The sequence below is a fragment of the Duganella sp. 1411 genome (genome assembly GCF_017833525.1).
Classification (GTDB): Bacteria; Pseudomonadota; Gammaproteobacteria; order Burkholderiales; family Burkholderiaceae_D; genus Rugamonas.
In genome coordinates this window covers 397412-455082 of sequence record NZ_JAFICD010000005.1, presented here as the reverse complement: position 1 = coordinate 455082, position 57671 = coordinate 397412, and the positions used below count along the sequence as shown (strand labels likewise).

Sequence of the window (57671 nt, the reverse complement as noted above, 5' to 3'; positions counted from 1 at the left end):
GTGCGGCGCGGCTTCGGCCCCCACTACGACAATCTGGACACCGCGCAGCCCGACAATTTCCTGCTGCGCTCGCGCCTGCGCGGCGGCGCCGACGTGCGCAGCCTGCGTCCCCTGCTGTGGCTGGCCCGGCGGCTGGGCATCGGTCCCGGCATGTTGACGCCCAATATCTGCTGTTTCCTGCAAAAACACGCCCTTTCATCGGCGAACTGAAGGGTTGAAGTTGCCCGATGGATGCCTTTGGTTTAGTATGGCCGTCAACAAAATAGTCCAGGCTATCCCTTATGGCATCTCGCTCCCCGTCCCCCCGCACCTTGGCCATCGCCGGCGCCGCCGCCGTCGCGCTGGCCATCGGCGTGGGTGTTTATATAAACAACAGCAAACCGGTGGTGGCGCCGCCGGCGCCGGTCAAGCCGGCCGAGCCGGTCGTCGCCAGCAAGGCGCCGCCGGCCAAAGCGCCGGCGCACGTGGCCGAGCCGCGTCCGGCGGCCAGCGCCGATGCCGCCTCGCACGCCGAACCGAAGGCCACGCGCACCAAGGAGCAAGCGTCGGCCGCGCTGATGGCACTGCCTGAACTGCAACAATGGTCGTCGATGCTGGAGAAAAGCTCCGGCGGCAAGGTCCACGGCGCGCTGATCGAATACGATCCCACCCCGCGCAAGCTCAACGGCAAAAGCTACTGGCAGTTCAGCTTTGTCGAAAACAGCGCCGAATCGGCGCAGCGCTGGGAAAGCTTCCTGGTGTCGTCGAGCGACGACGAGATCCTGGTCGAGGACGCCACCAACGACGAAGTCATCAGCCTGGCGCGCTGGCGCCGGGAAAAACATCCGGAAAAACGCCTCAGCATCGACGGCTGAGGCGCTCCCGATGGCGTGAGCGGCCCGGCCGCCCACGCCGGCGCCCATCACGCCGCCTTGCGCTCCCCGGGCGCGGGCGAGGCGCCCGCCGCGCTGGCGACCTGGCCCACCCACAGCACCGAAAACACCGTCAACCCGGCCGCCAGCCAACCGTTCCAGCCGTAGCCGAGGATGTGGCCGGCCGCGTCGGTGCGCAAGGTCAGGCCGCCCAGCAAGGCGCCGACGCCGCTGCCCAGCTGCTGGATCGCCGCGTTGGCGCTGAGGAAGGCGCCGCGCCGCGACGGCTCCGGCACGGTCGTCATCAGCGCCTGCAGCGGAATGGTGCGTCCCGACACCGCCGTCATGAAGAACGGGAAGAACAGGATCACCGCCAGCAGCGGCATCATCGGCATATGCGTCATGAACATCATCGGCGCCACCGACAACAGCGCCAGATAGCGGTACACCTTGTGGGCGCCGGCGCGGTCGGACCACTGGCCCACCAGGCGCGCGCTGACCAAGGTCGCCAGCCCGCCGGCCAGGTACACATAGGTGATCTCCGCCGGCTTGACGCCGAGGTTGCTCACCAGCACGGGCGAGATGAATGGAATCACCAGCATGCCGGTCATCATGTTGACGAACGACAGCGCGAACGCCTTCAGGTGGTTGGGCACGCGGTACAGGCCGATCAAGTTCGGCAGCACGGCCGACAGCGGCACGCGCCGGGTCAAATGGCCCGTCATGGACGGCAGCGCCCGCGCCGCCAAGGCCCAGATCACCAGCGAAAACAGCACCAGCAGATAAAAAGGCGACGCCCAGCCGAAATGCGCGGCCAGCATCACGCCGGTGGGCACGCCGGCCACCGCCGCCAGGCTGAAGGACGTCATCACGATGCCGGTCGCCGCGCCGCGTCGGTGGGCCGGAATCAGGTCGCCGATGATGGCCATGATGATGGCGCCAAGCACGCCGCCGGTCACGCCGGCGAACGCCCGCGACAGCACCAGCACGTGGAAATTGGGGGCGATGGCGCACGCCAGGTTCGACAGCGTGAACAGCGCGAACATCCACAGCAGCAGGCGTTTGCGGTCGAAGCGGTCGATATACATCGCCGCCAGCAGGCCGGACAGGCCGGCGCACCAGGCATAGGCCGACACCGCGCCGGACACCGCCGCCGGCGTGATGGCGAAGGCCTGCATCAACTGCGGCGCCAGCGGCATCATCACCATGAAATCCATGATGACGGTGAATTGTGTCAGCGCCAGCAGCCACAGGACCAGGCGCTCGCGCGCCGGCGTCAAAGCGAGGGGAACGGTCATGCTCACTCCAGCGCCAGGATCTCGGCCGTGGTACGGCGCAGGATCGCCCGGATCTGTTCCAGCCTGGCGGCGCCCGGATGGTTTTCCTGTCCCTGGGCGATGACCGCATGCTTAAGCTCATGCATGATGCTGCGCAGATCGTCGCGCGACTCGGCCGGATCGCTCATGCGGGCCACGATGGCATCGACGAACTGACGGTTCTCGGCCAGGAAGGCCTCGCCTTCCGGGGTAATCGTATGCAGCTTCTTGTTGCCATCGGCGGTGGCGGCGACATGCCCCATATCGAGCAACATCGACAACAGCGGATAGATGGCGCCGGGGCTGGGCGTGTAACCGCCGCCGGAGCGCTGCTCCAGCTCCTTGATGATTTCATAGCCATGGCGCGGCTTTTCCGAAATCAACTGCAAGACGATATAGCGCATGGCGCCGGCGTCGAACATTTTCGGGCCGCGACCGCGACCGCCGCCGCCATGATGCGGGCCATGCGCGGCGCGTGGATGATGATGGTGATGTGAAAATCCAAACATGTCGAGCTCCTTAGATATAACAAGTTAAGATATAACTTATTAAGATATATCTTATCCCATTTCTGAAAGAGTTCAAGCCCCGATTTGTAACAGTCATCACTCCAGGGTCAGGTCCACCATTTCTACACGGACCCAGCCCTAGCAGCGCGGGATCGCCGTTTATCCGGATTACACACCAGCTCGTGTAGAAATGGTGGACCTGACCCCGGAATAAAAAAAGCAGACCGTCGGGTCTGCTTTAGGGTTTGGTTTGTTTGGGCGCTTAGCTGTCGAGGTGGGAAATCAGCAAGCGGCGGTTGTCGGTCTCGCCGCCCTTGGCCTTTTGCTGCACCACCACGCGCGCGTTCTGCGTGTCGAGCGAGATGCCCACCGATAGGATGTCGATCAGCAGCAACTGCAAGATGCGCGAGATCATCGACAGGAACGTGGTGCTGTCCTCCGTGTGATCGACCGCCAGGCAGACACTGGCCTTCTTGGCCAGCGGCGAGTTGCTGGCGGTGATGGCGATCACGTCCGCCCCCGCCGCCCGCGCCGCGTCGACCGCTTCCAGCAGGTCCGGCAGCTTGCCCGAGTTGGAAATGGCGATCACCACGTCGCCCGGATTGAGCAGCTCGGCCGCCAAGGTCAGCAAATGCGAGTCGCCGTACGCCGACGTCGGGATCCGGAAGCGGAAGAACTTGTGCTGGCCGTCCAGCGCCACCACGCGCGAATTGCCCATCGCGTAAAACTCGACCCGCTTGGCCTTGGCCACCAGCGCGATCGCCTTGTCCAGCGAGCGCACATCGAGCTGGTCGCGGAATTTCAAAATCGCGGAAACGGTATTGTCGATCACCTTGGCGCTCAGGTCGTGCGTGCTGTCGCTGACGCGCACCTGGCTGTGGCGCACCGGTATCGCGCCCGTCAGGCTGCTGGCGAACTTCAGCTTGAAATCGGCCAGGCCGAGGAAACCGAGCGAGCGGCAGAAACGGATCACCGTCGGCTGGCTCACTTCGGCCAGCCGCGCGATGTCGGCGATCGGCTCGTTCAGCACCAGGCGTGGCTGCTCCAGCACCAGTTGCGCGACGCGCTGCTCGGCCGGCGTCAGTTCGTGCTGCAGATGCTGCACGCGCTCCATCAGCGTGTTGGCGCCGCTGCGCCCGCGCAGGTGTTCCGACAAAATCGTCGCCACGCCGTAGAAGGCCGGATTCGGCGTGGTGATCACGTACGTCGGGATCTCCGACAGGTAGCTGGTGAAGCGGCCCTTGGCCTCGAAGCGCGAGCGGAACGGCGACGTGGCAAACCATTCGCCCATGCGCGGTACGATGCCGCCGCCGATGAACATGCCGCCGAACGCGCCCAAGGTGACGGCCAGGTTGGCGGTGGCGCCGCCCAGCATCGCGCAGAAGCATTCGAGCACCTCGAGGCACAGCGGGTCCTTGTCGGTCAGCGCGCCGGCCATGATCTCCTGCGAGGTCAGGTCGCGCACCTGGCGTCCGTTGCGCTTGGCGATGGCGCGGTAGATGATCTCCATGCCGGGGCCGGAGATCAGGCGCTCGGTCGAGACGTGCGACCAGGTTTGCCACGCGTACTGCAGGATCGAATATTCGCGCTCGTCGGCCGGGGCGAAGTTGGTGTGGCCGCCCTCGGAGCCGAGCGTGACGAAGCCGTCGACGGTGGGAATGACGCCGGAGACGCCCAGGCCCGTGCCCGGTCCGAGCACGCCGATGACGGAGTTCGACGCCGGCTTGCCGCCGCCGACCTGCATCAAATCGGCCGGCTTGAGGCCCGGCAGCGACATCGCCAGCGCGGTGAAGTCGTTCACCACCAGCAGCGTGTGCAGGCCCAGCTCGCGGCGCACTTCGTCGGTGGAAAATTCCCAGTCGCGGTTGGTCATGCGCACATGGTCGCCGCTGACCGGGTTGGCCACCGCCAGCGCGGCGTGGTTGAGCGTGATGTCGGCGTGGTCGGACAGGTACGAGCGCAGCATGGCGACGATGTCGCTGTAGTCGTCACACTTGAGCACGCGCACGGCGCGGAATTCGCCCGGCGCCGTTTGCAAGGCGAAGCGCGCGTGCGTGGCGCCGATGTCGGCCAGCAGGCGCGGACCGTCGGCGAAGGCCGTGCGGTTGAGTTTTTGGTCTACTTCAGCTTGTTTCATCGTCGATTCAGTCAAAACAGTTGGCGGAAGCATACCCGAAATATGGGGCGTTAAGAAGTAGCGCAGTCAAACCCAAGCACCTGTAGCGAGACGCATGCGTCATCGCTTAGGGGTCGTACCCCGCACGGGGTACGACCCCGCTTGGCCGTGCGGGTCAGGCGCGCGCGTAGCCGAACCAGGCGCCAAAGGCTGGCAATTGCACCTGCGTGCCTTCCACCGTGCCGGGCAGGTCGTAACCTTCCATCTGTTCGGCGCCCGCTACTTGCGGTAACGTGAAGCTGACCGGCTCGCCACCCAGGTTGAACACGGCGATGATACCGCGCTCGCCGTCGGCGTCGCGGCGCAGCGCCAGCACCGGTTCCGGCGTGTCGAAGAATTCGATCGCGCCGCGCGTCAATTGCGGCAGCTTGCGGCGCCAGGCGATGAACTTGCGCGTGAACGCCAGCGACGATTCGGCGTCGCCCTCCTGCACCGCTGCCGCCTTGGCGATGTGGTCCGGCGACACCGGCAGCCACGGTTTGCCGGTGGTGAAGCCGCCGTCGGCCGCCCCGGTCCACGCCATCGGCGTGCGGCAGCCGTCGCGGCCCTTGAACTCCGGCCAGAACGTGATGCCGTACGGGTCCTGCAGCAGTTCGAACGGCACGTCCGCCTCGGCGAACGCCAGCTCGTCGCCCTGGTACAGGCACGGCGTGCCCTTGAGCGACAGCTGCATCGCCAGGATCATCTTGGCGAAAGCCTTCGGCGCGCCCGGCCCGCCCCAGCGCGTGGCCACGCGCTGCACGTCGTGGTTACCGACCGACCACGAGGCCCAGCCGCCTTTGACGCGCGCCTCGAACTGCTCCACCTGTTTGCGGATGTAGTGCGACGAACATGTCGGCACCAGCAGGTTGAAGCTGTAGGCCATGTGCAGCTTGTCGCCGCCGGCGGTGTATTCGGCCATGACGGCCAGCGAGTCGTCGGCGCCTACTTCGCCGATCGACACGGCCTGGTATTCGTTCAGCAGCACGCGCAGCTTTTGCAGGAACGGCAGGTTCTCCGGACGGCTCTTGTCGTAGATGTGGGCCTGCATGCCGTACGGGTTCACGTCCGAGACGGTGGCGGTGTCGCGGTTGACGGCCGGCGGATTGCTGCGCAGCTCAGGGTCGTGGAAGTGGAAGTTCGACGCGTCGAGCCGGATGCCGTCGACGCCGCGCTCGAGCCAGAAGCGCAGCGCGTCCAAATGCGCCTGCTGCACCTGCGGGTTGTGGAAGTTGAGCTGCGGCTGGCTGACGAGGAAATTGTGTAAATAGTATTGACGGCGGCGCGTGTCCCACTGCCACGACGAGCCGCCGAACACCGACATCCAGTTATTCGGCGGATTGCCGTCCGGCGCCGGATCGGACCACACGTACCAGTCGGACTTGGGATTGTCGCGGCTCGAACGGCTCTCCTTGAACCACGGATGCTCCTCCGCCGTATGCGCCATCACCTGGTCGATCATGATCTTCAGGCCGATGCTGTGCGCCTTGGCGATCATCGCGTCGAAGTCGGCCAGGGTGCCGAACATCGGATCGACGTCGCAGTAGTCGGAGATGTCGTAGCCGAAGTCCTTCATCGGCGACTTGAAATACGGCGAAATCCAGACGATGTCGACGCCCAGCGATGCGATATAGTCCAGCTTTGCCGTGATCCCGGGGATGTCGCCGATGCCGTCGCCGTTGGTGTCAAGGAAGCTGCGCGGATAAACCTGGTAGATGATGGCCTCGCGATACCAGTCTTTAGCGTGCGGTGAAACTTGAGTTAGTTGCTTAGTCATAAGAGAATCCGGGGTTGGCTGCGTGTCGTGGAAGGCGCGCGGATGAGTTTGTAGAGAATATACATCACGATGTTGTTTTTTTCAATCGTGGGCACGATTTGGAATTATCACAATTAATTCAAACAAATCAATGAGTTATGAGTTTCCACCGGAATTCATAAAACAAAAATGAGTAGTCAAACTACACAAAATTTAGGAGAAACCAGTGACTGACAGCGCTATCGCCAACGGCAACGGGCCGATGCCCCGACAAATTCCCTACATCATCGCCAACGAAGGCTGCGAGCGTTTCAGCTTCTACGGCATGCGCAACATCCTGACACCGTTTCTCCTGAGCACGCTTTTGCTGTTCATTCCGATGGCCGACCGCGCCACCGAGGCCAAGCACGTGTTCCATACCTTCGTCATCGGCGTGTACTTCTTCCCGCTGCTGGGCGGCTGGCTGGCCGACCGCTTCTTCGGCAAGTACAAGACGGTGTTCTGGTTTAGCCTCATCTACGTGGCGGGCCACGCCTGCCTGGCGATCTTCGAGGACAACCTGAAGGGCTTCTACCTCGGCCTGGCGCTGATCGCCTTCGGCTCGGGCGGCATCAAGCCGCTGGTGGTGGCCTTCGTCGGCGACCAGTTCGACCAGACCAACAAGAACCGCGCCAAGCTGGTGTTCGACGCCTTCTACTGGATCATCAACTTCGGTTCCTTCTTCGCCTCGCTGCTGATGCCGTTGATGCTGCGCGATTACGGCCCGGCCGTGGCCTTCGGCATTCCCGGCATCCTGATGGCGATCGCCACCTTGGTGTTCTGGATCGGCCGCAAAAAATACGTGCACGTGCCGCCGGCCGCGCCCAATCCGGATTCGTTCAGCAGCGTCGCCCGCACCGCGTTGTTCGCGAAAGTGCCCGGGAAATCGCGTCCGGGCCTGATCGTCGCCGGCATCGGCGCGGCCGGCGCCGTGCTGTCGCTGTGCATGGCGCCGCAGTGGGGCTTTGTCATCGCCGCCTGCACGGCGCTGGTGCTGTTGCTGGCGTTCGGCGGCGTCGGCGTGTCCCTGCAGCTCGACCGCGCGCGCGGCCCGCACACCGACGAAGCGGTGGAAGGCGTGCGCGCCGTGCTGCGCATCCTGATCGTGTTCGCCATGATCACGCCATTCTGGTCGCTGTTCGACCAGAAGGCGTCGACCTGGATCGTCCAGGCCAACGCCATGGACAGCCCGTTGCTGTCGATCTTCGGCTGGGAATTCACGCTGCTGCCGGCGCAGATGCAGGCCATCAATCCTATCCTGGTGATGCTGCTGATCCCTTTGAATAACCTCGCGCTGTTCCCGCTGATGCGCGCCATCGGCATCACCCCAACGCCGCTGCGCCGCATGGGCCTGGGCATCGCGCTGTCCGGCGCGGCGTGGATCGTGATCGGCGCCATCCAGCTGAAGATGGACGGCGGCGACAAAGTCTCGATCCTGTGGCAGCTGCTGCCCTACGCGCTGCTGACGCTGGGCGAGGTGCTGGTTTCGGCCACCGGCCTGGAATTCGCCTATAGCCAGGCGCCCGCGCCGATGAAGGGCATCATCCTGAGCTTCTGGTATCTGGCAGTCACCGTCGGCAACCTGTGGGTATTGATCGTCAACTCGGGCGTGAAGAACGAGGCTGTCAGCGCGCACATCGCCACCATCGGCATGAGCTCCATCGCGTTCCAGATGTTCTTCTTCGCCGCCTTCGCGCTGCTGACGGCCGGCCTGTTCGCGCTGTATGCGATGCGCTACAAGATGGTGGATAACTACCGGGTTGCGGCGAAGTAACACGCTCATCAACTTGCTGCCGCGTGTCTGACTTGCGCACGGGCAGGTATCCTACTTGGGAAATGTGTTGGGCGTGAAACAATCCTTGAGTCATCAATGGACTCAAGGAGACGATCATGCCCACCCAATTCACCAAGGCGAAAGCCGCCATCGGCCTCGCGGCTTTCTGCCTGACCACTTCCTTCAGCGCGGCGGCGCACGCGCAAAGCAAACCGATGTCCGACAAGGATGTCGCCCAGCCCACCGGCAGCACCGGGGCGACGGCCTTCCAGCCCAAAGGCGCGGCCAAGGGCGAGGCCGAGGCCAACACCGGCGCCCAGAACGGCAACGCCGGGATGCAGCCGACCGCCAAGCCGGGCTTCGACAACAAGCCGCCCAAGGGCACCAAGGCCGATTGTCACCGCCCGCAAGGTGGCGTCGATGCCTCCGGCGGCGAAAATATCGGGACCGCGCACAAGGACAACACCACCTGCACCAACCAGCCGGCCAAGAAGAACGAGCGCAAATAAGCGGACGCCCCGACATTGGCATTCGCCTCAGGCGCAAACCCTGTCGTCCACGCTCGCAGCGGACATCGCGGCCAGGCGCCGCTGGCTGCGTTGCAGGTAGCCCTGCAGGCTGGCGCCGACTTGCCGCGCCTCGGCCAGCAGGGCTGGATCGACGCCGATCGGCGCCATGTCGACCTTGCGGCTGATTAGCTCACTGCGGTACACGCTGGCGAATTTTTTGTATTGCAGCTGGAACGACCAGCGCGACGACAGGAAATTGAACACCTCGGCGCACTGGCTTTGCATCGATTTGTAGCTCACCACCAGATAGCGATGCTGCGGCAGTTGGTCCAGCATCCGCAAGATCATCCGGTTGTACACCAGCCACGCTTGCAGGTAGCGCTCGCGGTGCTTGCGGCGATGCCGCGCCAGCCGCATCGACCGGTAAAAATACTTCCACGCCATGCGATACGGCCAGCTTTTTGCCTGGTATCGCTGGTCGAGCAGGGCGAAGTCTCGCTTGAGCAGCGAATGCACCACCTCCTGATGATCGCGCAGCAGCACCAGATATTTCGCCTGCGGCAGCAACGCCGAATACGTCTCCAGAAACAGGCAGGTACGCGGCTCCTTCCAGCCCCACTGCGGGAAGCTGGAGTTCCTGGCGGCGATGAGGGAGCGCATTTGCGCCTGCTCCCGCGCGCTCGGCGTCATCGCCTCGGGCGGCTGCAGGCCGTCGGGATGAACACCTTTGTCGATCAGGATTTGCTGATGCAGATGGAAGAAGTCCTCGTCTTCAAAATGGCCCTCGACATTGCCGGTGCCCACGCCCACCAGGCGCTCACCAACCTGCAAGCCGCAATCATGCAGCCAGTGCGTGATCAGCGATGTGCCGGAGCGGTGCATCCCGGCGATCACCAGGACGTCATTGACCATGCCGTGCCCTCCTGCGCTGGACGAAAGCGGTGTGGCTCAGCACATACTCGCAGACGCGCGCGCTGCACTCGGCGATGCCGCTGTCGCCGGTGTTGAAATACAGGTCGGGTTCCGATGGCGGCTCGAACGGATCGTTGACGCCGGTCAGGCACGTCAACTTGTCGGGCGCATCGTCGGGCAGGCTGGCGCGCCGGTACAAGCCCTTGGTGTCGCGCCGCCGCAGTTCGTCGAGCGCGCAATCGATGAACACTACTTTCACGTCGCGATAGAGCGCGACCAGTTCCTTGCGCACGTCGTCATAGGGACTGATGGCACTGATGATCGTGACGATGCCGTGTGCGGCGAATTTATCGGCGAGGTAGCCGAGGCGACGCAGGTTTTCGCTACGGTCCTGGCGCGAAAAACCCAGGTCGGAAAACAAGCATGCGCGATACGCATCGCCATCGATGACTTCAACGGGAATGAATTGGCGGCCAAGAAGGTCTTTGACGCTGTTGGCAAGCGTCGACTTGCCGGCGCCGGACAGGCCGCAAAATAGCAATATCATGATGAGTCCTTGCGGGGTTGAGGCAGGAGGTGGTTACCACTACGCGACCAAGACTAGCAGCGCATGGGCCGCCCCCGCGCGACAATTACCCATTGATACAGGACGTACAGTGCGTAACAGGGTGTAAACGAACCAGCAGCAAATACCCCACACCTTGCAGGTTTTTGTTAATTTTTGATAAGAAGTAAAAGCTTGCCGGACGTATCGCGTCTCAGAATTACGGATTCTGGAGTACCATGGCCGCCGAATTTAAGGCTGATGCGCAGGTTTTTGTAACTGCGCTACTCAACTCAACGGTATGGAGATGGAATATGGCGGGTAGGCGTTTGATGGCGGGTTCGTTGGGCAGCGCGCTGGCGTTGACATGTTTGGCTGCCTCGGCGGAGCCCGTGCTGGCGGATTGCGATGGGGCGTTTGCGACGCCGCTGCATGCGGCGCCCGCCACCGACGCCCGCGCGTATTGGCTCAACCGCCAGTTGATCAAATGGCCCGGCGCCGATGCCGGCAACGGCGCGTTTAAACTCTATTATTCGGCCAACGCCCTGCTGCGGGCGGCGCCGGGCGCGCGCGTCACCGGCGCGGACGGCGCGCTGACGCTGGCACACTTCGATGGCGGCGTACCGTCCGATGTCGCGCAGCGCTTCAAGTTTGTCGGCGACGGCGTGGTGCTGAGCGTTCCCGATGCGGCGCGGCTGATGACGCAGCAAGTGCTGCTGGTCCAGGAAAAGGACGACGGCACCGTGCGCGACGTGACGTCGCTGCAAATCGCCGGCGCGCTCGACGACCTCTACGCGGGCGCCGCCAAGGTCGAGGACTTCGGCGTGAGCGCCGGCCCGCGCGGCGCGGCCTTCAAGCTGTGGGCACCGACCGCCCAGGGCGTTGCGCTGTGCACCTACGCCACCGGCTCGTCGAAGGCGGCCGCGATCACGCCGATGCGGCGCGACGACGCCACCGGCATCTGGTCCGCCAATCTGCCGGGCAAGCTGACAGGCCAGTACTACCAGTATCTGGTGGACGTGCCGACGCCATCGGCCGGCTTGGTGCGCAACCTCGTCACCGATCCGTACTCGGTCAGCCTGACCACCGACTCCAAACGCAGCTACATCGCCAACCTGAACGCGGCCAACCTCAAACCGGCGGGCTGGGACCGGACGCCAGTGCCCAGGAAGGTCGCCGCGCCCACCGACATGACGGTCTACGAACTGCACGTGCGCGACTTCTCGATCAACGACGGCACCGTCAGCGCGGCGAACCGCGGCAAGTACACCGCCTTCACCGAGACCGGCTCCAACGGCATGAAGCACCTGGCCGCGCTAAGCCGCGCCGGCATCACCGACGTCCATCTGCTGCCGGTCTACGACATCGCCACCGTGCCGGAAACCGGTTGCGTGTCGCCCGACATCGCCGCCCTGCCCGGCCTCAAACCGGACGGGCTGGAACAGCAGGCGCAGGTAACCAAGGTCAAATTCACCGACTGCTACAACTGGGGCTATGACCCGTATCACTACAACGCGCCGGAGGGCAGCTACGCGACCGACCCGGCCGATGGCGCCCGGCGCATCATCGAATTCCGCCAGATGGTGCAGGCGCTGCACAAGGCCGGGCTGCGCGTCGGCATGGACGTGGTGTACAACCACACCTTCATCGCCGGCCAGAACGAGAAATCGGTGCTGGACCGCGTGGTGCCCGGCTACTACCACCGACTGAACGCGAGCGGCGGCATCGAACGCTCGACCTGCTGCGACAACACCGCCACCGAAAACCTGATGATGGCCAAGCTGATGATCGACTCGGTCGAACAATGGGCGGTGCAATACAAGATCGACTCCTTCCGCTTCGACCTGATGGGCCACCAGCCGCGCGCCGCGATGGAAGCGCTACGCGCCAGCGTCGAGCGCGCCGCCGGCCGCCGCATCGACTTGATCGGCGAGGGCTGGAACTTCGGCGAGGTGGCCGACAGCGCCCGCTTCGTGCAGGCGTCGCAGCTGTCGTTGAACGGCAGCGGCATCGGCACCTTCAGCGACCGCGCGCGCGACGCGGTGCGCGGCGGTGGCGCCAGCGACGGCGGCGCCCAGATCATCGCGCAGCAGGGCTACATCAATGGCCTGGTGTACGCGCCCAACGCGCTGGCGCCGGCACGCCCCGCCGAAGACCTGCTGCAAGCGTCGGACATGGTCAAGGTCGGCCTGGCCGGCTCGCTGCGCGACTACACGATGCGCACCTGGCAGGACGAGACCAAACAGCTGAAGGCGATCGTCTACGGCGGCAACCAGCCGGCGGGCTATGCCAGCGAGCCGTCGGAAGCCGTCAACTACGTCGAGAACCACGACAACCAGACGCTGTTCGACATCAACGCCTACAAGCTGCCGCTGGCGACCACCGGCGCCGAGCGCGCGCAAGTGCAGATGCTGGGCGCGGCCATCAACGCCTTTAGCCAGGGCGTGGCGTACTTCCACGCCGGCTTCGACATCCTGCGATCCAAATCGCTGGACCGCAACAGCTTCGAATCGGGCGACTGGTTCAATCGCCTGGACTGGACCTACCAGGACAACTACTACGGCACCGGCCTGCCGCGCGAAGAGGACAACGGCAAGGACTACGCGCTGATGAAGCCCCTGCTGGCCAACGCCGCGATCAAGCCGGCGCCGGCGGACATCGCCTGGTCGCGCGACGCCTTCCGCGATTTGCTGGCGATACGCTCCAGCAGCACGCTGTTCCGCATGCGGACTTCGGCCGATGTGCAGCGGCGGCTGCGCTTCCACAACACCGGATCGAAGCAGGTGCCGACGGTGATCGTCGCGCATCTGGACGGCGCCGGCTACGCGGGCGCCAACTTCAAGTCGATCACGTACCTGATCAACGTCGACCAGGTGGCGCAGCGCGTCACCGTGGACGAGGAGAAGAACCGCCGCTACCAGCTGCATCCGGTGCACCTGCGCGCGGGCGCGGCGGACCAGCGGGTGGCGCGCGAAGCGAGCTACGACGCCGCCTCCGGCACGTTCGCCGTCCCGGCGCGCAGCGCGGTGGTGTTCGTCGAAAAAAACTGACCGTTCCACTGCTCCACTGTTCCACGTAGGGCGGATTAGGCGGAACGCCGTAATCCGCCATGCATGCGCCGTCGAGACGCATGCATGGCCGATTACGCTGCGCTAATCCGCCCCACGTGATTCCGCAGTATCAATAACGCCACTTGTTAACCTATCCCAACGCAACTTTTACGCCGTGCGCGCGCGACGCACAAGAAATCGTGCTATTATTTATTTCATCAACGCAATAATGTTTTCCTTGTTGCAAATAACCGATAGCGTCACCGAGCCTTAAACACGCTCACCTCTTGCCGTTCACCGGCGCCCATGCCGACACGGACATGCCGCGCCCGCCAGTGCCTCACCCCGCATTGAATAGCACCTTGTCAACCACATAATAAATGACCGGATCATGACTATTTCTTGCCAACTCCACGAAGCGCGCCGGCTGGAGGCGCTCAACAAACTCAATTTACTCGACACCCCGCCGAGCGAGGCCTTCGACCGCATCACCCGCATGGCCGCGCGCCTGTTCAACCTGCCCATCGCGGCGGTGTCGCTGACCGACGCCGACCGCCAATGGTTCAAGTCGCGCGTCGGCGTCGAGCACACGTCGATCCCGCGCCAGGGCGCGCCGTGCGGCGAAGTGGCCGACGGCAGCCACATACTGGTGGTCCCCGATCTGCTGCAGGACGAGTTTTTCCGCGACACCCCGCTGGCCGCCAGCGGCATCCGCTACTACGCGGGCGCGCCGCTGACCACCGTCGACGGCCACTGCCTGGGCGCCATGTGCGTGCTCGGCACCGAGCCGCGCGAGACCACGCAGGCGGAACTCGACATGCTGTCCGACCTGGCCGCGATGGTGATGGCGCAGATCGAGATGCAGCACGCGCTGGGCCGCATCGACCCGCTGAGCGGCCTACCGAACCGCAACCAGTTCATCGAAGACTTCCAGGACATGCAGCGCGACCGCCCCGCCGACGAACAGCGGCTGGCGGTGCTGATCAACCTCGCTACGCCCGACCAGCTGGCGCACGCCGCGCGCGCGCTCAACCCCTCCTTCCTCGACGAGATGGTGGTCGACGCGGCGGCGTGGATACGCGCCGAAGCCGGTGCGCGCCGCAAGGTCTACCACGTCGCCGCCAACCAGTTCGCGTTGATCTCCGAAGCCGGCGTGGAAATGGCCGACTACCTGCCGGCGCTGGAGGAAAAGATGGAACACGCGATCAGCGTGAGCAAGCTGCGCTTCGTGATCACGCCGTCGATCGGCGTGGCCCCTTTCGACGTCGGCACGGCCGATGGACTGAGCGTGCTGCGCCAGGCGCAAAACGCGGCCCACGACGCCATCGACAGCGCCACCCGCGTCGCCGTGTACTCGGCGATGGAGGACGGCCTGTACCGCCGCCGTTTCAACCTGCTCAACGACTTCGCCGCGGCGCTGATCAGCCGCGATCAGCTACGCCTGGTCTACCAGCCGCGCATCGACATCGCCAGCGGCGAGTGCATCGGCGCCGAGGCGCTGCTGCGCTGGAACCATCCGACGCTCGGCCCGATCGGTCCCGGCGAATTCATTCCCCTGATCGAGCGCTCAGGCCTGGCGCAGGCGACGACGGCGTGGGTGCTGAGCCGGGCGTTGCGCCAGCAACAGGCGTGGCGCGCCGCCGGCCTGCGCTTGCAGTTGTCGCTCAACGTCTCTGCCGCCAATCTGCTGGAACCGGACCTGGCCGACCGCGTGGTCGCCGAGCTGGAACAATACGGCCTGCCGCCGGAGTGCCTGGAACTGGAGATCACGGAAAGCGCGATCATGGAGCAGCCGGCCAAGGCCACCGCCATGCTCGAGGCGCTGGCCGGCACCGGCGTGCACCTGGCGATCGACGACTTCGGCACCGGCTACAGCAGCCTGTCGTATTTGCAGCGCATGCCGGCCAACGTGGTCAAGATCGACCAGTCGTTCATCCTGGGGCTGGAGGACGACTATCGTCAACAGGGATTGGTCAGGACAATGATCGCGATGTCGCAGGATCTGGGGCACCGGGTGGTGGCCGAGGGCGTGGAGCGCGGCGACGTGCTGGCGTTCCTGCGCTCGGCGGGTTGCGACGAGGCGCAGGGGTATTTGTTCGCGCGGCCGCTGGAGGTGGAAGCATTCGGCATTTGGTGCCGCGAAAGCAGCGGCTGGGGCGACGCGGTCGCGGCGAGTGTGCCGAGGCGCGATCCGCGCGCCCTGTGCTCGCTGGCGCGGCCGAAGGCCAGTTTGGCGGCGTCGCGACGCCGGCATCAGGCGCGTTGAAGCGAATGCCACGAAAATGCGAATACCTCGGAGACACGTAGGGCGGATTAGCGCAGCGTAATCCGCCAAGCTCCGTCGGCGGCTCATACATGGCGGATTACGGCGTTCCGCCTAATCCGCCCTACGTGGTTTAGATTGGGCGTTACTGCCCGATCAGCACCGTCGCGTTGCGCGTGCCGAAACCGACTTTGCCGCCCTTGACCACCGCCGTCCTGCCCGAATAGTAGTCCCTGACCTTCTGGCCGTTGGCAAACACGCCGTACACATTGATGATGCTGACCTTGTCCGTCGGCAGATCCAGCGCCACCACCACCTTGTCGCGCACACCGCCCTTGTCATACGTCCGCTTGAACACATACGGCTTGGCCTGCAGCTGCTGGTGCACGCCGGCTCCCACCGCCACATGCGCCTGGCGGAACAGACCCAGCTTACTCCAGTGCGCGCGCACCTCCGCCACCTTGTAGCCATCGCGCTGCGCGTTCTGCTCCAACTCATCCCAGTTCATGAAGGTACGCAGCTTGGCGTCGCCCACCGCGTCGGCGGCATCGAGCTTGCGCGCCGTTTCATCGCCGTAGTAAATCTGTGCGGCGCCTGGCGCCAGCAGCAGCTTGTTCGCGCTCTCGAACGGCTTTTTGCGCTCACGGTCGAACGGCTGGTCGTAGTCGTGCGAATCGATATAGTTCAACACCGTGTAGCCGTTCAGCGCCCCGCCGTGCAGCATGTTCGAATAGCTGCTGAACAGCGACTCGTAATCCTTGTTCGCATCGCGCACCAGGCCGAAATTGATCAGGCTATCGAAGCCGGCCTGATAGTAGTTGGCCGACTGTCCGCCGCCCAGATCGTGCGTCTGCCCGTGGGCGATGTCGTAGTTGAACACTTCCGCCGTCATGTAAAACTTGTCGTCGCCGAACTTCTTGTCCGGATTGGCGCGCTTCCAGTCCGCGAACGCGGCGTCGGCCTCGGTACGCAGCTCCTTCCACACGCCGGCTTCCACGTGTTTGACGGTGTCGGCGCGGAAGCCGTCCACGCCATATTTGCGTATCCAGTCGGTGTGCCACTTGATCAGGTAGTAGCGCGGCGCGCGCGGATGGCCGGTGCGCTTGAAGAACTCGTCGAGCTCCTTGACCTCCTGCGTGTAGCGCCCTTCGCGCCGCCACTTTTGCACCAGTTGCGGCGGCAGCTCGACTTCCTCGTTGCTGTCGGTGCGGATGTCCGGCAGGTTCTTCACCAGCGTGCATTCGATGGTGCTCTTCGCATCCTTGAAGGCGCACGTCGGTTCGGTGCGCACCCACTGCTGCGGCCACGCCTTGTCGATCGTCGTCTCCGGCCCGATGTGGTTCATCACCACGTCGAGGATGACGCGTATGCCGCGCGCGTGGGCGGCTTCGACGAAATTGCGGAAATCGGTTTCGGTGCCCAGATTGGCGTCGACGGCGGTGAAGTCGCTCGCCCAGTAGCCATGGAAGCCATAGGACTTGCCCGTGCCTTCGTCGGTCCCTTCGTGGATCTGCTCCACCGGCGGCGTGAGCCAGATCGCGTTCACGCCCAGGCTGTCGAAGTAGCCGTCGTTGATCTTGTTGGTGATGCCGGCCAGGTCGCCGCCCATGAAGCCGCGCAGCGGCGCGGCGTCGGCGTTGCGGCCATAGGCCAGGTCGTTGCCGGTAAAGGCGTTGTTGAAGCGGTCCGTCAGCAGGAAATAGACCGTGGCGTTCTCCCACAGGAATGGCTTTGCGGCGGCCGGCGTCGCGGCCGATTTAACCGCCGGCTCGGCGGCCAGCGCCGGCGCACCGAAGGCCAGCGCCAAAGCCATTGCAAGGGTCGTACGTTTACTCCACTGCGTCCATTTCATGCTGTCGTCCTTATGTAGTTATGTGGTGACGGTCGGACGCGCGCGTCCGGTCCATCCTTCGATGCCGCCGACCTGCTCGGCGATCAAGATCAATGCGGCAAGCGCCTGCTGGGTGGGCAGGTGGTGCATCGCCGGATCGGCCTCGTAGCGTTCCAGGTAAACGCGCAAGGTCGCCCCTTCCGTGCCGGTGCCCGACAAACGGAACACGATGCGCGAGCCGTTGGTCATGACGATGCGGATACCCTGCTTCTTCGACACCGAACCGTCGATCGGATCGGTGTATTCGAAATCGTCGGCGAAATCGACCACGTAATGGCCCAGGTCCTGGCCCTTCAGCGTGGCCAGCTTGATGCGCAGCGAATCCATCAGCTCATTGGCGCCTTCGACCGGCACGCCCTCGTAATCGTGGCGCGAGTAGTAATTGCGGCCGAAGCGCGCCCAGTGCTCGCCCACCAGCTGCTCGACCGACTTGCCGGTGACGGCCAGCAGGTTAAGCCAGAACAGCACCGCCCACAGGCCGTCCTTTTCGCGGATATGGTCCGAGCCGGTGCCGTAGCTCTCCTCGCCGCACAGCGTCGCCTGGCCGGCGTCGAGCAGGTTGCCGAAGAACTTCCAGCCGGTCGGCGTCTCGAAGCTCGGGATGCCCAGCGCCTTGGCCACGCGGTCGGACGCCTGCGAAGTCGGCATCGAACGGGCGATGCCTTTCAGGCCGGCCTTGTAGCCCGGCGCCAGCGTCGCATTCGCGGCCAGCACGGCCAGGCTGTCCGACGGGGTGACGTCGAACTTGCGGCCGACGATCATGTTGCGATCGCCATCGCCATCCGACGCGGCGCCGAAGTCTGGCGCGTCGTCGGCGGCCATCAGCTCGATCAGTTGGGCGGCGTTGACGGGATTCGGGTCCGGATGGTGGCCGCCGAAGTCCTCCAGCGGTTCGCCGTTGATGACGGTGCCGGCGGGCGCGCCCAGCATGCCTTCCAGGATCGCCTTGGCGTACGGGCCGGAGACGGCCGACATGCCGTCAAAGCACATGCGGAAGCCGCCGCCGAACAGTTTTTTGATGGCGTCGAAATCGAACAGCTCCTGCATCAGCTCCGCGTAATCGGCGACGGAGTCGATCACCTCGACATCCATCTGCTCGATGCGCGAGGCGCCGATCTTATTCAGGTCGATCGCGGCGGCGTCGCTGATGCGGTAGGCGGTGATCGATTCGGTGCGCTGGAAGATCGCCTCGGTCACGCTCTCCGGCGCCGGGCCGCCGTTGGCGATGTTGTACTTGATGCCGAAGTCCCCATCCGGTCCGCCCGGATTATGGCTGGCCGACAGCACGATGCCGCCCAGCGCGCCGTGCTTGCGGATCACGCAGCTGACGGCGGGCGTCGACAGGATGCCGCCCTGGCCGACCAGCACCTTGGCGAAACCGTGGGCCGCGGCCATGCGCAGGATGGTTTGCACCGCCTCGCGATTGTGGAAGCGGCCATCGCCGCCGACCACCAGGGTCTTGCCGGCGACGTCGCCCAGCGTATCGAACACGCTTTGCACAAAATTCTCGAGATAGGAAGGCTGCTGGAAGACCGTGACCTTTTTGCGCAGGCCGGAAGTCCCCGGCCGCTGGCCTGGGAAAGGTGTGGTGGTGACTGTCTGAATACTCATGTTCGCTCCGCGTGGATAAGAATGACAAATGGGTGACAAGCGCGGCGTGCCTATGACGTGACGCCGCGTGTCAGCGCTGCGACGGTTGTACCTGTTCCGGCCAAATCGCGTCGCACAACATACTTGTCTCGGGAACAATATTACAGCATCAGCCCCCGGAGTCCGCGTTATCCTGGACGACCATGGTCAGAACCGCCGCCACCAGCATGCACACGCCGCCCAGCATCAGCGTCTTGACGGCGTGGCCGAAGAACACATGCTTGGTCATAAACCCGAGCAGCGCGCCGCTGACGATCTGCGGAATCACGATGAAGAAGTTAAACACGCCCATGTAGTAGCCCATGCGGTTGGCCGGCAGCGCGCCGGCCAGGATCGCGTAAGGCATGGTCAAAATGCTGGCCCAGGCGATGCCCACGCCGATCATCGGCACGAACGCCATGGTCGGATCCTGGATGGCGAAAAGGCTGATCAGGCTCACGCCGCCGATGGCCAGGCAGGTCATGTGGACGAACTTGCGGCTGGTGTGGCGCGCGACGACCGGCAGGATGAAGGCCGCCAGCGCGGCCACGCCGCTGTAGACGGCGAACATGACGCCGACGTGGTTGCCGGCCTGCTGGAAGGCGGCCGACTGCGCGTCGGTGGTGCCGTAGACGCTTTCGCCGATGGCGTTGGTGGTGTAGATCCACATCGCGAACAGGCCGATCCAGGTGAAGAACTGCACCGCCGCCAGCTGCACCATCGTCTTGGGCATCTTGCCAAAGCCGCTGAAGATCTCCGCCAGCGCGTGGCCCAGGCCCTTGTTGCGCTGCTGCTCGGCGCGGAACGCTTCCAGATCGCTGGGCGGCAGCTCCTTCGCCGTCAGCACGGTCCACATCACGGCGCACATATAGATCGCGCCGCCGGCGTAGAACGAATAGCGCACGGTGTCGGGAATGGCGCCGTTGACCGGCACATTGCTCACGCCCAGATAGTCGGCGAAGATGGTCGGCAGCAGCGAGGCGATCACCGCGCCCCAGCCGATGAAGAAGGTTTGCATCGCGAAGCCGGCGGTCTGCTGCGACGGTCCGAGCTTGTCGCCGACGAAGGCGCGGAACGGCTCCATCGAGACGTTGATCGCCGCGTCGAGCATCCACAGCACGACCACCGCCATCCACAGCGCCGAGGAATTCGGCATCAGGAACAGCGCCAGGGACGCCAGCAAGGCGCCGACGAAGAAGAACGGACGGCGGCGGCCCCATTGCGGGTGCCAGGTGTTGTCGCTCAGGTAGCCGATGATCGGCTGCACCAGCAGGCCGGTGACCGGCGCCGCCAGCCAATACAGGGACAGATCGTCGGGATTGGCGCCCAGCGTGGAGAAAATCCGGCTGGTGTTAGCATTCTGCAGCGCGAAGCCGAACTGGATACCGAAAAAGCCAAAGCTCATATTCCATAGCTGCCAGAACGACAGTATGGGCTTGCTGCTGGAAGATTTCATGCGACGCGTCCCGATTATTGAAATTTGTAGCAAAATAACACGGCACCCCGGGTGTGTCAATTGAAAGGATACCAAGGTAAAATAACGCCAAACGGCGCATCTTGGACCAAATTTTGTCGTCAAATGTAGCCAAACAACAGAATACATCACACCAACGAGACTTCTACCCGACATGACAAGCAATCCCATTGTAAAACTTGCCGTTCTGCCAATCGCACTGTTCTCGCTGTTTGCCGGCTTGGCCCCTGCCGCGCTGGCGCAAAACGCCGGCCGCATCTTCGCCAGCGCCACGCTGCACGGCGGCTACCTGGAGGTGCGCACCAGCGACGGCGTCTATCTGATCAAGCCCTACACCCGCAGCATCATCGAAACCACCTTCGTGCCGGACGGCGAAAAGGCCGATCCGGATTCGCACGCGGTGGTGCTGGCGCCGGCCGCCGTGACCACCACGTTCTCCGACAAGGCCAACAAGATCGAATACGCCACCCTGGGCCTGGTGGTCACTGTCACCAAGTCGCCGTTCCAGATCTCGTACGCCTACAAGGGCAAGCAGCTGGTCGCGGAAAAAAAAGGCTACATGCACGTCACCGACGACGTCGCGACCGGCAGCAAGGACATTAACAAAGGCCGGCCGCGCGTGCTGGAGGCGATCGAATTCGCGCTCGACAAGGACGAGGCGCTGTACGGCGCCGGCGCGCGCGCGGTCGGCATGAACCGCCGCGGCAACCGCTTCACACTGTATAACAAGGCGGACTACGGCTACGGCGCGACGTCGAAGCAGCTCAATTACGGCATGCCGATCGCGCTGTCGTCGAAGATGTACGCGCTCCATTTCGACAACGCCCGCACCGGCTACCTGGACTTCGACAGCAAGAAGGACAACAGCCTGCGCTGGGAAACCATCGGCGGGCGCAAGACCTACCAGATCGTCGCCGGCGACAAATGGGAGGACGTGATCGACAACTACACCTACCTGACCGGCAAGCAGCCGATGCCGCCGCGCTGGGCCTTCGGTAACTTCGCGATGCGCTTCGGCTACCACAGCGAGGCGGAAGCGGGCGCGGTGGTCGACAAGTTCATCGCCGACGACATCCCGCTCGACGCCATCGTCTTCGATCTGTACTGGTTCGGCAAGGAGGTCAAGGGCACCATGGGCAACCTGGCCTGGGACGCGGACAACTTCCCCAACCCGATCGGCATGATCTCCGATTTCAAGCAAAAAGGCGTACAGACGGTGGTGATCAGCGAGCCGTTCGTCGTCGACACCTCCAGCCGCTGGAAGGAGGCGGTCGACAAGAAGATCCTCGGCACCGACGCCAACGGCAAGCCGCTGGCCTACGACTTCTTCTTCGGCCACACGGGCCTGATCGACATCTTCGGCCAGCCCGGCAAGGACTGGCTGTGGAATATCTACAAAGGCCTGCACCAGCAGGGCGTGGCCGGCGTCTGGGGCGACCTGGGCGAGCCGGAACTGCACCCGACCGAAATGCGCCACGCCACCGGCGGCGCCGACGACGTCCACAACATCTACGGCCACCAATGGGCCAAGCTGGTGGCCGAGGGCTACCAGCAGGACTTCCCCACCGAGCGCCCGTTCATCCTGATGCGCGCCGGTTACTCCGGCACGCAGCGCTACGGCATCATCCCGTGGTCCGGCGACGTCGATCGCAGCTGGGCGGGACTGCAATCGCAGCCGGAGATCTCGCTGCAAATGGGGATGCAGGGCGCCGGCTACATGCACTCGGACCTGGGCGGCTTCGCCAACCCGGTGCTGGACAACGAGCTGTATGCGCGCTGGCTGCAGTACGGCGTGTTCCAGCCGGTGTTCCGCCCGCACGCGCAGGAGGAAGTACCGTCGGAACCGGTCTACCGCGAAGACAAGACCAAGGCGCTGGCGCGCGACGCCATCCGCATGCGCTACCGCCTGCTGCCATATAACTACACGCTCGCCTTCGACAACAACCAGAAAGGGCTGCCGCTGATGCGCCCCATGCTGTACGAAGAACCGGGCAACGCCAAGGTGCGGGCGATGTCGTCGACCTACCTGTGGGGCAAGGACTTCCTGGTCACGCCGGTGCTGACGGCCGGCGCCACCAAGGCCGACGTCTACTTCCCGGCTACCAGCGCTTGGTTCGACTTCTACTCCGGCGAGCGGCAGGCCGGCGGCGCGACCAAATCGGTGAAGCTCAGCGCCGACCACGTGCCGGTCTACGTGCGCGCCGGCGCCTTCATTCCGATGACGCGCGTGGTGCAGACCACGCGCGACTACAGCACCAGGAACATCGAGCTGCACTACTACCACGACTCCTCCGTCAAGACCGCCACCGGCAAGCTGTATGACGACGACGGCCTGACCGCGCAAGCGTTCGAGCGTGGCCAATACGAGCTGCTGACCTTCACCAGCAAGGTGTATCGGCGCGGCCTGTCGATCAACATCGACTCGGCCATCGGCGACAACTACCGCCGTCCCGAGCGCAGCATCGACCTGACGGTGCATAACGTGAGCTCGAAACCGGCGTCGGTGCGGGTCGACGGCACGGTGGCGGCCTTCTCGTGGGACGCCGGTTCCAAGCTACTGACGCTGGTGCTGCCGCCCAGCGCCCTGCCCGCCCGAACCGTCAACATCGCCCTGTAAGCGTGTATGATTATTGGCCATGGATCGGTAAGCAAAGCGTCAACCGGTTCGATGGCCAATACGATTACCCAGGGAGATGCACTTGACACCAAAAATTATCAGCACGCTGCTGGCGGCGACCGCCATGACAGCCGTCGGCGCTACCGCGCTGGCCGCCCCCGCAAAAAAACCGACCGTCGCCGAAGCGGAACGCTTTTTGACCGACACCGAGGAACGCCTCAATAAACTGAACAACGAACAGGCGCGGGGCGCCTGGGTCGGTTCCAACTTCATCACCGACGACACCGAGGCGATCACCTCCTACTTCGCCGAACGCTATCTGACGGCGTCCGGCGAGGCGGCGATCGGCGCGCGCCGTTTCAACGGCCTGAAACTGCCGGCGGAATCGGCGCGCAAGCTGATGCTGCTGCAGCAAACGCTGGTCTTCGCAGATCCCAAGGAGCGCGAACAATACGCCCAGCTGCAGGCGGCGATGAACGGCGCCTATGGCAAAGCCAAATACTGCGTCAAGAAGGACGACGGCACCGCCGACGCCTGCATGGCGCTGGGCGAAATGGAAAAGGTCCTGGCCAACAGCCGCGAAGAACCCAAGCTCAAGGAAATGTGGCTGGGCTGGCACGCGCAATCGCCGTCGTACAAGAACAAGTACACCGAATATGTCGCGCTGTCGAACAAGGGCGCCAAGCAGATGGGCTTTGTCGACACCGGCGCCATGTGGCGCGCGCAATACGACATGCCACCGGAGGCCTTCGCCGCCGAAATGGAGCGCCTGTGGCAGCAGGTCAAGCCGCTGTACGAATCGCTGCACACCTACACCCGCTACAAGCTGCGCGAAACCTACGGCCCGGACGTGGTGCCGCTGACCGGCCCGATTCCGTCCCACCTGTTCGGTAACATGTGGGCGCAAAGCTGGGACAACCTGTACCCGATCCTCAAGCCGGCCAAGGGCGCCAGCAGCTACGACCTGACCAAGGTGCTGGAAGCGCGCAAGACCGACGCCAAACAGATGACGCAATACGCCGAGCGTTTCTACACCTCGCTGGGCATGCAGAAGCTGCCGGCCACGTTCTGGGAGCGCTCGTTGCTGACCAAGCCGCGCGACCGCGACGTCGTCTGCCACGCCTCCGCCTGGCCGCTGGACGAAAAGGACGACGTGCGCATCAAGATGTGCATCACGCCGACGGCCGAGGACTTCACGGTGATCCACCACGAGTTGGGTCACGTGTACTACTTCCTGGCTTATAACAAGCAGCCCTTCCTGTTCCGCAACGGCGCCAACGACGGCTTCCACGAAGCGATCGGCGACACCGTCGCGCTGTCGATCACACCGGATTATCTGAAGAAGGTCGGGTTGATGGAGCAGACGCCGGAAGCCGACGCCGACATCGGCGACCTGCTCAAGCGCGCGCTGTCGAAGGTCGCGATCCTGCCGTTCGCGTACTCGGTGGACAAATGGCGCTGGGACGTCTACGCCGGCAAGACCAAGCCGGAGGACTACGACAAGGCCTGGTGGCAGTTGCGCGAGCAGTACATGGGCATGAAGCGTCCGGCGGCGATCGCCAACGGCGGCTTCGACGCCGGCGCCAAGTACCACGTGGCGGCGGACGTGCCGTACGCGCGCTACTTCCTGGCCGACATGCTGCAGTTCCAGTTCCACCGCGCGCTGTGCCGCGAGGCCGGCTACACGGGGCCGCTGAACCGCTGTTCGGTGTACGACAACGCCAAGGCCGGCGCCAAGCTGCAGCAGATGCTGGCGATGGGCGCGAGCAAGCCATGGCCGGAAGCGCTGAAGGCGATCTCGGGCGAGGACAAGATCGACGGCAACGCGCTGCTGGAGTATTTCGCGCCGCTGAAAACGTGGCTGGACCAGCAGAACGCCGCCTTCGCCGCCGCCCAGAAATAAACTCCGGGGTCAGGTCCACCATTTCTACACGAGCTCTGCCGCAAGCGCTGAATCACCAGCCGATCGGCGAGCCTACAGCCCAGCCCGTGTAGCATTGATTGGTGGACCTGACCCCGGATCTGGCGTCAGCGACTGGTGGCGCCCGGCTTGACCACGCCGCGCCGTTCGATGGGCGTCGAAAACACGATCGAGGTTCGCGTTTCACCGTAGCAGTTAATGCTGCCGACGAAGCGCTCCAGGTCGGCCATGCTCGCGGCCACCACCGTCATTAGATAGGAATCCGCGCCGGCGACATGATGGCACTCCAACACCTCGGGCGACTTGCCGAGTTTCTCCAACAGACGTTTCTTCTCCGGTTGCGCCGCCGTGATCCCGACCACCGCCTTGACCGGATAGCCTGCGGCGGATTCATCGACCTCCACCGAGATACGTCGTACGACGCCGGCTTCCTGCAGCCGCTTCAGACGCTCGGCCGTGGCCGCCACCGATAGCCCCACCGATGCGGCGAGGGACTTCAACGGCGCTCGCGCATCCGCCCGCAATGCATCCAGCAGCCGCCAGCCGGCCGCGTCCAGCTCGTCATTTTGATTTCTTCCCATATCAAGTATCCGCAAGAAAAATGAAGGAAAATTATCACATAGGCGAGAAATTCGTACTGTCAATCAGTTATCCCAATCCGGATAATTTAGTTCCGATGACTAGCCAAGTGGGCGGAAAATGCTTGATATACAGAACTACCGCAGCTTCGTCGCCGCCATCCTGGTGTTCCAGGCGATACCTGGGGCCGGCACCATCGCCATCCTCGATTCCACCGCCCGCCATGGCCGCCGGGCGGGAATGGCCGCAGTGATGGGTACGCTTGCCGGCGACGCCCTGTTAATGACCGCTGCCGTCGCCGGGTTGGCCGCGCTGCTGCAAGCCAATCCGTTGCTCTTCCAAGGCCTTCAATGGTTCGGCGCCGCCTACTTGTTCTGGATGGGCGGCAAGCTGGTATTCACGAAGGCGGATGGTAACGCGGCCGAGTCCGCCGACCGGTTGACGTCGCGAGGATATTTCCGACGCGCCCTCGCAGTCAGCCTAACGAATCCGAAGGTCATCCTGTTTTTCATCGCCTTCTTCCCCTTGTTTCTGAAGCCGCATGCTTCCCCGATGACCTTGCCCGTGATGATGCTCCACGTAACGACTCTCAGCCTTGTCTACCAGGCGGCGCTCGTGTTTATCGGCAATCTCGTCGCGGTTCGGCTCAAGGAAATATCCTCAGCAAGCGTGATCGCGAGCCGGCTTGCCGGCGTGACGTTGATAGCGCTGAGTATGAAACTTGCCTCCCGCATCCATTGAAGCCGGCATCGACGGGTGTACGGTCCCGCCCGTGTAGAATTGGTGGACCTGACCCCGGAGTTATAAAGCAAAAAAACCCTCGCCGGCTTGCGCTGGCGAGGGCTGAAGAGCGGAGATACAAGCGCTTTAGAACTTGTAGTTGACGCCGGCGATAACCGTGCGGCCGTACTTGGCGTATTCGAGCTGCTGGGCGCGGTCGCCGTTGTAGGTTTCGTAAGCGGCGTTGCGCAGGTTGTTGACCTGCAGGACCAGCCCCACGCCCTTCATGGCGCCGCTGTTGAAGGTGTAGCCGATCTGGAAGTCGACCACGTTCTCACCCACCACGTAGCGCAGCGCGCGGTCGTTCGAGAAGTTGCCGATCTCGCCGACGAAGTCGGAACGACGACGCTGGCTGATGCGCGTTTCGAAACCATTCTTCTCGTAGTACGCCGTCAGGTTGGTGGTGCGCTTGGACAAGCCCGGCAGCGGGATGTTCGAGCCGATGCTGCCGCTCGGATCTTCAATGCTGATCTTGCTGTCGGTGTAGGTGGCGCTGGCGCTGACGCCGAAGCCGTCCAGTACCGGCGTCAACATGTTCAGCGGCATCGAACCGGACAGCTCCACGCCTTTCAGGATGCCGCCGTTGCCGTTATAGGCGGCGGTGTAGTTGCCGGTGCGCGAGGCCAGCGGACGACCGTCCGGCATCAGGTAGCTTGCCGGGAAGTAGTTGGAGAAGTCGTAGCTCTTGGTCTGGGTGAAGATGTAGGTGTCCAGCTTCTTGAAGAACGCGGCGGCGGCGACATACGCTTTCTTGTCGAAATACTTCTCGTACGAAATGTCGAACGCCTTGGCGCGCCATGGGTCCAGCTTGGCATTGCCGCCGCTGGCGTTCGGCTCGCGCTTGGTGGTGTCGACGTTGATCTCCAGCGCCGAGCGCATCTGGTCCACCCGTGGACGCGCCAGTTGCTTGGCCAGGCCTACACGCACGGTCTGATCGTGTTCGAAACCGAAGGCCAGGTTCATGCTTGGCAGGAAGTCGGTGTAGCTCTTGCCGTCGTGGACAGGCTTGATCTGGCTGCCGACCGGGGCGCTGTTGTCGACATAGCGCGAGTCGGACGACTGGCTGGTGTTCTGCATCTGCACGCCGATATTGCCGCGCAGGCTGACCGCCGGGCTCAGTTCCGCTTCGATGTTGGCCTTGGCGAAGCTGGTGACGACTTTCTCGTTGACCGTCCACGCTTTCGGGATCAGGTAGGTCAAATCTTCGCTCGGCTGGAACGACATGAACTGGCTGACCATGCCCGGCACGTTCCAGGTCGGAATCGAACCGGCGCCGGCGAAGCCGAGGTCGACATTGCCATATTGCAGGCTGCCAGGGACGGATACCGGCGCGCCGACCAGGTTGATGCTGCCTTCCGGCTGGCGCTTGCTCTTGCTGCGGTCGGCGTAGTTGACGCCGAAGTCAAAGCTGGAGAACGCTTTTTCCAGCGCGCCGCCGGCGCGCACGTTGGCGGTCAGCTTGGCGCCCTTCAGTTCGTCTTCCACGCTCGGCACCTTGCCGTAGCCGGAGCCGTAGATGGTGTTGCCGACGTACAGGTTGGCCGGGTTGCTGTAATCGATGCCGGTGGTCAGGCGCGAATAGCCGCCGTTGCCGTAGCCCAAGTTGACCTTGTCCAGCAGGGCCGAGGCGCCGCCGTTGCTGTATTGCAGGTTGTTTTCCAGGCTCAGCTCGTTGCGCTTGGCCTTCGAGTAGTTCAGGTCGGCGAAGATGGTGAAGTCGTTGTTGCGGAATTCATTGCTCCAGCCGACGGCGCGGATGTCATCCTTGCGCTTGTTGTACATGCCGCGCACCAGCGGGCGGACATTGTTGAGCGTGCCGCTGGCGATGGTGCCGTTGTTGACCTGGACCGGGTTGTAGTTCGACTCGCCCTGCTCCAGCGAAATCTCGAGCTGGTTGGCGGTTTCCTCGGCCTTGAAGCGCGACGCGTACACGTCGACGATGCTGGTCCATTGCTTGTTCGGACGGTATTGCAGCACGCCCATCACGCCGTCGCGCTGGTTCTCGCCGCTGCGGGCCACGGCCTTGATGCCGTTCGAGGCGAAGGTGCCGGCCGGCAGGCCGTTGCGCGCGTCGCGTTTCCATGGCTCGTACAGGCCGGTCTCATTGGACAGGATCGGGGTTTCCAGGTGCGCGTAGCCGAGCGCGACGCCGATCGTGCGGTTGGCGAACTGGTCGATGTAGCTGGCGCTGAAGCGGTTGCCGGTGTCCTTGGCGTTGCCGATCTTGCCCAGCGAGTTCTTCTCGCCACGGGCGTTCAGCGCCACGGTGCGGCCCGAGAAGTTCAGCGGACGCACGGTTTGCATGTCGATGGTGCCGGACAAACCCTGGCCGACCAGGCCGGCGTCAGGCGTCTTGTAGACCGTCACGCCGCTCATCAGCTCGGACGGGTATTGGTCGAATTCGACGCTGCGGTTGTCGCCGGTGCTGACCTGCTCGCGGCCGTTCAACAAGGTGGTCGAAAAGTCCGGCGACAGGCCGCGCACGCTGATGACTTGGGCACGGCCGGCGACGCGCTGGGCGGCCAGGCCTGGCAGGCGCGAGATCGACTCGGCGATGCTGACGTCCGGCAGCTTGCCGATGTCTTCGGCGGAAATGGCTTCAACGATGGAGCTGGAGTCCTTCTTGACCGAGATGGCGCCCTCGATGCCGCGACGGATGCCGGAGACCACGACCGAAGCGATCGGCGCCTCGCCCGCCACCGGTGCTTCGGCGGTCTGGGCGTATGCCGGGCTGGCGAACGCTGCTACAAACAAAGCGCACCCCGCTGCGACCGGCTTCAATGGAAATGCAGCGGTCTTGCTGCGCTTATTTGCGAAAATACTCATTCAATGTCCCCTCAACACGACATAAATTAATTTCCCGCAACATCTGGCGCACCGCATTCGGGGGGCGTCACAACTACACGGGATCCAAGGAAAGCTGACGTTCTCAAGACGTTCTGGCGAGAATTTTGTACTAAAACTAGATTCACTGTCAATTGAACTTCTGTTTACCTACTGATTGCGGGGCCTGAGCAGTGGCGACCTCCCTATGATGAATACCTCGCCGTTGTATTTCCACTACACGGAAGCACCAAATCATATGTAGTAGAACTACAGATTTTCCGAAAAAATGACGTATTTTTGAAAGCAAATGTCAGTTTACTGTCGTCTTGCAAGCCTACCGATGGCTGTGGCGTGCGCGAAATTGCGGCTGAGCCCGAGTTGATGCCGGAAAACCACACAGTTTCTGTATTTCGGGTAAATTTCGCTGTCGGCCGCCGTTCGACGACGTGCAGATTCGAGGCATTTTCAAGCTAAGCGCGAAAAACGCAGCTAAAAACACAAAATACGGTGCTGTAGTACGACTACGCAAAGCCGGTCGCTCAGCGCTGATACTGGAGATCGAACAATGACCTACCGCCTGACCGCGTTGTGCGCCGCGCTATCCTTTGCCATGCCGGCAGCGCTGGCCGCATCGAGCGCCACCGCCAGCTATCCGACTTGGGACGGCAAGCAGGAGACCGTCCGCTACACCACGCCGGACGCCGGCGCCGCGCTGCGCGGCTACACGCAGGCGACCGCGATGCGCGTGCGCGAAGGCGGCAAGCAGCAGGTGGCCTACCGGGAGTCCGCCGGGCTGCCGACCGTCCGCAGCGGCAGCCTCGCCTTCGACGCCCTGTTCGCGCTGGCCGGCGCGGAGATGAAGCAGGACTCGGTGAGCGAAATCCGCGACGGCAGCTACAACGGCGGCAAGGCCATCGCCTGCGAGTGTTTCGAGACCGGCGAGTTGTGGCACTACGTGTGGACCCGCGACCTGTCGTATGCCGCGTCGCTCGGCCTGGGCATGCTGGACCCGCAGCGCGTGCGCAACTCGCTGGAATTCAAGTTGTCCGGCTACCGCGACGGCGTCCAACCCGGCGCGCACGTCGCCGGCGGCGCCGACGGCCTGCAGATCATCCAGGACACCGGCAGCGGCGGCAGCTGGCCGGTCAGCACCGACCGTGTCAGCTGGGCGTTCGGCGCCGACGAGGCGCTCAAGGCGCTGGCGCCGGAACAGCGCCGCGCCTTCGCCGCCACCGCGTTGAAGGCCCTCGCCAACACGCTGGAGAACGACAGGGTCGCCGTCTACGACCGCGCCGATGGCTTGTACAACGGCGAACAGTCCTTCCTCGACTGGCGCGAACAAAGCTATGCCGCCTGGATACCGGGCGACCTGGCCAGCATGGCGACGTCGAAGGCGCTGTCGACCAACGCCGGCCACTACAAGGCGCTGACCCTGGCGGCCCAACTGGCGGCCGAACAGGGCGACAAGGCGCTGGCCGGGAAGTACGCGGCATGGGCGGCGGACCTGAAGCGCGCCATCAACCAGCGCTTCTGGCAGGCCGACACCGGCATGTACAGCAGCCTGACCGCCGGCCATTTCGACGGCGCGCCGATGTACAAGTACGACTGGCTGGGACAATCGCTGGCCATCGTCACCGGCATCGCCGACGAACGGCAGGCGCAAAGCATCCTGGCGCATTATCCGCATGGCCCGTTCGGCGCGCCGGTGATCTATCCACAGCAGACCGATACGGCGGTCTATCACAACCGCGCCATGTGGCCTTTCGTGACCGCGTATGGCTTGAAGGCGGCGACGATGCACGGCAACGTGGCCGTGGCCGACGCCGCGTACGACACGCTGATGCGCGGCGCCGCGCTGAACCTGTCCAACATGGAGAACCTGGAATGGCTATCCGGCCAGCCGATGCTGGAGGATAAACGCAAGGTCGCCGGCAAGCAACTCGATCTGAGCGGGCCGGTGGTCAACTCGCGCCGCCAGCTGTGGTCCGTGGGCGCCTATCTGGGCATGGTGGTGGGCGAGGTGTTCGGCGTGCGGACCACCGACAGCGGCATCGCGCTGCGGCCGTTCGTCACGGCCAAGCTGCGGCGCGAGGCCTTCCCCGGCTCCGACACGGCCACGCTGAATAACCTGACCGTGCGCGGCAAGCGCCTGCGCGTCCGCCTTCTGCTGCCCGCCGCCGCGCCTTCCGGCACGAACGGCTACTACACGGTCGACGGCGTGACATTGAACGGCAAGGCCGCCACGCAATCGCTCGATTGGTCCGCGCTGGGCGACGACAACCAGATCGACATCCGCCTGGGCCAATTGCTGCCGGGACGCCAGGAAAGGCGCGACGTCGCCGCCAAGCCGCTGGTGGCGGATCAAGCGGTGTACGCGCCGCCCGAGCCGCGCATCGTCAAACTGGAACGCGGCACCTACGGCTTCCCCACGCTGCATATCGCACATCCGGGTGCCGGCAAAGGTGTCGCCTATAACATCTACCGCAACGGCAAGCTGGCCACCCAACGCATCACCGCAAACACATGGGCCGACCGCCGCGCGCCGGCGTCCGGCAAAGGCGGAAACCTGTGCTACGCGGTGGAGGCGATGTACAACGGTTCCGGAAACCGCAGCCACCACAGCGCGCCCGCATGCCTGGCCACCGGTGTGGAAATCGGCGCCGGCGACGCCCGCGTGGAATCCAGCATCGCCGCCACCGATGGACGCATCGCCGGCTGGGGCAAGCCGTCCGACAAATTCGCGGTGCGCGACATCGAGGTGGGGCGCGACGGCAGCTACGCGCTGCAAATCAAATACCGCAACACCGCGCACCAGATCAACCTGGGCATCAGCGGCGGCGTAAAATGGCTGTCATTGAAGGACGATGGCGGCAAGGTCGTCGCCAGCGGCGTGGTGCAGCTGCCGCACTCGCCGGAGCGCGCAGGCCCGTCGTATTCGACGCCGATCCGCGCCGCGCTCAAGGCCGGCCGCTACCGCCTGGAACTGGAGGACCACTACAATATGACCTACCTGAAAAGTAACACCACCTACAGCGATGCCGGTGGCGTGAAAGGACCGTCGAACCAGTTCGACATCCACGGCGTGCGCGTGATGCCGGCCGCGCCGGCGGACGATGCCAGCGCCGGCACCTCCGCCGCGACCGCGCCGGCCGGCACCATCCGCATCGTCGAACAATTCGCGTCGCCGCAGTTGGGCAACAGCCGCAATCTGCGCATCTACCTGCCGCCGGGGTACGAGGACTATCCACAGCGCCGCTATCCGGTCCTGTACATGCACGATGGCCAGAACCTGTTCGACGCCAAGACCGCCTCGTTCGGCGTCGCATGGGACGTCGGCACCACCATGGACCGCCTGATCGCCGCCGGCGCCATCGAGCCGGCCATCGTCGTCGGCATCGACAACACCAAGGACCGCATGGACGAATACACGCCCTGCTGCGATCCGAAACACGGCGGCGGCAAAATCGACGCCTACATGGCCTTCATCGTCGATACCGTCAAACCTTGGGCCGACGCCAACCTGCGCACCCTGCCCGACCGCGAACACACCGCCATCATGGGATCGTCGCTGGGCGGCCTCGCTTCGGTGTACATCGCGCAGCGGCATCCGGAGATATTCTCCAAGGCCGGCGGCGTGTCGGGGTCGTTCTGGTGGAATGACGGCGCGTTCATCAAGAACGTGCCGGCGCGCCAGCCGGTCAAATTCTACCTCGATGCCGGTTCCAAAAAAGACGGCATCGAGCACACGCTGAAAATGCGCGACGCCATGCTGGCGCAGGGCTACAAGCTAAACGAGGATCTGTATTTTTACGAGTCGCCGGACGGCGTCCACAACGAGAAATCGTGGGCGGCGCGCGTGCACCTGCCGCTGACGTGGTTCTTCGCCGCTAAGAAGTAATCAGGTCGCGGTTGGCCAGCAGCGCCTCCACCTCGCCGGGCGGCACGGCGGCGCTGAGGCAGAAGCCGAACGCCTCGTCGCAGTCCATCGCCATCAGCCGCGCCAGCTGGTCGCCGGTTTCGACGCCGCCGGCCAGCACCCGCATGTCGAGCGTATGCGCCATCGCGATGATGGCGCGCACCATCGAACCGTCGGCGCTCCGTTTGACGCCTCCCGGCGTCTCCGGCGGCTGCCGCGTGCCGTGCAGGTCGTCGATGAAGCTCTTGTCGATCTTGACCACGTCGACCGGAAAGCGCCGCAGATAATTGAGCGAGGCGTAGCCGGTGCCGAAATCGCTGATCGAAATGCGCACGCCAAGCTCCTTCAGCCGCCGCAGCGTGCCCTCGCAATTCTGGTTGCGGTCGATCAGCATGCCCTCGGTGATTTCCAGTTCGATCAGGTGGCCCGGCACGCCGGCCCGCTCCAGTATCGCGGCAAGGCTCTCGGCGATGTCCTTCTGGTAGAACTGGCGCGGCGACAGGTGCACCGACACCGTCAGCGGATGCCCGCGGTCCATCCAGTGGCGCGCCTGCGCCGCCGCCGTCGCCAGCGCCCAGGCGCCCACCGGCAGTATCAGCGCGCTCTCCTCGAGCACCGGCAGGAAGTCGAGCGGCATCACCAGGCCGAGCTCCGGATGATTCCAGCGCAGCAGCGCCTTGACGCCGGTGATGCGCTGCTCGCGCAAATCGAGCCTGGGCTGGTAGGCGAGGATGAATTCCTTGTGCTCGAGCGCGTGCCTGAGCGCCGCCTCCAGGATCATCCTGGAATAGGCCTTGACCTGCATGCTCGGCACGAAGCGCATGCAGGCGCCATTGCCGCGCTGCTTGGCGGCGTACATCGCCAGGTCGGCCTTCTCGACCAGGTCCTCGATGCGCTCGTCGTCGTCCGGATAGACCGCCACGCCGACGCTGGCGGCCACCCGCAGCGCCTGGCCGTGGATGGAGAACGGCGCGTCGATGGCGGCGGCGATTTTATCGGCCACCTGCTGCGCGTCGTCGGCGCCGCGCAGCTCCGTCAGCAGCAGGATGAACTCGTCGCCGCCGTGGCGCGCCACGGTGTCGACCTCGCGCACGCATTTGCGCAGCCGCTGCGCGAACTGCACCAGCACCTGGTCGCCGGCCTCGTGGCCGAGCGTGTCATTGATGTGCTTGAAGCGGTCGATGTCGACGAACAGCACCGCCAGCAGGCTCTTGTGGCGGCGCGCGTAGGCCACGCCGTGTTCGAGGCGCAGCTGGAATTGCAGCCGGTTGGGCAGGCCCGTCAGGCAATCGTGGTGGGCGATGAAGTCGAGCCGTGTTTCGCTGTCGCGCTGGGTTGCCAGCGCGCTCTGCAATTGCGCGCAGCGGCGGCGCAGCACGCGGACCCGCGCTGCGCCATACCACAGCGCCAGCAGACACGGTGTGAGGCCTAGCAATGCCGGCAATAGGAGCTCCATGCGATCCCTCTTCGTCCCGTGCAGCGGTGAAAAAGGAATCATAGTAGATACCACCAGTCATCAACGCCCGTTCGACCGGGCGCTTGATGGGCGTCAAACCTTGTGCCGCACGCTATCTCAAGCGATTTGCAACGGACGCGGTTTGGCTGCCGGCAACTGCGGCGCATGGGCCCGCTCCTCCAGCTTGAAGACGCTGACCGCCTCCGACAGGCTGGCCGCCTGTTGCGCCAGCGCGCCCGCGGCGGCGGCGGCCTGCTCCACCAGCGCGGCGTTCTGCTGGGTCACGCTGTCCATCTGGCTGATCGCCATGCTGACCTGCTCGATGCCCTCGCGCTGCTCGCCGCTGGCCGCCGAGATCTCGCCGATGATCGCCGTCACCCGCTGCACGCTGCTGACCACCTCGCCCATCGTCTCGCCGGCCTGCCCGGCCAGCCTGCTGCCGGCCTCGACGCGCGTGACCGAATCGCCGATCAATTCCTTGATTTCCTTGGCCGCCGCCGCCGAGCGCTGCGCCAGGTTGCGCACCTCGGAGGCCACCACCGCGAAGCCGCGCCCCTGCTCGCCCGCGCGCGCCGCCTCCACCGCCGCGTTCAGCGCCAGGATGTTGGTCTGGAAGGCGATGCCGTCGATCACGCCGATGATGTCGACGATCTTGCGCGAGGATTCATTGATCGCCCCCATGGTCCGCACCATCTGCTCGACGGCGTCGCCGCCGCGCACCGCCACCTGCGAGGCGACGTCGGCCAGCTTGCTGGCCTCGTTGGCGTTGGCGTTGTTCTGCTGCACCGTGGTGGTCAGCTCCACCATCGCCGCCGCCGTCTCCTCCAGCGAGCTGGCCTGCTGCTCGGTGCGGCCCGACAGGTCCAGATTGCCGGCGGCGATTTCCACCGTCGCCCCCTGGATGGTCTCGGTGCCGGCGCGCACCTTGCCGACGATGCCGCTCAGATTGCCCTGCATGGCCTTGAGCGCGCCCATCAGCTCGCCGATCTCATCCTTGCTGGCGATCCGCACCTCGCTGCGCAGATCGCCGCCGGCCACCGTTTGCGCCACGCCGACGGCGGCGTGCAGCGGCACGGTGATGCTCTTGATCAGCCACAACACCGTCACGCAGCCGACCACCAGCGTCACCGCCACCGTCGCGCCCATCACCAGCGCGGCGCGCGCGTGCGCCGCTTGGCTCTCCGCCGCCATCTGTTCCATCAGGCGGGCCGACTCCGTGCCGATGTAGGCGACGATGTCGTCGATCTTTTTGGTCGGTTCGCGGTCCATCCCCTTGACCAGGTTGTCGACCACCTTGGCGCTGTCCGGATTGGCCGCGTCGTATTGCTTGAGCGCCGCCAGATAGCGCGTCGCCAGCTCGGACTGGGTCTTGATGGCGTCGTCGACCAGCGGCGTGCTCAGTTGCAGCGCGGTCAACATGCCGGCCAGCTTTTGCAGGTCGGCGCGGGTGCTGTCGCCGGCCTTGACGAAGGCCTGGGTGTAGCGCTCCAGCAGCGCCGGGTCATTGCCTCGTATCAGAATGTTTTTCCATTCCTGCACCTGGATCTTGAACGCGACCTGGGCGCTGCGCGCGGTGTCGATGGCCTGGCTGATCGCCAGCGAGCGCTGCAACGCCTGCGCGCTGTTGGCGTTGCTGGTATCGAGCGCGCGCCAGCCGCCGGTGGCGACGATCGCCAACGCGACGAAAAAGAACGCGCCCAGCAGGCCCAGCCGCACACCTATCTTCAGATCGGCGAGTTTCATGGTGTCTCCGTTGTCAAGAATTGGCTTTCATCATGCGCTTGCCGCGCAAGGATGCCAAGACCGGCACGCTTGAAACCCCTAGGATTCCCGCCGTTGCAACAGATCAGGCCGGAGCGGGCGGAAACTCGATGCAGTAAATATTGGTGGGACGATCATCGGGCGGCAGCGGCCGGGTCTCAACATAACCCAGGCCCAGCTTGCGCAGCAGATTGATGGAGTTGGCGTTGCCCGGCGCCGTCAAGCCCAGCACGCGCTTCATGCCCAGCCGCTCGCGCGCGTAGGCCAGCACCGCCACCGCCGCCTCGTGGGTGTAGCCCTGGCCGAAGAACTCGGGCCGGATCGCGTAGCCGATATCGGCGTCGGGCAACGCGTCGCGCTGGATCAGGCCGCACAGGCCGAGCGGCCGGCCGTCGCTCTTGCGCTCCATTACGTACAACGAGTGGCCGCAGCGCTGCTGCATCGCGCGCGGGCCGTCGATGATGGCCGTGCGCGCGCCCTCGACGCTGCGGATGCCCTTGTCGCCGATGAACTCCAGCCAGGTCGGGTCGTTGACCAGTTCATAATAAAAAGCGGCGTCGTCGACGTCGATGGTGCGCAGGCGCAGGCGTTCGGTGTCCAGAATGTTCATGCATCGGGCCAGTGTGAGGGGTCGTCCAGCAACTGGTACATGACGTAGACGTCGACGTAGCCCAGATACTGGTGGTAGTAAGCGCGCGGCAAGGTGCCGACGATCGAGAAGCCGAGTTTTTTCCACAGCAGCACGGCGGCGATGTTGGAGCTGACCACGTAGTTGAACTGCATCGCCAGGTAGCCCTGGGCGCGGGCGCGGTCCAGGCAGTCCTCGCCGAGCAGCTTGCCGACGCCGACGCCCTGCGCCGCCGGGCCGACCATGAACGAGGCGTTGGCCACGTGGGCGCCGCGGTCGCGCTGGTTGGGAATCAGCCGGTACATGCCGACCAGGCGCTCGCCGTTGAGCAGCGCGACGTACGATTGCACGCCGGGGCCAAACCAGTAGGCGTGGCAGTCGTCGCGGCTGGTGTCGGCGGCGAAGTAATAGGTGTCGCCGCTGGCGACGAGCTGCTGGAAAATTTCCCACATGGCGCCGAAGTCGGCTTCCGTGGCGGCGCGGATGGCGATTTCTTTCAAGTGGGCTCCAGGGACGCTAAACGATGAATATTTGTTCAATCACGTAGGGCGGATTAGGCGGAACGCCGTAATCCGCCAATGCATGAGTCGTCGAGACGCATGCATTGGCGTGGTGACGTGGATGGATCGCGTGCACAATCGTGTTCAATTGTCATGGATTTCCGGCCGCAAGTCCAGCCGCTAGCGGTTCAGGCGGAAATTGACCTGCTCCGGCCGCCCCGGCAAATTCAGCCGCGCATGCGCGCGCGGCGATTCGGCGATCACCGCGCCGCGCCGCATCACCAGCTGCCGCGCCGCGCGCAACCGGATCGCCTCGACCGGGTCGGCCGCGTCCAGCAGCACCAGGTCGGCGTGGTTGCCGACCGCGATGCCGTAGCCCTCCAGCCCGAGGATGCGCGCCGGCGTCGTCGTCACCGCCTCGAAGCAGGCGCGCATCGCGTCCTGGCCCGTCATCTGCGCCACGTGCAGGCCCATCTGCGCCACCTCCAGCATGTCGCCCGAGCCCAGGCTGTACCACGGGTCCATCACGCAGTCGTGGCCGAAGGCGACGTCGATGCCGGCGGCCAGCATCTCCGGCACGCGCGTCATGCCGCGCCGCTTCGGATAGCTGTCGTGCCGGCCCTGCAGGGTGATGTTGATCAGCGGGTTGGCGATGGCCGCCACGCCGCCCTCGCGGATCAGCGGCAGCAGCTTGCTGACATAATAATTGTCCATCGAATGCATCGACGTCAGGTGCGAGCCGGTCACCCGCCCGTGCAGGCCGAGCCGGTTGCTTTCGTAGGCCAGCGTTTCGATATGGCGCGAATGCGGATCGTCCGATTCGTCGCAGTGCATGTCGACCCGCAAGCCCTGCTCGGCGGCGAACTCGCACAGGATGCGCACCGATTCGGCGCCGTCGGCCATGGTGCGCTCGAAGTGCGGGATGCCGCCGACGACGTCGACGCCCATGGCGATGGCGCGCTTGAGGTTGGCCAGCGCGGTCGGGCTGCGCAGCACGCCGTCCTGCGGGAAGGCCACCAGCTGCAAATCCAGGTACGGCGCCACCAGCCGCTTGACCTCGAGCAGCGCCTCGACCGCCAGCAGACGGTCGTCGCAGACGTCGACGTGCGAGCGGATCGCCAGCAGGCCGCGCGCCACGGCCCAGTCGCAATACTGCAACGCGCGCCCGATCAGCGCCTGCTGCGTCAGGTCCGGCTTGAGTTCGCCCCACAGCGCGATGCCCTCGAGCAGGGTGCCGGAGGCGTTGACGCGCGGCAGGCCATAGCTGAGCGTGGCGTCCATGTGGAAGTGGGCGTCGACGAACGGCGCGCTGACCAGGTCGCCGTCGGCGTCGATCTCGCGCGCGCCCGCCAGCGGCAGCGCCGGCCCGATGGCGGCGATGCGCCCGTGTTCGACGGCGATATCGACGCCGCGGCGGCCGTCGGCCAGATTGGCATTGCGGATGACCACATCCATGAGCACGCTCCCGGCGTTGTTTTTCAGTAAGCCGATTGTAGTCACTTTCCCCCCGTCGCACCAATTATTGCGTCGCAGCAAACAACGCGGCGCCTGGCGGAATTTTTGCGTTAAATCAAACTTCGGTGAAATAGTGTTCACGCCGCATTTTGCCTAGGGGCATTCTTTCCCACATGGCACAAAAAATAACTTTCCAAGCCTACTGTTCGTCGCTAGAATGTTCTTATATTGCATCGCAACAGACGCCCATCGTCGTTTCAGGAGAAACCATGTCTTCGCTTACCGAACAGTTTTCCGCCGTCACGAAATCGCAATTGGAAGCCCAGTTTAAGATCTTCAACACCTTCGCCAACACCGCCGTCGACAGCGCCGAGAAGGTCATCGCGCTCAATCTCAACACCACCAAGGCCTCGGTCGAGAAATCGTCGGCCGCCGCCAGGAAGTTGCTCGACGCCAAGGATGCGCAGGAACTCTTCCGCCTGAACGCGGGCCAGCCGTCCGGCTTCGACCACCTGCTGGCCTATGGCCGCCAGCTCTACAGCATCGCCACCGCCGCCCAGACCGAGCTGCTGCAAAGCGCGCAAAGCGGCATCGCGCAGGCGCAGGAACTGGCCAAGGCGACCCCGCTGCTGCCACAGGCCAAGCCGCTGGAGGCCGCGCCCGTGGCCAAGCCGGCGCCGCTGGCCTCGGTCGCGCCGGTGAGCGCGCCCGCGCCAGCCGACGAAGCGCCGCCGGCCACGCTGGCCGCCGCCGTCTCGGCGGCCGTCGCCGCGCCCGACAGCGCGCCCGTGATCGCGGAGGCGTCGGGCGCCTCGGCCAACGAACCGCTCGCCGTGCCGCCGACGAAAACGGCCAAGGCCCCGGTCAAGCCGAAACCGGCCGCCGCGCCGATCGAGCCGCCGGCGCCGGCCGAGGTGAAAACCGAGGTCAAACCGGCCGCCGGCAAGTCGTCGTTCCCGGTGCCGCCGCCCAAGCCGATCGCGCTGGCGCCGGAAACCAAGCCATCCAAATTGAAGGAAGCGGCGCCCAAGGGCAAGCAGCTCGACATGGTCAGCGGCGGCAAAGGCAAGAAATAAGCGGCAATCAGCCGAGCATCGGCTAGCGATCGGCTAGTCGTGGTACCCGGCGCGGCGGCGCGTCGGTCTCGACAAGCGGGCTCCGGCCCGCTTTTCTTTGCCTTGCTGTATCCTAACGGACTACGCACCGGCGACGCTCCGCCGGCTCCACGCTATTCCGAGGCACCATGTCTACACTTTCAGCGCTGATTGGCGGCTTTGTGCGCCAGCACAGCCGCGCCTATGCGGTCTCCGGCCTGATGCTGGCCGGCGTCGCCACGCTCACCGTCTGGGTGCCGCGCAAGGTCGGTTCCATGATCGACGGCCTGGCCGCCCACACCCTGTCGGGCCGCGCCCTGCTGCTGCAAATCGGCGGCCTGCTGCTGATCGGCGCGGCCATCTACTTCCTGCGCGTGGCCTGGCGCCAGATCCTGTACGGCGCCGCCTACAAGCTGGGCGTGTCGCTGCGCACCCGCCTGTACACGCGCATGTCGCTGCAGGGCGCCGGCTTTTACCAGCGCCAGCGCACCGGCGACCTGATGGCGCTGGCCACCAACGATATCGACGCCATCGAGATGGCCGCCGGCGAGGCCATGCTGGCCGGCTTCGACGGCGCGCTGACCCTGGTGCTGGTGCTGGGCGTGATGCTGCTCGGCGTCGACTGGCGCCTGGCCTGCGTGGCGCTGCTGCCGTTCCCGCTGATGGGCTGGGCGTTCTGGTATATCTCCGGCCACATCCACACCGCCTCGACCGACTCGCTCAAGCGCTTCAGCGATCTCAACGACCATGTCCAGGAGACACTGTCGGGCGTGCGCACCTTGCGCGCGCTGGGCCTGGAACAGCGCAGCGCGCAGCAGTTCGGCGAGCTGGCGCGCCACGCGTCCGACGCCAGCCTGCGCGCCCAGGTGTGGGAGGCGGCCTACGAGCCGGCCGTCGGCCTGACCCTGACCGCCGCCAGCGCGCTGACCATCGGCCTGGGCGGCTATCTGGTGTGGCACGGCCAGCTGACCATCGGCGCGCTGACCGCCTTCACCATGTACCTGGGCCAGTTGATCTGGCCGATGTTCGCCGCCGGCTGGGTGCTGTCGCTGATCGAACGCGGACGCGCCGCCTGGCAGCGCCTGCAGCCGATGCTCGACGCGCCGCTGGCCATCGACGACCACGGCACCCTGAACCGGGTCGCGCCCGGCGCGCTGGCCTTGAGCGGCGTCGGCTACGCCTACCCGGAGCAGTCGGCGCCGGCCCTGTCCAACATCACGCTCGAGCTCAAGCCGGGCCAGACCCTGGGCCTGGTCGGCCCCACCGGCTGCGGCAAGTCGACCCTGCTGCGCGTGCTGATGCGCCAGCTCACGCCGCAATCGGGCAGCGTGCGCTGGAGCGGCCACGCGCTCGACGAATACCAGTTGCGGGCGCTGCGCGCGGCGATCAGCTGGGTGCCGCAGGAATCGTTCCTGTTCTCGTCGTCGATCGCCGACAATATCGCGCTGGCCCGTCCCGACGCCACCCGCGCGCAGGTCGAACACGCGGCCAACCTGGCCGCCATCCACGACGACATCCTCAAGTTCCCGCAAGGGTACGAGACCGAGGTCGGTGAAAAAGGCATCACCTTGTCCGGCGGCCAGCGCCAGCGCGTGGCCATCGCCCGCGCGCTGCTGGCCGATAACGACCTGCTGCTGCTCGACGACGCGCTGTCGGCGGTCGATACCGGCACCGAGACGCGCATCCTCGAACACCTGGAACAACTGCGCCAGGCGCGCAAGGGCCGCAGCGCCGTCATCGCCAGCCACCGCCTGAGCGCCGTCATCAACGCCGACCTGATCGTCGTGCTGCGCGACGGCCGCATCAGCGAAACCGGCAGCCACGAACAACTGCTCGAGCAGGACGGCTGGTATGCCAGCCAGTGGCGCTATCAACAATTGGAAGCCAGCCTCGATGCCCTCTAAGTCCGACCAAGATACCAAGCCGGCCGGCAGCCAGACCCGCCGGGCGTTCTCGCTGCTGCACCGCGCCGCCCGCCCCGACCGGCACCACCTGGGCTGGGCCGTGATGTGGCTGATGCTGGCCGCGCTGCTCGAGGTGCTCGGCCCGATCATGGGCAAGGCGCTGATCGACGAGCACCTGCTGCCGCGCCACCTCGACTGGCCGCGCATGGCCGGCCTGCTGGCCGGCCTGCTGCTGACCGGCTGGATCGCCAGCGGCCTGCGCTACTGGCAGCTGGTGCGCCTGTCCGGGCTGGCGATGCGCTCGGTGATGCGGCTGCGGCAGATGGTCTACAGCCACGTGCTGCTGCTGCCGATGTCGTTCTTCGACCGCGCCATCACCGGCCAGCTGGTCTCGCGCGTGACCAACGACACCGAGGCGGTCAAGAACCTGTACATCCAGGTGCTGTTCGTCATGCTCGACAGTACGATCGTCCTGGTCGGCACCATCTGCGCGATGGCGTGGCTGGACTGGCGCCTGATGTCGATGGTGCTGGCGCTGCTGCCGGCGGTGCTGGTGATCGTCTGGCTGTACCAGCGCTGGAGCGCGCCGGCCGTCACCCGCGCGCGCGCGCTGCGCAGCGACATCAACGGCCAGATGGCCGAGTCGATCGGCGGCATGAGCGTGCTGCAGGCGAACAACGCCGAGGCCCGCTTCGGCGCCCGCTTCGCCGCCACCAACCAGGACCACTACACGGCGCGCCTGGCCGAGCTGCGCGCCAACGCCTGGCTGCTGCGGCCCGCGCTCGACCTGTTCAACATCATCCTGCTGGCGGCGGTGATTTTCGTGTTCGGCAACCGCCAGATGACGGCCACCGAGGTGGGCGTGCTGTACGCGTTCATCAGCTACCTGGCGCGCGTGATCGAGCCGCTGATCCAGATCACCATGCAGTTCAGCCAATTGCAGCAGGCGGTGGTGGCCAGCGCCCGCGTGGCGACGCTGCTCGACGAGACGGCCGCCGACGAGCACGCGGCGGCGCCGGGCCACGACGCCGGCCAGCGCGGCGCCGCCGCGGGCGAGCGCGCCGGCACGCCGGCGGTGGCGATCCGCCATCTGAGCTTCGCCTACAACGCGGGCCAGACGGTGCTGCACGACCTGTCGCTGGAGATTCCGCAGGGGGCGTTCTTCGGCATCGTCGGCCACACCGGCAGCGGCAAATCGACCTTGCTGTCGCTGCTGCTGCGGTTTTATCCGGCGCGCCACGGCGCCATCGCCATCCACGGCGTGCCGCTCGACGCGATCGACAACGAGCGCTTCCGCGCCGAGGTCGGCCTGGTGCCGCAGGACCCGTTCCTGCTGGCCGCCTCCGCGCGCGAGAACATCGACATGGGCCGCGGCCTGACGCAGGCGCAGATCGAGACGGCGGCGCGCGCGGCGCACGCGCACGATTTCATCACGGCGCTCGACCAGGGCTACGACACGCCGCTGGGCGAAGGCGGCTCGCGCCTGTCGGTCGGCCAGAAGCAGCTGATCGCGATCGCGCGCGCGCTGGCCGGACGGCCGCGCATCCTGCTGCTCGACGAGGCGACCTCGCACATCGACTCGCAAACGGAGCAGATCGTGCAGGTGGCGATGGACGAGTTGCGCGGCAAGGTGACGGTGATCGCCATCGCGCACCGGCTGTCGACCATCCGCGACGCCGACCGCATCATCGTGCTCAATCACGGCCGCATCGCCGAGACCGGGCCGCACGAGCAGCTGATGCGGATCGACGGCGGCCTGTATCAGCGGCTCTATCTGCTGCAGCAATTGGCCGCTTAAACGGGCCGATTAAGCGCGGGCGCGGCGCCATTTATCAACCTCGCCACACGTATCGGCACGGTTGTGCGCTTTCCGATGAAAAATACGCGCACGCGCGCTTTCGTAGTTGCAACACGAATATAATTACCCTGACACTCTGCAGTTGCGGAGTGCTTTGAGGGGGCGTGGCGTTGGCAGGTATGCGAAATAGCTGGTGGTTGGGCCGTGCGGGTGGCGGCGCGCTGGCGGCCGTCCTCATGCTGTGCCCCGCGCTGGCGCTGGCCCAGATGGACGAGGCCACGCTCAACAGCCGCCTGCTGGACATCCGCGAGCAAAGCCGCTTCGTCCCCGACAAGGCGCTGGCCGAGCTGCTCACGCTCGCGCCGCAGGTGGCCGGCAAATCCCCGTACACCCGCGCCGAGCTGATGATCCAGATCAGCGCCTCGCGCATGCGCATGGGCGACAACGCCGGCGCGCTGGCCGGCGCCGAGCAGGTCATCGCCTACGGCAGGAGCCTGAAGGACGACGTCATCGTCGCCAAGGGCATGCTCAACAAGGTCTACGTGTTGTTCGACAAGGCCGAGGTCGACGCCGCGCACCACCTCGCCTTCGTCGCCGAAAAGCTGGCCATGACCACCACCAACGCCGCGCTGCGCACGCAGGCGACCATCACCGCCGGCCAGTCCTACGCCGAGCAGGGCAACTTCCCGCAGGCGCTGGTCAAGCTGCAGCAGGCGCTCGACCTGTCGCGCACGGTGCGCGACGATCCGGCGATGCTGGCCGCCGCGCTCAACGCGCTGACGGAGCTGTACACGCAGATGAAGGAATACGACAAGGCGTCCGACTGCCTCGACGAGCTGCTGGCCGAGACCGAAAAACTGCACTCGCCGGGCCGCATGGCGATGGCCAAGACCACCGAGTACGGGCTGGCGATCGACTCCGGCCAGCCCAAGCGCGCGCTGCGGGCGCTGCTCTACAACCTGGAGCTGGTGCGCAAGCTGGGCGCCGAACGCATGGTCGGCGCCACCCTGGTCAACCTGTCCGACAGCTATCTGAAACAAGGCGACTATCCGCGCGCGGCGCAGTACGCGCTCGAAGCGCTGCGCGTGACGCAGCGCTCCAACGACGAGTCGACCGCCGGCGTGGCGCACGCCAACCTGGGCCAGGCGTATCTGTGGATGGGCCGCATCGCCGAGGGCAAGCAGCATTACGAGGCCGGCATGGCGCGCTACGAGCGGGAGAACAACAAGCCCTACCTGCAGGCGGCGCTGCGCGAATACGGCGAGGCGCTGGAACGCTCGGGCGACATGGCCGGCGCGGTGTCGGCCTACCACCGCGAGCGCGAGCTGTCGAACGAACTGTTTGAAAAGCAGCGCCAGAAATCCGTGCTGGAGCTGCAGGAAAAATACGAGACCGAGAAAAAGCAGCGCCAGATCGAACTGCTCAGGCGGGAGAACCAGCTCAAGGGCGCCGAGATCGACAACCGCCGCCTGCAGCAGCGCATCTGGTGGCTGCTGGCGCTGGTGTTCGCGCTGGCGTCGGTGATGATCGGCATGCTCTACCGCAAAGTGCGCAACGCCAACGCGCGGCTGGAGGAAAAAAACCTCGAGCTCAAGGCGCAATCGACGCTCGATCCGTTGACGTCGCTGTACAACCGGCGCCACTTCCAGGAGTTCATGCGCGGCTTCAAGCCGCAGGACAAGCCCAGGCCGGACATCGAGAAGCGCGTCGAGCGCCACGACGACATCGTCGGCGCGCTGTTCCTGCTCGACGTCGACCACTTCAAGCACATCAACGACACCTACGGCCACGCCGCCGGCGACGCCGTGCTCAAGATGATCGCCGAGAATTTGCGCATCGCGCTGCGCGAGACGGACATGATCGTGCGCTGGGGCGGCGAGGAATTCCTGGCGTTCCTGCCGGCCAGCCCGCGCCACGGCCTGGACGACATCGCGCGGCGGATTTTGACCGGCATCTCGTCGCAGGCCATCCGCTACCAGGAGCACGAGATTTCGGTGAATGTCTCGGTGGGGTTCTCGCCGTTTCCGCTGTCGGCGGGCGGCACGCCGCTGCCATGGGAGCGCGCCGTCAATCTGATCGACATGGCGCTGTACATGGCCAAGTCCCACGGCCGCAACCGCGCCTATGGCGTGCGCGGATTCGCCAATTTCGAGCGCACGTCGATGGAGGCGATCGAACAGGACCTGGAACTGGCCTGGCGCGAGGGCTTCGTCGACTTGAGCGTGGTGTCGGGGGACGCGGCGCCGGCGGCGTTGACGCCCGCCGCCGCGGCCTGACCCCTGCCCGCTACCGTCTTACTTGGCCGGCGTGCCGGCGGCCGCCTCGCGTTCCCTGGCCTTTTCCTGCATCTTCTCGCCGGCCTGCTCGAGCTTCCTGCCGGCCGCCTGGGTCGCCTCGTTGAGCTTTTGCCCGGCCGTGTCGGCCGCCTTGTCGAGCTTTTGGCTAGTGTCCTTGGCCGCGTCGCTCATCTGCTGGCCGGCGGTCTCGCGCACCTGGCTCAACTCGCTGCCAGCCTTGGCCGTCGCCTCGTCGACCTTGCGGCCCGCGCGCTCGGCCGGACCGGCCTCGCTCGGATCGCTCTTCTGGCAGCCGCCCAGCAGCAGTGCCGCCGTCGCCACCAGCAAGGCGCCGGCCCGGCGGTAAGTCGTGCATAGATTAGTGGACATCATGGTCTCCTGTATCGATTATTGTCATTAACATACAACATCCCGCGTCGCGGGCGCGCACGCAACATCATAGCCGGGAGACGGCGGCGTCAGTCGATTTTCTTGGGCGGGGGCGGCGGCGTGAAGACGATGTTTTCCGACGTCGGGGCGGAATCGCCGGCGCCCGACGTCTCCAGCCAGTTGAGCAGCTTTTCCATGCGGCGGATCAGGATGCCCTTGCTGCTGATGTAGCCGACCTGCTCGAAGTTCTCCGGCTTGCTGACCATTTTGGAGACGGTCGGCAGGTTGTCGGCCAGGCGCTCGAAGGCCTTGCGCGCCTTTTGCTCCCACTTGAGCAGATTGGGCTCGTTGAAGCGGTTGCTCTCGTAATAAATGGTTAACGTCCGGTCATGGTTGCCGAAACCGACAATCGCCGACCCCTTGCGCACCGTCTCCAGCACATCGTCCTTGATGCTGGCCGTCGGTACGAACAACGCCGCGCGGCCGTTCGCGTCCGGGCGCTCCAGCGGCAAATCCTGTCCCATTATTACCGTCATCATGCGTCCTGTTGTTATGCCAAGGAGTTGCTGCTAGGCTATATTCCTGATTCTATATCGCTGCCCTGGTCATTACAAGGAGAATGCGCGCCGGCGTGGCGGCGGCGCGAATACCCCATATGAATGCCCTTATAATGCGACATTCAACGCGGCAATCCCCATGACAGACCTAGTTTCCCAAATGACTACCTCGCGCTTCGGCGCCATTCCCGAGCACGCGGTCGACACGGCGCAGCGTAATGTGGGCGACACGCTGGCGCTGGCCATCGGCCACGCGCCGGGGCGCGGCGCGCTGATCGTCCACGACACCCGCACCGACCTCAACCGGGCGCTGACCGAGGCCTACCGGCGCGTGGTGCCGGACGCGAGCTTCGTCGACTTCGACAGCGTAACGCCGGACGACGTGCTGGCCGCCTTCGCCGGCATGGCGGCGGGCGACCTGGTGGTGCTGATCCAGTCGACCAGCTTCCGGCTCGAGGCGTTCCGCATCCGCATCGAACTGTTCAAGCGGGGGCTGAAGGTGATCGAGCATGTGCACCTGTCGCGCATGCCGGGCGAACAGGGACTGCGCTACATCGACGCGCTGGCCTACGACCCGGCCTACTACCGCGGCGTCGGCCACGCGCTCAAGGCCCGCATCGACGCCGCCCGCCACGGCGTGGTCGACAGCGGCGACGGCGCGCGGCTGGTGTTCGGCTCGCCGTTCGAAGCGGCCAAGCTCAATATCGGCGACTACGGGGGCATGAACAACGTCGGCGGCCAGTTCCCGCTGGGCGAGGTGTTCACCGAGGCGCGCGACCTGGAGGCGGTCAACGGGCGGGTGCGCATCTTCGTGTTCGGCGACACGTCGTTTTTAGTCAACAAACCGGCCACGCCGGTGACCTTGATCGTCGAACAAGGCCGCGTGGTGGGGGCCGAGAACGCCACGCCGGAATTTGACAACATGCTCGCCATCATCCGCGCGCACGAGGGCGAGGTGTGGCTGCGCGAGCTGGGCTTCGGCATGAACCGGGCGTTTTCGCGCGAGCGCATGGTCGACGACATCGGCACCTTCGAGCGCATGTGCGGCATCCACCTGTCGCTCGGGGCCAAGCACGGGGTTTACGCCAAGCCGCAGTTCAAGCGCAAGGAGGCGCGCTACCACGTCGACGTGTTCGCGGTGACCGAGGCCGTATATCTGGACGACGAGCAGGTGTACCGCGACGGCGCCTGGCGGGTTTAGACGCCATAAAAACCTTCTGAAACACGTAGGGCGGATTAGGCGGAACGCCGTAATCGGCCATCTTCGAGCCGCCGACGGCGCACGCATGGCGGATTACGCTGCGCTAATCCGCCCTACGTGGAACCATGGTCCTTTAGGTCCCACGGCGGCACCGGCTGAAACTCCGCCACCAGGAAATCGATCAGCGCCCGCACCTTGGGCGACGGCTGGCGGCTGGCCGGATACAGCGCGCTGAGATAATTGAGCGGCAGCTCCCAGTCGGCCAGCACCGGCACCAATGTGCCCTCCCTCAGCGCGCGCCAGGCCAGGAAGGTGGTGTTGTAGACGATGCCCAGCCCCTGCTGGGCGGCCTGCTGCAGCACCAAGCCATTATTCGCCGTGAACGCGGCGCGCACCCGCACCGTGCGCCGCTCCGCCCCTTTGCTGAAATGCCACGCCGTGCCGTCGGTCAGATGGCTGAAGTGCAGGCAGCGGTGATCGTGCAGGTCCTCGGGCGACCGCGGCACGCCGTGGCGCGCCAGGTAATCGGGCGACGCGCACAACACGCCCCGGCACGGCGCCAGCGGCCGCATGGCCAGCGCGTGCACGTCCGGGATGCCGCCCACCCGGATCGTCAAATCGAAGCCATGCTCGATCGGATCGAGCAGCGCATCGTCCAGGTGCAGCATCGGCGCCAGTTGCGGGTGCAGCAGGTTGAAACGCGCCACCGCGCCGGCCAGCCACTCGCTGCCAAAGCTGGACGGCGCCTGGATGCGCAGCGGTCCGGCCAGCTCCGCGCCGGCCTGCGACACCACATGCGCCGCCTCGCGCGCCTGCTCCACGGTCGCCATGCACGGCGCCAGATAGGCCTGGCCGGCATCGGTCAGGCTCACCTCGCGCGTCGAACGGTGCAGCAGGCGCGCCTGCAGCCTGTCCTCCAGCTGCAGGATGTGCTTGCTGACCATGGCCCGCGTCAGCCCCAGCCGGCGGCCCGCCTCGCTGAAGCTGCGCAGCCGCGCCACTTCGACGAAAATCTCCATTGCGCGTAATTGGTCCATGTCTGATTGTCTCCATTTAAGCGACAATGTGTCAACCTTTTGCGCATTGTTTGGCCTTGCCCGGCGCCGTACAATGATCGATCCACCATTATCATTCGGGAGCAGTACATGCTGACAGACGCGCAAAAACAACACTATCAACGCGATGGCTACATTGTGCTGCCGGACTTCAAGAGCGCCGCCGACATCGTCACGCTGCGCGCTCGTGCGGGGCAGATTGTCAACGAATTCGACCCGAAAGGGGCCGGCATCTTCAGCACCGTCGAGCAGGAAAAGACCACCGACGACTACTTCCTGCGCTCGGACAACACCGTGCGCTGCTTCTTCGAAGAGGAAGCGTTCGGCCCGGACGGCGGGCTGAAACAGGACAAGTCGCTGTCGATCAACAAGATCGGCCACGCGATGCACGATCTGGACCCGGTGTTCCGCGCCTTCACGGCCGACCCGCGCCTGGTCACCGTGGCGCGCGACCTGGGCCTGGCCGACGCCAAGGTGTGGCAATCGATGTACATCTTCAAGCAGCCCGGCATCGGCGGCGAGGTGCGCTGGCACCAGGACGCCACCTACTTCGACACCGACCCGGTGAGCGTGACCACCTTCTGGTTCGCGCTGGAGGACGCCACGCTGGAAAACGGCTGCATGTGGGCCGAACCGGGCGGCCATCGGGGCCCGATGCGCGAACGCTTCCTGCGCACGGGCGACCACGTGCGCATGGAAAAACTCAGCGACATGCCGTGGCCGGACGACAGCACCGCCGTGCCGCTCGAATGCAAGGCCGGCAGCCTGGTATGCTTCCACGGCCTGCTGCCGCACTACAGCGCGCCGAACCGCTCGGCCTTCTCGCGCCACGCGTACACGCTGCACGTCACCGACGGCGCCACCGACTACTCTCCGCTGAACTGGATACAGCGCGACGCCAGCTTCCCGGTGCGGGGCTTCCTTTGATCGTCCAAATCTTCGCCGCCCACTGGGGCAACAACGAATTGGCGCCGCAGGTGTTCGTCGACCGCGTCAAGGCGGCCGGCTTCGACGGCATCGAAATGTCGCTGCCGCTGGACGCCGCCGCGCGCGACGACTGGACCGGCCGCATCGCCGCCGCCGGCCTGGGGCTGATCGCATCGCAATGGGAGACGGCGCTGGTGCCGGGGTTCGACGCGCACCGCGCGGCGCTGGCCGAGCTGCTGGACAACGCCTGCGCCGCCGCGCCGCTGCATGTCAACTCGCAGACCGGCAAGGACTACTTCACGCCGGCGCAAAACGGCGAGCTGCTGGAACTGGCCGACGCCATCTCGCGCCGGCACGGCGTGCCGATTTACCACGAGATCCACCGCAGCCGCTTCAGCGCGCACCCGATGCTGTTGCTGCCGTATCTGGAGCGGATGCCGGAATTGCGGCTGACGGCCGACCTGTCGCACTGGTGCTGCGCCTGCGAATCGCTGCTCGACGACCAGCCGCAAACGCTGGCGGCGACCTTGCCGCGGGTGCGCCACATCCATGCGCGGGTGGGCCATCCGCAGGGGCCGCAGGTGGCGGACTTCCGCGCGCCGGAAGCGCGGGCGGCGCTGGAGGCGCACCTGTCGTGGTGGGACGAAGTGCTGCGGCTGCGGCGAGCCGACGGCGCCGCGCGCATGACCTTGACGCCGGAATTCGGCCCGGTGCCGTACACGCAAACGCTGCCCTACACGCAAAAGGAAGTCTCGAACGCGTGGGAACTGAACGTCGCGATGCTGGCGCTGCTGCGCCAGCGCTATAACTAATCCGGTTCATACTCCGGGGTCAGGTCCACCATTTCTACACGAACCCGGCGCTAGGCCCCTTACGCCTCGTCAGACGGATCAGCACGTGTAGAATTGGTGGACCTGACCCCGGAGTTGGGCGTGTCATTGTGGCGGATCGAGTGGCAACTCCAACGTCACGCAGGTGCCTTTCCCCGGTTCCGCCTCGACCTTGATCGTTCCCCGCAGCACGCCGGTGACGATGTTGTAGACGATGTTCATCCCCAGCCCCGAACCGCCCTGCCCCAGCTTGGTGGTGAAGAACGGATCGAAGATCTTGTGCAGCGTTCCCGGCGTCATGCCGACGCCGTCGTCGCGGAACTCCAGCGTGGCCCAGTCCTCGCTGCTGCGCCGCGCCGTGATCGTGATCGCGCCGCATTCCCGTCCGTCGAAGCCGTGCAACAGCGCGTTGCCAATCAGGTTGCTCAGCACCTGGCTCAAACTGCCCGGATAGGAGTCGAACTCCAGATCGGCCGGCACGTCGAAACTGACCTCGCACACGCGCCGCCGCAACTGCGTCGCGTAGGTCGCCAAGGTGTCGCGCACCACGTCCTCCAGCCGGAACACGCGCCGCTGGCCGCTCGCCTGGTCCACCGCCACCTGCTTGAACGATGTGATCAAGTCGGCCGCCCGCGTCAGCGAGGTGTTCATGATGTCGCACGCCTTGCGCGCCTCGGCCAGGTGCGCTTCCAGCGCCGAGCGTTTCAAGCCGCCGTCGGTGGCCAGGCGCCGCTCGAAATCGCGCACCATGTCGCTCAGCGCGCTGGCCGTCAGCAGGCTGTTGCCGATCGGCGTGTTGAGCTCGTGCGCGACGCCGGCCACCAGCGCGCCCAGCGCCGCCATCTTCTCCGACGTCACCAGGTTGCTCTGCGCCTGCTTGAGCGTCTGCACCACCGACGCCAGGTCGCTGCGCGCCTGCTCCACGTTGCTCTTTTGCCGCTCCAGCTCCGCCAGGCTGTGTTCCAGTCCGTGCTTGGTGGCGGTCAGGCGCCGCGCCGACACCAGCAGCGCCGCGATCAGCGCGCTGATGATCAAGCCCGCCACGCCGATCAGCAGCACCGGCATCGACGAGCTGCCGTAACGCGATCCCTCGTGTCCCTGGAAGTGGATCAGCCAGCGCCGGTGGCCGACCGGCAGCACCTTGAGCGCGCTCAGGTCGACCGGCAGCAGGCTCCCCGGCCGGCCGGCGTCGATCTTGCCGTCGCTGTCGTAGAGCAGCGTGTCGCCGGCGGCGGGCGGGGTGGCGCCGCCGCCGTAGCCGCTGTCCTCGATGCGCACCTGCAGATGCTGCAGCAGCGGCGCGTCGATCACCTCGCGCATCAGCGTGTTGACGCGGAAGACGATGGCGACGAATCCCACCAGCGCGGCGCGGCGCTGCTCGGCCGTCTGCAGCGGCGCGCCGTTGCGGTAGACCGGCGCGCGCGCCACGAACCCCGGCTCGCCGCTGGAGTCCTGCACCAGCGTGATGCGCTCGGTGGCGACGATGTCGCCGCTGTCGCGCGCGATCTCCAGCGATTTCAGATGCGGCGGCAGCGCCGCCAGATCGAGGCCGAAGGCGTTCTCGTTACCCTTGAGCGGCTCCGTGTATTCGATGATGTAGTGCAGCGGACGGCGGTTGGCCGGGTGGATGTGGAAGTCCGGATAGGCGCGCGGGTCGACGCTGGCGTCGCGCCGCACCGACTCGGTGAAGGCGGCCAGCGCCTCCTCCGGCACCGCCCGCACGAACTGGATCGCCTGGAAGCCGGGATAGCGCCGGTCCAGCTTGAGCTCCTGGATGAAGCGCGTGAAGCTGGCGCGGTCGATGCGGTCGCCCAGCGCGTACATGCCCTTGATACTGAGCAGCATGTCGAAGTAGGTCTGCAGCCGCACCTCGGTGTCGCGCGTGACCTTGTCGGCGTCGCGCTGGAAGTTGGCCCGCACCTGCGCGCGCTGCTCGGTGGCCACCAGGTAGCAGGTGCCGATCGTCACGCAAATGCCGATGGCGAAGGCCAGCAGGCCGCGCGAGCGCATGGCGGCGGCGCGGTCAGGTCGCGACGAACGGCAGGATGTCGCCGCCATCGTCGCCGTGGCTGTCGCTGTAACGCTCGGCGATGGCCATGAATTCCTCCTCGGCGGTCAGCATCGCGTCCACCACGTCCGGATCGAAATGCTCGCCGCTGGCCTGGCGTATCATCTCCATCGCCGTTTCGTGGGTGAAGGCCGGCTTGTAGACGCGCTTGGAAATGAGCGCGTCGTAGACGTCGGCCACCGCCATCAGCCGCGCCGACATCGGTATCGCCTCGCCGGCCAGGCCTTCCGGATAGCCGGAGCCGTCGTACTTCTCCTGGTGCGAGTAGGTGATCTCGCGCGCGTAGCGCAGGAAGGTGTTGGTGTAGCCGAGGTGGTTCTCAACGTTGACGATGGCGTCGCGCCCGTACACCGTGTGCATCTTCATGACGGCGAATTCGGCCTCCGTCAGGTGGCCAGGCTTGAGCAGGATGGCGTCCGGGATCGACACCTTGCCGATGTCGTGCAGCGGCGCGGCCTTGTACAGCGACTTGATGTTGGCGTCGCTGAGCTCCTCGGAAAAGCGCTTGTGGCCCTGCAGCTGGCGCGCCAGCGCGACCACGTAATGCTGCACCCGGCGCAGGTGGTTGGGGGTTTCGTATTCGCGCGTCTCGGCCAGCGACGCCAGCGCCCAGATCATCGCGTCGAGCATCTGGCTCAACTCCAGCGTGACCTCCTCGACCACGTGTTCGAGCAGGTTGCGCTGCTGCTTGAGCAGCTCGCGCGCGTGGCGCAGCTGCAGGTGGGTGTCGACCCGCGCGCGCAGCACGTCGCCGAGCACCGGCTTGGCGACGACGTCGGCGCCGCCCTCCATCAACGCGCGCTCCTCGTCACGCTCGTCGCCGGACTGCAGGAAGATCACCGGGATGTCGGCGGTGTCGGGATTCGACTTGAGCTGCTGGCAGACGGCATAGCCGTCGATGTCCGGCAGCGCCGTGTCCAGCACAACCAGATGCGGGCGCGGCACCTGCTGCATCACCGACAGCGCCGCGCGGCCGCTGTTGGCCAGCCGGATTTCGTACTGTTTCTGCAACAGCCGATTCATCTCGATCAGATTGTCCGAAGCCTCGTCGACGATCAGCACGATGGCTTTTTTGACGTTCATGTACCGCTACTCCCCCGGATTAGTCCTATACAACGCCTGTTACTTGCATCTGCGCGCCGCGTTTCACCACAATCATAACTGAGTGGCGCCCGATGATCAGCCAAATCTGCGGCCAAATATTTTTGCGGGTCATCGCTTGCAATTGTATAGCGCACTACCCATAATGGTGGTATGAACACCAAAAACCAACCCGACGACACCGCGCCCGCCGCCGTGCCGCAGCTGGACGGGCAGCTGTGCTTCGCGCTGTATTCGACCTCGCTGGCGATGAGTAAAATCTATCGCAAGCTGTTGCGCGGCCTGGGGCTGACCTACTCCCAATACCTCGTCATGATGGTGTTGTGGGAGAAAAACGAACTGACCGTGTCGGAGGTGGGCGAACGCCTGTTCCTCGACTCGGCCACGCTGACGCCGTTGCTCAAGCGCATGGAGCAGGCCGAATTGCTGACCCGCACCCGCGCCGCCAGCGACGAGCGCCAGGTCATCATCACGCTCACGCCGCGCGGCGACGCGCTGCGCCACGAGGCGGCCAAGCTGCCGCCGGCCATCCTGCAGGCGACCAAGTGCACCTTGGACGAAGTGGTCGGCATGAAGCAGCAGCTCGACGCGCTGCGCGCCGGCCTGATGGCCTCCTCCAATTGAGCGCGCCATGACCACCTCCGCCCCCATTTTCACGCCCGCCGCCGACGCGGTGGCGGCGCTGCGCGGCGCCGGCTACGCGCTGCTGGCGCCGGCCGACGTGGCGGCGCTGGCCGGCGTGCCGCTGGCCGAACTCGACGCCCTCGTGCCCAGCTGGGACACGCTCGAACTGGATAACTATCTGAAGGACGGCGGGCGCTATCGGCGCCGGCGCCATTCGTGCTTCGTCCAGGACGGCGCGCGGCTGACGCAGACGGCGCACCGCGCGCACTGGCAGCCGCTTGAGTACAACGCCCTGCACGGCGGCATGAACCGCCTGTTCGAGCCGATGCTGCCGGCCACGGTCGCGCAGCCGGCCTGGAACGCGCTGGTGGGCGCCATCGGCCGCTTGTGCGGCGCGGCGCGCGGCGCCGACCATGGCGGCGCGCCGTGGTATGTGGAGGCGCACCAGTTCCGCATCGACACCACCGACGGCATCGGCCGCCCCACGCCCGAGGGCGCGCACCGCGACGGCGTCGATTTCGTCGCCGTGATCCTGATCGCCCGCGTGGACATCAAGGGCGGGGAGACTCGCATCTTTGAAGCCGATGGCCCCAACGGCAAGCGCTTCACGATGACCGCGCCGTGGACCATGCTGCTGCTCGACGACGCCACCGTGATCCACGAATCGACGCCGATCCAGCCGCTGTCCGGGCACGGCCACCGCGACACGCTGGTGCTGACCTGGCGCGCGGGTGGCTTCCAGGGACAGGAAAATCCCCTGTTCCCGGGCTAAATCCGATATAGTCACACCAGCTAAAACCCAGCAATCAGGAGGGCAGTCTGTGGACGCCAGCTACGAGATACAGCCCGATGAAATCGAAATTCTGATCGTCGAGGACAGCCCCACCCAGGCCGAGCGGCTGCGCCGCCTGATCCAGTCGATGCGCTACAAGGCGCGCGTGGCCGGCAACGGCCGGCTGGCGCTGGAGGCGATCCGCGAACGCAAACCGCACCTGGTGCTGTCCGATATCGTCATGCCGGAGATGGACGGCTACACGCTGTGCCGCGCCATCAAGACCGATCCGGACCTGCGCGACATCCCGGTGATCCTGGTGACGTCGCTGATGGACCCGAAGGACATCATCCGCGGCATCGAATGCGGTTCCGACAACTTCATCCGCAAACCGTACGCGGAGGATTACCTGCTCAACCGCATCGGCCACATGCTGATGAACCAGAAGCTGCGCAAGAACCAGAACATGGAGGTCGGCATCGCCCTCTACCTGGGCGATCAAAAGCACTTCATCAACGCCGAGCGCCAGCAAATCCTCGACCTGCTGATCTCCACCTACGAACAGGCGGTGCAGGTCAACAGCGAGCTGCAGGCGCGCGAACGCCAGGTGATCGAGCTGAATATGCGCCTGGCCCACCACGCCGGCGAGCTGGAAACCATCAACCGCGAGATCGCGCTGAAAAACCTGGAGCTGGCCGAGGCCAGCCGCATGAAATCGGCCTTCATCGCCAACATGTCGCACGAGCTGCGCACGCCGCTCAACGCCATCATCGGCTTCACCGGCGCGCTGCTGATGAAGCTGCCGGGCCCGCTGACGACGGAGCAGGACAAGCAGCTCAACACCATCCGCACCAGCGCGCGCCACCTGCTCTCGCTGATCAACGACATCCTCGACGTGGCCAAGATCGAGGCCGGCAAGGTGACCTTGGAGCTGGAGACGGTGCGCTGCCAGGAGCTCGTCACCGACGTCGTCGACACCCTGCGCCCGCTGGCGCTGCAAAAAGGGCTGGCGCTGGAGATCGACCTGGCGCCGGCGGCGATCGTGCTCGAGACCGACCGCCGCGCGCTGACGCAGATCCTGCTCAACCTGGGCAACAACGCCATCAAGTTCACCGAAACGGGCACCGTGCGCGTGACATTGACGCAACGCAACGGCGAAGGCCAGAACATCATCGAGTTCTCGGTGGCCGACAGCGGCGCCGGCATCCGCGAGGAAGACCAGAGCAAATTGTTCCAGGCGTTCTCGCAGCTCGATTCGACGTCGACACGGCATGCCGAGGGGGCCGGCCTGGGGCTGTACCTGTGCCAGAACCTGGCCAACCTGATCGGCGGCTCGCTGTTCTTCAAGAGCGATTTCGGCCACGGCAGCACATTCACGCTGGCCGTGCCGCACCGCAGGTGACGCGCCGCGCGCCGGGCCGATGCGCCGTGGCGCCAGGGAGACAGTAGTTTTACCGTATTGCACCGCAACATAATTCCGGATAGTATGGGAACTGTCTCCTCCAACCGTTCGCTGAACATTGGAATTTAGCCCGCAACCTTCGAGGTCGCGGGCTTTTTTTTGCCTTTTTTCATCGTTTGCCAGCCACTTGCGTTTTCGGCAGCTCTGCTGCACTGCGATACTTCAGCAATAAATTAAACAATCGATTTAGTTATATCAATTGTTTGAATTATGTGATGTAATCCGGCCATGAACGCTAAATCCACCTCCTCCCCCGCCCCATCCGGCCAGCCGGCGGACGACGTCCGCAAGCCACGTTCCGACGGCGAGCAGTCGCGCGAGCGCCTGCTGCTGGCGGCGATGCGCCTGTTCGGCCAGCAGGGCTTTTCCAAGACATCCACGCGCGAGATCGCCCAGGCAGCCGGCACCAACGTCGCCGCCATCAGCTACTACTTTGGCGACAAGGCCGGCTTGTACCAGTCCTGCTTCAGCTTCATGTGCGCCGAGGCGGGGGGGAACGTT

General features: G+C 65.2%; 42 protein-coding genes (2 of these 42 running past the window's edge). 21 read left to right on the top strand and 21 right to left on the bottom strand.

Going from position 1 to position 57671, the window contains the following annotated elements:
* Together JOD97_RS24885 and JOD97_RS24880 are read left to right on the top strand one after the other, a co-directional pair.
* Window positions 1-210: the 3' portion of a bifunctional 2-polyprenyl-6-hydroxyphenol methylase/3-demethylubiquinol 3-O-methyltransferase UbiG gene (locus tag JOD97_RS24885; RefSeq protein WP_209724545.1), read on the top strand. Its footprint begins 600 nt before the window's first position; the window shows 210 of its 810 coding nt (coding positions 601-810); the start codon falls outside the window, past its left edge; its stop codon occupies window positions 208-210.
* A gap of 71 nt (window positions 211-281) precedes the next feature.
* A complete protein-coding gene (locus JOD97_RS24880; RefSeq protein WP_229264686.1) occupies window positions 282-854 on the top strand; it encodes a hypothetical protein in 573 nt (190 codons plus the stop codon).
* Between the two features lie 47 nt (window positions 855-901).
* Here JOD97_RS24880 and JOD97_RS24875 read toward each other — a convergent pair whose 3' ends face one another.
* From JOD97_RS24875 to JOD97_RS24860, 4 genes are all read right to left on the bottom strand, one after another.
* Window positions 902-2149, bottom strand: coding sequence for an MFS transporter (locus JOD97_RS24875; RefSeq protein ID WP_209724543.1), 1248 nt, complete (start codon window positions 2147-2149; stop codon window positions 902-904).
* A gap of 2 nt (window positions 2150-2151) precedes the next feature.
* The gene (locus JOD97_RS24870) at window positions 2152-2676 is read right to left on the bottom strand and encodes a PadR family transcriptional regulator (protein ID WP_209724542.1); all 525 of its coding nucleotides are present in this window, start codon (window positions 2674-2676) and stop codon (window positions 2152-2154) included.
* 262 nt (window positions 2677-2938) lie between these two features.
* Window positions 2939-4813 (bottom strand): glucokinase, encoded by a 1875-nt coding sequence (locus tag JOD97_RS24865; RefSeq protein WP_209724540.1) that lies wholly within the window; start codon window positions 4811-4813, stop codon window positions 2939-2941.
* 154 nt (window positions 4814-4967) lie between these two features.
* Window positions 4968-6608 (bottom strand): alpha-glucosidase, encoded by a 1641-nt coding sequence (locus JOD97_RS24860; protein WP_209724538.1) that lies wholly within the window; start codon window positions 6606-6608, stop codon window positions 4968-4970.
* 241 nt (window positions 6609-6849) lie between these two features.
* On the opposite strand from JOD97_RS24860, the gene JOD97_RS24855 reads away from it, so the two are divergent.
* Entirely contained in the window at window positions 6850-8400 is a 1551-nt protein-coding gene (locus tag JOD97_RS24855; RefSeq protein WP_209724617.1) for an oligopeptide:H+ symporter, read from the top strand.
* 116 nt (window positions 8401-8516) lie between these two features.
* Window positions 8517-8909 carry a hypothetical protein gene (locus JOD97_RS24850; protein WP_209724535.1) on the top strand — a complete coding sequence of 131 codons (393 nt, stop codon included), beginning with the start codon at window positions 8517-8519 and terminating at the stop codon, window positions 8907-8909.
* A gap of 27 nt (window positions 8910-8936) precedes the next feature.
* Here the strand turns inward: JOD97_RS24850 and JOD97_RS24845 are convergent, their stop codons facing one another.
* Window positions 8937-9821: a hypothetical protein gene (locus JOD97_RS24845; protein ID WP_209724534.1), complete on the bottom strand. Its 885-nt coding sequence runs from the start codon at window positions 9819-9821 to the stop codon at window positions 8937-8939.
* Window positions 9811-10368 (bottom strand): adenylyl-sulfate kinase, encoded by a 558-nt coding sequence (gene cysC, locus JOD97_RS24840; protein WP_209724532.1) that lies wholly within the window; start codon window positions 10366-10368, stop codon window positions 9811-9813. Before cysC ends, JOD97_RS24845 begins: the two co-directional genes overlap by 11 nt.
* A 329-nt stretch (window positions 10369-10697) precedes the next feature.
* Between cysC and pulA the strand changes: the two genes are divergently transcribed.
* Complete coding sequence (gene pulA, locus JOD97_RS24835; RefSeq protein ID WP_229264685.1) at window positions 10698-13415, top strand: pullulanase-type alpha-1,6-glucosidase; 2718 nt, start codon at window positions 10698-10700, stop codon at window positions 13413-13415.
* A 391-nt stretch (window positions 13416-13806) separates the two neighbouring features.
* Entirely contained in the window at window positions 13807-15681 is a 1875-nt protein-coding gene (locus JOD97_RS24830) for a bifunctional diguanylate cyclase/phosphodiesterase (RefSeq protein WP_209724527.1), read from the top strand.
* Window positions 15682-15823: 142 nt separating this feature from the next.
* On the opposite strand, the gene JOD97_RS24825 is transcribed toward JOD97_RS24830, so the two are convergent.
* The 3 genes from JOD97_RS24825 to JOD97_RS24815 form a co-directional block, all read right to left on the bottom strand.
* Entirely contained in the window at window positions 15824-17491 is a 1668-nt protein-coding gene (locus tag JOD97_RS24825; protein WP_229264684.1) for an alpha-amylase family glycosyl hydrolase, read from the bottom strand.
* A gap of 57 nt (window positions 17492-17548) precedes the next feature.
* A complete protein-coding gene (locus JOD97_RS24820) occupies window positions 17549-19180 on the bottom strand; it encodes an alpha-D-glucose phosphate-specific phosphoglucomutase (RefSeq protein WP_209724523.1) in 1632 nt (543 codons plus the stop codon).
* 148 nt (window positions 19181-19328) lie between these two features.
* Window positions 19329-20654, bottom strand: a complete 1326-nt coding sequence (locus JOD97_RS24815; RefSeq protein WP_209724521.1) for an MFS transporter — start codon at window positions 20652-20654, stop codon at window positions 19329-19331.
* 172 nt (window positions 20655-20826) lie between these two features.
* On the opposite strand from JOD97_RS24815, the gene JOD97_RS24810 reads away from it, so the two are divergent.
* The gene (locus tag JOD97_RS24810; RefSeq protein WP_209724519.1) at window positions 20827-23289 is read left to right on the top strand and encodes a TIM-barrel domain-containing protein; all 2463 of its coding nucleotides are present in this window, start codon (window positions 20827-20829) and stop codon (window positions 23287-23289) included.
* Window positions 23290-23365: 76 nt separating this feature from the next.
* Window positions 23366-25192: a M2 family metallopeptidase gene (locus JOD97_RS24805; RefSeq protein ID WP_209724517.1), complete on the top strand. Its 1827-nt coding sequence runs from the start codon at window positions 23366-23368 to the stop codon at window positions 25190-25192.
* Window positions 25193-25317: 125 nt separating this feature from the next.
* Here the strand turns inward: JOD97_RS24805 and JOD97_RS24800 are convergent, their stop codons facing one another.
* Window positions 25318-25791 (bottom strand): Lrp/AsnC family transcriptional regulator, encoded by a 474-nt coding sequence (locus JOD97_RS24800; protein ID WP_209724515.1) that lies wholly within the window; start codon window positions 25789-25791, stop codon window positions 25318-25320.
* Window positions 25792-25909: 118 nt separating this feature from the next.
* Here JOD97_RS24800 and JOD97_RS24795 point away from each other — a divergent pair, with 118 nt between their 5' ends.
* Complete coding sequence (locus JOD97_RS24795; RefSeq protein WP_209724513.1) at window positions 25910-26530, top strand: LysE family translocator; 621 nt, start codon at window positions 25910-25912, stop codon at window positions 26528-26530.
* A 126-nt stretch (window positions 26531-26656) separates the two neighbouring features.
* On the opposite strand, the gene JOD97_RS24790 is transcribed toward JOD97_RS24795, so the two are convergent.
* Window positions 26657-29323, bottom strand: coding sequence for a TonB-dependent receptor (locus JOD97_RS24790; RefSeq protein ID WP_229264683.1), 2667 nt, complete (start codon window positions 29321-29323; stop codon window positions 26657-26659).
* 637 nt (window positions 29324-29960) lie between these two features.
* Here JOD97_RS24790 and JOD97_RS24785 point away from each other — a divergent pair.
* A complete protein-coding gene (locus JOD97_RS24785; RefSeq protein WP_209724508.1) occupies window positions 29961-33293 on the top strand; it encodes an alpha/beta hydrolase-fold protein in 3333 nt (1110 codons plus the stop codon).
* Here JOD97_RS24785 and JOD97_RS24780 read toward each other — a convergent pair.
* From JOD97_RS24780 to JOD97_RS24760, 5 genes are all read right to left on the bottom strand, one after another.
* Complete coding sequence (locus JOD97_RS24780; RefSeq protein ID WP_209724506.1) at window positions 33283-34767, bottom strand: bifunctional diguanylate cyclase/phosphodiesterase; 1485 nt, start codon at window positions 34765-34767, stop codon at window positions 33283-33285. The two genes, JOD97_RS24785 and JOD97_RS24780, sit on opposite strands and share 11 nt — an antisense overlap.
* A 117-nt stretch (window positions 34768-34884) precedes the next feature.
* Window positions 34885-36510 (bottom strand): methyl-accepting chemotaxis protein, encoded by a 1626-nt coding sequence (locus JOD97_RS24775; RefSeq protein WP_209724504.1) that lies wholly within the window; start codon window positions 36508-36510, stop codon window positions 34885-34887.
* Between the two features lie 103 nt (window positions 36511-36613).
* Complete coding sequence (locus JOD97_RS24770; protein ID WP_209724502.1) at window positions 36614-37138, bottom strand: GNAT family N-acetyltransferase; 525 nt, start codon at window positions 37136-37138, stop codon at window positions 36614-36616.
* Complete coding sequence (locus tag JOD97_RS24765) at window positions 37135-37656, bottom strand: GNAT family N-acetyltransferase (protein WP_209724499.1); 522 nt, start codon at window positions 37654-37656, stop codon at window positions 37135-37137. The genes JOD97_RS24770 and JOD97_RS24765 overlap by 4 nt, the downstream gene beginning before the upstream one ends.
* Before the next feature lie 180 nt (window positions 37657-37836).
* Window positions 37837-39111, bottom strand: a complete 1275-nt coding sequence (locus JOD97_RS24760) for an amidohydrolase family protein (protein ID WP_209724498.1) — start codon at window positions 39109-39111, stop codon at window positions 37837-37839.
* 269 nt (window positions 39112-39380) lie between these two features.
* On the opposite strand from JOD97_RS24760, the gene phaP reads away from it, so the two are divergent.
* From phaP to JOD97_RS24740, 4 genes are all read left to right on the top strand, one after another.
* On the top strand, window positions 39381-40187 hold the full coding sequence (gene phaP, locus JOD97_RS24755; RefSeq protein WP_209724496.1) for a phasin family protein: 807 nt from the start codon (window positions 39381-39383) through the stop codon (window positions 40185-40187).
* Between the two features lie 167 nt (window positions 40188-40354).
* Complete coding sequence (locus JOD97_RS24750; protein ID WP_209724494.1) at window positions 40355-42109, top strand: ABC transporter transmembrane domain-containing protein; 1755 nt, start codon at window positions 40355-40357, stop codon at window positions 42107-42109.
* Complete coding sequence (locus JOD97_RS24745; RefSeq protein WP_209724492.1) at window positions 42099-43907, top strand: ABC transporter ATP-binding protein; 1809 nt, start codon at window positions 42099-42101, stop codon at window positions 43905-43907. Before JOD97_RS24750 ends, JOD97_RS24745 begins: the two co-directional genes overlap by 11 nt.
* A 179-nt stretch (window positions 43908-44086) precedes the next feature.
* Window positions 44087-46183 carry a diguanylate cyclase gene (locus JOD97_RS24740; RefSeq protein ID WP_209724490.1) on the top strand — a complete coding sequence of 699 codons (2097 nt, stop codon included), beginning with the start codon at window positions 44087-44089 and terminating at the stop codon, window positions 46181-46183.
* Window positions 46184-46201: 18 nt separating this feature from the next.
* Here JOD97_RS24740 and JOD97_RS24735 read toward each other — a convergent pair whose 3' ends face one another.
* Entirely contained in the window at window positions 46202-46573 is a 372-nt protein-coding gene (locus tag JOD97_RS24735) for an apolipophorin (RefSeq protein ID WP_229264682.1), read from the bottom strand.
* A gap of 89 nt (window positions 46574-46662) precedes the next feature.
* Window positions 46663-47109, bottom strand: a complete 447-nt coding sequence (locus tag JOD97_RS24730; RefSeq protein ID WP_209724615.1) for a hypothetical protein — start codon at window positions 47107-47109, stop codon at window positions 46663-46665.
* Window positions 47110-47290: 181 nt separating this feature from the next.
* Here JOD97_RS24730 and JOD97_RS24725 point away from each other — a divergent pair, with 181 nt between their 5' ends.
* Window positions 47291-48331, top strand: a complete 1041-nt coding sequence (locus JOD97_RS24725) for a hypothetical protein (protein WP_229264681.1) — start codon at window positions 47291-47293, stop codon at window positions 48329-48331.
* A gap of 113 nt (window positions 48332-48444) precedes the next feature.
* Here the strand turns inward: JOD97_RS24725 and JOD97_RS24720 are convergent, their stop codons facing one another.
* Window positions 48445-49368, bottom strand: coding sequence for a LysR family transcriptional regulator (locus JOD97_RS24720; RefSeq protein ID WP_229264680.1), 924 nt, complete (start codon window positions 49366-49368; stop codon window positions 48445-48447).
* Window positions 49369-49476: 108 nt separating this feature from the next.
* Here JOD97_RS24720 and JOD97_RS24715 point away from each other — a divergent pair, with 108 nt between their 5' ends.
* Both JOD97_RS24715 and JOD97_RS24710 read left to right on the top strand, forming a co-directional pair.
* Window positions 49477-50313 (top strand): phytanoyl-CoA dioxygenase family protein, encoded by an 837-nt coding sequence (locus tag JOD97_RS24715; protein WP_209724483.1) that lies wholly within the window; start codon window positions 49477-49479, stop codon window positions 50311-50313.
* Window positions 50310-51125, top strand: a complete 816-nt coding sequence (locus JOD97_RS24710) for a sugar phosphate isomerase/epimerase (RefSeq protein ID WP_209724481.1) — start codon at window positions 50310-50312, stop codon at window positions 51123-51125. The genes JOD97_RS24715 and JOD97_RS24710 overlap by 4 nt, the downstream gene beginning before the upstream one ends.
* Before the next feature lie 123 nt (window positions 51126-51248).
* Here JOD97_RS24710 and JOD97_RS24705 read toward each other — a convergent pair whose 3' ends face one another.
* Both JOD97_RS24705 and JOD97_RS24700 read right to left on the bottom strand, forming a co-directional pair.
* Entirely contained in the window at window positions 51249-53201 is a 1953-nt protein-coding gene (locus JOD97_RS24705) for a CHASE domain-containing protein (RefSeq protein WP_229264679.1), read from the bottom strand.
* Window positions 53167-54294 carry an HD-GYP domain-containing protein gene (locus JOD97_RS24700; RefSeq protein ID WP_209724479.1) on the bottom strand — a complete coding sequence of 376 codons (1128 nt, stop codon included), beginning with the start codon at window positions 54292-54294 and terminating at the stop codon, window positions 53167-53169. The genes JOD97_RS24705 and JOD97_RS24700 overlap by 35 nt, the downstream gene beginning before the upstream one ends.
* Before the next feature lie 171 nt (window positions 54295-54465).
* Here JOD97_RS24700 and JOD97_RS24695 point away from each other — a divergent pair, with 171 nt between their 5' ends.
* From JOD97_RS24695 to JOD97_RS24680, 4 genes are all read left to right on the top strand, one after another.
* A complete protein-coding gene (locus JOD97_RS24695; RefSeq protein WP_209724477.1) occupies window positions 54466-54936 on the top strand; it encodes a MarR family winged helix-turn-helix transcriptional regulator in 471 nt (156 codons plus the stop codon).
* A 7-nt stretch (window positions 54937-54943) separates the two neighbouring features.
* Window positions 54944-55708, top strand: coding sequence for a 2OG-Fe dioxygenase family protein (locus tag JOD97_RS24690; protein WP_209724475.1), 765 nt, complete (start codon window positions 54944-54946; stop codon window positions 55706-55708).
* Window positions 55709-55757: 49 nt separating this feature from the next.
* Window positions 55758-57110 (top strand): response regulator, encoded by a 1353-nt coding sequence (locus JOD97_RS24685; RefSeq protein WP_209724473.1) that lies wholly within the window; start codon window positions 55758-55760, stop codon window positions 57108-57110.
* Between the two features lie 288 nt (window positions 57111-57398).
* Window positions 57399-57671: the 5' end (the start) of a CerR family C-terminal domain-containing protein gene (locus tag JOD97_RS24680; RefSeq protein ID WP_209724471.1), read on the top strand. Its footprint extends 432 nt past the window's final position; the window shows 273 of its 705 coding nt (coding positions 1-273); its start codon is at window positions 57399-57401; the stop codon falls past the right edge of the window.

Coding starts and splice junctions, on each gene's coding strand:
- JOD97_RS24880 (WP_229264686.1), top strand. CDS start 282: ATGGCATCTCGCTCCCCGTCCCCCCGCACCTTGGCCATCGCCGGCGCC.
- JOD97_RS24875 (WP_209724543.1), bottom strand. CDS start 2,149: ATGACCGTTCCCCTCGCTTTGACGCCGGCGCGCGAGCGCCTGGTCCTG.
- JOD97_RS24870 (WP_209724542.1), bottom strand. CDS start 2,676: ATGTTTGGATTTTCACATCACCATCATCATCCACGCGCCGCGCATGGC.
- JOD97_RS24865 (WP_209724540.1), bottom strand. CDS start 4,813: ATGAAACAAGCTGAAGTAGACCAAAAACTCAACCGCACGGCCTTCGCC.
- JOD97_RS24860 (WP_209724538.1), bottom strand. CDS start 6,608: ATGACTAAGCAACTAACTCAAGTTTCACCGCACGCTAAAGACTGGTAT.
- JOD97_RS24855 (WP_209724617.1), top strand. CDS start 6,850: ATGCCCCGACAAATTCCCTACATCATCGCCAACGAAGGCTGCGAGCGT.
- JOD97_RS24850 (WP_209724535.1), top strand. CDS start 8,517: ATGCCCACCCAATTCACCAAGGCGAAAGCCGCCATCGGCCTCGCGGCT.
- JOD97_RS24845 (WP_209724534.1), bottom strand. CDS start 9,821: ATGGTCAATGACGTCCTGGTGATCGCCGGGATGCACCGCTCCGGCACA.
- cysC (WP_209724532.1), bottom strand. CDS start 10,368: ATGATATTGCTATTTTGCGGCCTGTCCGGCGCCGGCAAGTCGACGCTT.
- pulA (WP_229264685.1), top strand. CDS start 10,698: ATGGCGGGTTCGTTGGGCAGCGCGCTGGCGTTGACATGTTTGGCTGCC.
- JOD97_RS24830 (WP_209724527.1), top strand. CDS start 13,807: ATGACTATTTCTTGCCAACTCCACGAAGCGCGCCGGCTGGAGGCGCTC.
- JOD97_RS24825 (WP_229264684.1), bottom strand. CDS start 17,491: ATGGCTTTGGCGCTGGCCTTCGGTGCGCCGGCGCTGGCCGCCGAGCCG.
- JOD97_RS24820 (WP_209724523.1), bottom strand. CDS start 19,180: ATGAGTATTCAGACAGTCACCACCACACCTTTCCCAGGCCAGCGGCCG.
- JOD97_RS24815 (WP_209724521.1), bottom strand. CDS start 20,654: ATGAAATCTTCCAGCAGCAAGCCCATACTGTCGTTCTGGCAGCTATGG.
- JOD97_RS24810 (WP_209724519.1), top strand. CDS start 20,827: ATGACAAGCAATCCCATTGTAAAACTTGCCGTTCTGCCAATCGCACTG.
- JOD97_RS24805 (WP_209724517.1), top strand. CDS start 23,366: ATGCACTTGACACCAAAAATTATCAGCACGCTGCTGGCGGCGACCGCC.
- JOD97_RS24800 (WP_209724515.1), bottom strand. CDS start 25,791: ATGGGAAGAAATCAAAATGACGAGCTGGACGCGGCCGGCTGGCGGCTG.
- JOD97_RS24795 (WP_209724513.1), top strand. CDS start 25,910: ATGCTTGATATACAGAACTACCGCAGCTTCGTCGCCGCCATCCTGGTG.
- JOD97_RS24785 (WP_209724508.1), top strand. CDS start 29,961: ATGACCTACCGCCTGACCGCGTTGTGCGCCGCGCTATCCTTTGCCATG.
- JOD97_RS24780 (WP_209724506.1), bottom strand. CDS start 34,767: ATGGAGCTCCTATTGCCGGCATTGCTAGGCCTCACACCGTGTCTGCTG.
- JOD97_RS24775 (WP_209724504.1), bottom strand. CDS start 36,510: ATGAAACTCGCCGATCTGAAGATAGGTGTGCGGCTGGGCCTGCTGGGC.
- JOD97_RS24770 (WP_209724502.1), bottom strand. CDS start 37,138: ATGAACATTCTGGACACCGAACGCCTGCGCCTGCGCACCATCGACGTC.
- JOD97_RS24760 (WP_209724498.1), bottom strand. CDS start 39,111: ATGGATGTGGTCATCCGCAATGCCAATCTGGCCGACGGCCGCCGCGGC.
- phaP (WP_209724496.1), top strand. CDS start 39,381: ATGTCTTCGCTTACCGAACAGTTTTCCGCCGTCACGAAATCGCAATTG.
- JOD97_RS24750 (WP_209724494.1), top strand. CDS start 40,355: ATGTCTACACTTTCAGCGCTGATTGGCGGCTTTGTGCGCCAGCACAGC.
- JOD97_RS24745 (WP_209724492.1), top strand. CDS start 42,099: ATGCCCTCTAAGTCCGACCAAGATACCAAGCCGGCCGGCAGCCAGACC.
- JOD97_RS24740 (WP_209724490.1), top strand. CDS start 44,087: ATGCGAAATAGCTGGTGGTTGGGCCGTGCGGGTGGCGGCGCGCTGGCG.
- JOD97_RS24735 (WP_229264682.1), bottom strand. CDS start 46,573: ATGTCCACTAATCTATGCACGACTTACCGCCGGGCCGGCGCCTTGCTG.
- JOD97_RS24730 (WP_209724615.1), bottom strand. CDS start 47,109: ATGACGGTAATAATGGGACAGGATTTGCCGCTGGAGCGCCCGGACGCG.
- JOD97_RS24725 (WP_229264681.1), top strand. CDS start 47,291: ATGACTACCTCGCGCTTCGGCGCCATTCCCGAGCACGCGGTCGACACG.
- JOD97_RS24720 (WP_229264680.1), bottom strand. CDS start 49,368: ATGGACCAATTACGCGCAATGGAGATTTTCGTCGAAGTGGCGCGGCTG.
- JOD97_RS24715 (WP_209724483.1), top strand. CDS start 49,477: ATGCTGACAGACGCGCAAAAACAACACTATCAACGCGATGGCTACATT.
- JOD97_RS24705 (WP_229264679.1), bottom strand. CDS start 53,201: ATGGCGGCGACATCCTGCCGTTCGTCGCGACCTGACCGCGCCGCCGCC.
- JOD97_RS24700 (WP_209724479.1), bottom strand. CDS start 54,294: ATGAACGTCAAAAAAGCCATCGTGCTGATCGTCGACGAGGCTTCGGAC.
- JOD97_RS24695 (WP_209724477.1), top strand. CDS start 54,466: ATGAACACCAAAAACCAACCCGACGACACCGCGCCCGCCGCCGTGCCG.
- JOD97_RS24690 (WP_209724475.1), top strand. CDS start 54,944: ATGACCACCTCCGCCCCCATTTTCACGCCCGCCGCCGACGCGGTGGCG.